The organism is Variovorax sp. GW458-11-26-14-LB1 (assembly GCF_059423965.1).
Window position 1 is genome coordinate 1 of sequence record NZ_JBWKYW010000019.1, and the last position, 56,215, is coordinate 56,215.

The 56,215-nt window shown below is 68.2% G+C and carries 49 protein-coding genes (1 of these 49 cut by a window edge); 13 read left to right on the plus strand and 36 right to left on the minus strand.

Annotated features, from left to right (window positions below; translation table 11 throughout):
- Positions 1-1,255, plus strand: a 1,255-nt coding sequence (gene lysA, locus AC07YS_RS14650; RefSeq protein WP_495275719.1) for a diaminopimelate decarboxylase, incomplete at its 5' end; no start/stop codon positions are given.
- A 7-nt stretch (positions 1,256-1,262) separates the two neighbouring features.
- Here lysA and msrQ read toward each other — a convergent pair.
- The 5 genes from msrQ to AC07YS_RS14675 form a co-directional block, all read right to left on the minus strand.
- The gene (msrQ, locus tag AC07YS_RS14655; RefSeq protein WP_495269290.1) at positions 1,263-1,916 is read right to left on the minus strand and encodes a protein-methionine-sulfoxide reductase heme-binding subunit MsrQ; all 654 of its coding nucleotides are present in this window, start codon (positions 1,914-1,916) and stop codon (positions 1,263-1,265) included.
- Positions 1,917-1,947: 31 nt separating this feature from the next.
- Complete coding sequence (gene msrP / locus AC07YS_RS14660) at positions 1,948-2,961, minus strand: protein-methionine-sulfoxide reductase catalytic subunit MsrP (protein WP_062471788.1); 1,014 nt, start codon at positions 2,959-2,961, stop codon at positions 1,948-1,950.
- Positions 2,962-3,077: 116 nt separating this feature from the next.
- On the minus strand, positions 3,078-4,397 hold the full coding sequence (gene ccsB, locus AC07YS_RS14665; RefSeq protein WP_095743751.1) for a c-type cytochrome biogenesis protein CcsB: 1,320 nt from the start codon (positions 4,395-4,397) through the stop codon (positions 3,078-3,080).
- Entirely contained in the window at positions 4,394-6,574 is a 2,181-nt protein-coding gene (locus tag AC07YS_RS14670; protein WP_495269287.1) for a cytochrome c biogenesis protein ResB, read from the minus strand. The genes ccsB and AC07YS_RS14670 overlap by 4 nt, the downstream gene beginning before the upstream one ends.
- A 121-nt stretch (positions 6,575-6,695) precedes the next feature.
- The gene (locus AC07YS_RS14675; protein WP_095743749.1) at positions 6,696-7,367 is read right to left on the minus strand and encodes a c-type cytochrome; all 672 of its coding nucleotides are present in this window, start codon (positions 7,365-7,367) and stop codon (positions 6,696-6,698) included.
- 71 nt (positions 7,368-7,438) lie between these two features.
- Here AC07YS_RS14675 and yihA point away from each other — a divergent pair, with 71 nt between their 5' ends.
- Positions 7,439-8,176 carry a ribosome biogenesis GTP-binding protein YihA/YsxC gene (gene yihA, locus AC07YS_RS14680; protein WP_307584259.1) on the plus strand — a complete coding sequence of 246 codons (738 nt, stop codon included), beginning with the start codon at positions 7,439-7,441 and terminating at the stop codon, positions 8,174-8,176.
- A 90-nt stretch (positions 8,177-8,266) separates the two neighbouring features.
- On the plus strand, positions 8,267-9,178 hold the full coding sequence (locus tag AC07YS_RS14685) for an alpha/beta fold hydrolase (RefSeq protein ID WP_495269286.1): 912 nt from the start codon (positions 8,267-8,269) through the stop codon (positions 9,176-9,178).
- A gap of 95 nt (positions 9,179-9,273) precedes the next feature.
- On the opposite strand, the gene AC07YS_RS14690 is transcribed toward AC07YS_RS14685, so the two are convergent.
- Positions 9,274-10,158 carry an LpxL/LpxP family acyltransferase gene (locus AC07YS_RS14690; protein ID WP_369644650.1) on the minus strand — a complete coding sequence of 295 codons (885 nt, stop codon included), beginning with the start codon at positions 10,156-10,158 and terminating at the stop codon, positions 9,274-9,276.
- Complete coding sequence (locus AC07YS_RS14695; protein ID WP_095948316.1) at positions 10,155-11,054, minus strand: lysophospholipid acyltransferase family protein; 900 nt, start codon at positions 11,052-11,054, stop codon at positions 10,155-10,157. Before AC07YS_RS14695 ends, AC07YS_RS14690 begins: the two co-directional genes overlap by 4 nt.
- A 232-nt stretch (positions 11,055-11,286) precedes the next feature.
- Here AC07YS_RS14695 and metK point away from each other — a divergent pair, with 232 nt between their 5' ends.
- Complete coding sequence (gene metK, locus AC07YS_RS14700) at positions 11,287-12,471, plus strand: methionine adenosyltransferase (RefSeq protein WP_062471813.1); 1,185 nt, start codon at positions 11,287-11,289, stop codon at positions 12,469-12,471.
- A 74-nt stretch (positions 12,472-12,545) separates the two neighbouring features.
- Here metK and AC07YS_RS14705 read toward each other — a convergent pair whose 3' ends face one another.
- The 4 genes from AC07YS_RS14705 to AC07YS_RS14720 are packed head-to-tail and all read right to left on the minus strand — an operon-like array spanning position 12,546 to position 18,233.
- Complete coding sequence (locus AC07YS_RS14705) at positions 12,546-14,672, minus strand: TonB-dependent receptor domain-containing protein (protein ID WP_495269285.1); 2,127 nt, start codon at positions 14,670-14,672, stop codon at positions 12,546-12,548.
- A gap of 37 nt (positions 14,673-14,709) precedes the next feature.
- Entirely contained in the window at positions 14,710-14,922 is a 213-nt protein-coding gene (locus AC07YS_RS14710; protein ID WP_070059960.1) for a hypothetical protein, read from the minus strand.
- Positions 14,919-16,106 carry a PepSY-associated TM helix domain-containing protein gene (locus AC07YS_RS14715; protein ID WP_492728418.1) on the minus strand — a complete coding sequence of 396 codons (1,188 nt, stop codon included), beginning with the start codon at positions 16,104-16,106 and terminating at the stop codon, positions 14,919-14,921. Before AC07YS_RS14715 ends, AC07YS_RS14710 begins: the two co-directional genes overlap by 4 nt.
- Before the next feature lie 30 nt (positions 16,107-16,136).
- A complete protein-coding gene (locus tag AC07YS_RS14720; RefSeq protein ID WP_495269284.1) occupies positions 16,137-18,233 on the minus strand; it encodes a TonB-dependent siderophore receptor in 2,097 nt (698 codons plus the stop codon).
- A gap of 174 nt (positions 18,234-18,407) precedes the next feature.
- Between AC07YS_RS14720 and AC07YS_RS14725 the strand changes: the two genes are divergently transcribed.
- Both AC07YS_RS14725 and AC07YS_RS14730 read left to right on the plus strand, forming a co-directional pair.
- Positions 18,408-20,000, plus strand: a complete 1,593-nt coding sequence (locus AC07YS_RS14725) for a phospholipase D family protein (protein WP_095948312.1) — start codon at positions 18,408-18,410, stop codon at positions 19,998-20,000.
- A gap of 271 nt (positions 20,001-20,271) precedes the next feature.
- Entirely contained in the window at positions 20,272-22,440 is a 2,169-nt protein-coding gene (locus AC07YS_RS14730) for a TonB-dependent receptor (RefSeq protein WP_495269283.1), read from the plus strand.
- 7 nt (positions 22,441-22,447) lie between these two features.
- Here AC07YS_RS14730 and AC07YS_RS14735 read toward each other — a convergent pair whose 3' ends face one another.
- From AC07YS_RS14735 to AC07YS_RS14755, 5 genes are read right to left on the minus strand one after another with little or no spacing between them, the layout of a single operon-like run.
- Entirely contained in the window at positions 22,448-23,137 is a 690-nt protein-coding gene (locus AC07YS_RS14735) for an amino acid ABC transporter permease (protein ID WP_495269282.1), read from the minus strand.
- Positions 23,137-23,874, minus strand: a complete 738-nt coding sequence (locus AC07YS_RS14740; protein ID WP_062471835.1) for an amino acid ABC transporter permease — start codon at positions 23,872-23,874, stop codon at positions 23,137-23,139. Before AC07YS_RS14740 ends, AC07YS_RS14735 begins: the two co-directional genes overlap by 1 nt.
- Before the next feature lie 55 nt (positions 23,875-23,929).
- Positions 23,930-24,856 carry a transporter substrate-binding domain-containing protein gene (locus tag AC07YS_RS14745; protein ID WP_495269281.1) on the minus strand — a complete coding sequence of 309 codons (927 nt, stop codon included), beginning with the start codon at positions 24,854-24,856 and terminating at the stop codon, positions 23,930-23,932.
- 22 nt (positions 24,857-24,878) lie between these two features.
- Entirely contained in the window at positions 24,879-26,051 is a 1,173-nt protein-coding gene (locus AC07YS_RS14750; protein WP_495269280.1) for a trans-sulfuration enzyme family protein, read from the minus strand.
- Between the two features lie 8 nt (positions 26,052-26,059).
- On the minus strand, positions 26,060-26,512 hold the full coding sequence (locus AC07YS_RS14755; RefSeq protein WP_369631352.1) for a hypothetical protein: 453 nt from the start codon (positions 26,510-26,512) through the stop codon (positions 26,060-26,062).
- Between the two features lie 97 nt (positions 26,513-26,609).
- Between AC07YS_RS14755 and AC07YS_RS14760 the strand changes: the two genes are divergently transcribed.
- Positions 26,610-27,545 carry a LysR substrate-binding domain-containing protein gene (locus AC07YS_RS14760; protein WP_095743737.1) on the plus strand — a complete coding sequence of 312 codons (936 nt, stop codon included), beginning with the start codon at positions 26,610-26,612 and terminating at the stop codon, positions 27,543-27,545.
- Here the strand turns inward: AC07YS_RS14760 and AC07YS_RS14765 are convergent.
- Positions 27,526-29,748, minus strand: coding sequence for a copper-transporting P-type ATPase (locus AC07YS_RS14765; RefSeq protein WP_495269279.1), 2,223 nt, complete (start codon positions 29,746-29,748; stop codon positions 27,526-27,528). The two genes, AC07YS_RS14760 and AC07YS_RS14765, sit on opposite strands and share 20 nt — an antisense overlap.
- 155 nt (positions 29,749-29,903) lie before the next feature.
- Positions 29,904-30,395 carry a cupredoxin domain-containing protein gene (locus AC07YS_RS14770; protein ID WP_095743735.1) on the minus strand — a complete coding sequence of 164 codons (492 nt, stop codon included), beginning with the start codon at positions 30,393-30,395 and terminating at the stop codon, positions 29,904-29,906.
- A 377-nt stretch (positions 30,396-30,772) separates the two neighbouring features.
- On the opposite strand from AC07YS_RS14770, the gene AC07YS_RS14775 reads away from it, so the two are divergent.
- Together AC07YS_RS14775 and groL are read left to right on the plus strand one after the other, a co-directional pair.
- On the plus strand, positions 30,773-31,063 hold the full coding sequence (locus AC07YS_RS14775) for a co-chaperone GroES (RefSeq protein WP_056572926.1): 291 nt from the start codon (positions 30,773-30,775) through the stop codon (positions 31,061-31,063).
- A gap of 56 nt (positions 31,064-31,119) precedes the next feature.
- The gene (groL, locus tag AC07YS_RS14780; protein ID WP_042579049.1) at positions 31,120-32,775 is read left to right on the plus strand and encodes a chaperonin GroEL; all 1,656 of its coding nucleotides are present in this window, start codon (positions 31,120-31,122) and stop codon (positions 32,773-32,775) included.
- A 72-nt stretch (positions 32,776-32,847) separates the two neighbouring features.
- Here the strand turns inward: groL and xylB are convergent, their stop codons facing one another.
- From xylB to AC07YS_RS14835, 11 genes are all read right to left on the minus strand, one after another.
- Positions 32,848-34,314 carry a xylulokinase gene (xylB, locus tag AC07YS_RS14785; RefSeq protein ID WP_495269278.1) on the minus strand — a complete coding sequence of 489 codons (1,467 nt, stop codon included), beginning with the start codon at positions 34,312-34,314 and terminating at the stop codon, positions 32,848-32,850.
- A 52-nt stretch (positions 34,315-34,366) separates the two neighbouring features.
- On the minus strand, positions 34,367-35,308 hold the full coding sequence (locus tag AC07YS_RS14790; RefSeq protein WP_070059980.1) for an AraC family transcriptional regulator: 942 nt from the start codon (positions 35,306-35,308) through the stop codon (positions 34,367-34,369).
- A gap of 15 nt (positions 35,309-35,323) precedes the next feature.
- Positions 35,324-36,292 carry a carbohydrate kinase family protein gene (locus AC07YS_RS14795; RefSeq protein WP_492732106.1) on the minus strand — a complete coding sequence of 323 codons (969 nt, stop codon included), beginning with the start codon at positions 36,290-36,292 and terminating at the stop codon, positions 35,324-35,326.
- Between the two features lie 23 nt (positions 36,293-36,315).
- Positions 36,316-36,987: a transaldolase family protein gene (locus AC07YS_RS14800; RefSeq protein ID WP_495269277.1), complete on the minus strand. Its 672-nt coding sequence runs from the start codon at positions 36,985-36,987 to the stop codon at positions 36,316-36,318.
- Between the two features lie 26 nt (positions 36,988-37,013).
- Complete coding sequence (locus AC07YS_RS14805) at positions 37,014-37,802, minus strand: L-iditol 2-dehydrogenase (RefSeq protein WP_095743731.1); 789 nt, start codon at positions 37,800-37,802, stop codon at positions 37,014-37,016.
- Entirely contained in the window at positions 37,799-39,178 is a 1,380-nt protein-coding gene (dalD, locus tag AC07YS_RS14810; protein ID WP_495269289.1) for a D-arabinitol 4-dehydrogenase, read from the minus strand. The genes AC07YS_RS14805 and dalD overlap by 4 nt, the downstream gene beginning before the upstream one ends.
- 90 nt (positions 39,179-39,268) lie before the next feature.
- Entirely contained in the window at positions 39,269-40,306 is a 1,038-nt protein-coding gene (locus AC07YS_RS14815; RefSeq protein ID WP_495269276.1) for an ABC transporter ATP-binding protein, read from the minus strand.
- A gap of 17 nt (positions 40,307-40,323) precedes the next feature.
- Complete coding sequence (locus tag AC07YS_RS14820; RefSeq protein WP_013539656.1) at positions 40,324-41,148, minus strand: carbohydrate ABC transporter permease; 825 nt, start codon at positions 41,146-41,148, stop codon at positions 40,324-40,326.
- Positions 41,149-41,161: 13 nt separating this feature from the next.
- Complete coding sequence (locus AC07YS_RS14825; RefSeq protein ID WP_070059984.1) at positions 41,162-42,019, minus strand: carbohydrate ABC transporter permease; 858 nt, start codon at positions 42,017-42,019, stop codon at positions 41,162-41,164.
- A gap of 58 nt (positions 42,020-42,077) precedes the next feature.
- Complete coding sequence (locus AC07YS_RS14830; RefSeq protein ID WP_495269275.1) at positions 42,078-43,388, minus strand: ABC transporter substrate-binding protein; 1,311 nt, start codon at positions 43,386-43,388, stop codon at positions 42,078-42,080.
- Positions 43,389-43,571: 183 nt separating this feature from the next.
- On the minus strand, positions 43,572-44,507 hold the full coding sequence (locus AC07YS_RS14835) for a LysR family transcriptional regulator (protein ID WP_447741320.1): 936 nt from the start codon (positions 44,505-44,507) through the stop codon (positions 43,572-43,574).
- Positions 44,508-44,600: 93 nt separating this feature from the next.
- Between AC07YS_RS14835 and AC07YS_RS14840 the strand changes: the two genes are divergently transcribed.
- The gene (locus tag AC07YS_RS14840; protein WP_495269274.1) at positions 44,601-45,581 is read left to right on the plus strand and encodes a Bug family tripartite tricarboxylate transporter substrate binding protein; all 981 of its coding nucleotides are present in this window, start codon (positions 44,601-44,603) and stop codon (positions 45,579-45,581) included.
- Positions 45,582-45,623: 42 nt separating this feature from the next.
- Entirely contained in the window at positions 45,624-46,688 is a 1,065-nt protein-coding gene (locus tag AC07YS_RS14845; protein WP_495269273.1) for a 4-hydroxythreonine-4-phosphate dehydrogenase PdxA, read from the plus strand.
- Between the two features lie 58 nt (positions 46,689-46,746).
- Here AC07YS_RS14845 and AC07YS_RS14850 read toward each other — a convergent pair whose 3' ends face one another.
- The 3 genes from AC07YS_RS14850 to tal form a co-directional block, all read right to left on the minus strand.
- Positions 46,747-47,079: a DUF805 domain-containing protein gene (locus AC07YS_RS14850; RefSeq protein ID WP_354345485.1), complete on the minus strand. Its 333-nt coding sequence runs from the start codon at positions 47,077-47,079 to the stop codon at positions 46,747-46,749.
- A gap of 173 nt (positions 47,080-47,252) precedes the next feature.
- Positions 47,253-48,806, minus strand: coding sequence for a glucose-6-phosphate isomerase (gene pgi / locus AC07YS_RS14855; protein WP_495269272.1), 1,554 nt, complete (start codon positions 48,804-48,806; stop codon positions 47,253-47,255).
- A 2-nt stretch (positions 48,807-48,808) separates the two neighbouring features.
- Positions 48,809-49,765 (minus strand): transaldolase, encoded by a 957-nt coding sequence (gene tal / locus AC07YS_RS14860; RefSeq protein WP_495269271.1) that lies wholly within the window; start codon positions 49,763-49,765, stop codon positions 48,809-48,811.
- A gap of 242 nt (positions 49,766-50,007) precedes the next feature.
- Here tal and AC07YS_RS14865 point away from each other — a divergent pair, with 242 nt between their 5' ends.
- Positions 50,008-50,679 (plus strand): lipocalin family protein, encoded by a 672-nt coding sequence (locus AC07YS_RS14865; RefSeq protein WP_447741314.1) that lies wholly within the window; start codon positions 50,008-50,010, stop codon positions 50,677-50,679.
- Here AC07YS_RS14865 and AC07YS_RS14870 read toward each other — a convergent pair.
- From AC07YS_RS14870 to AC07YS_RS14885, 4 genes are read right to left on the minus strand one after another with little or no spacing between them, the layout of a single operon-like run.
- Positions 50,625-51,287, minus strand: a complete 663-nt coding sequence (locus AC07YS_RS14870; RefSeq protein ID WP_070059991.1) for an HAD family hydrolase — start codon at positions 51,285-51,287, stop codon at positions 50,625-50,627. The genes AC07YS_RS14865 and AC07YS_RS14870 overlap by 55 nt on opposite strands.
- Positions 51,288-51,299: 12 nt before the next feature.
- Positions 51,300-52,340: an ABC transporter ATP-binding protein gene (locus AC07YS_RS14875; RefSeq protein WP_062472653.1), complete on the minus strand. Its 1,041-nt coding sequence runs from the start codon at positions 52,338-52,340 to the stop codon at positions 51,300-51,302.
- Positions 52,337-54,610, minus strand: coding sequence for an ABC transporter permease (locus AC07YS_RS14880; protein ID WP_495269963.1), 2,274 nt, complete (start codon positions 54,608-54,610; stop codon positions 52,337-52,339). Before AC07YS_RS14880 ends, AC07YS_RS14875 begins: the two co-directional genes overlap by 4 nt.
- A complete protein-coding gene (locus AC07YS_RS14885) occupies positions 54,611-55,621 on the minus strand; it encodes an ABC transporter substrate-binding protein (RefSeq protein ID WP_062472650.1) in 1,011 nt (336 codons plus the stop codon).
- A 143-nt stretch (positions 55,622-55,764) separates the two neighbouring features.
- On the opposite strand from AC07YS_RS14885, the gene zwf reads away from it, so the two are divergent.
- Positions 55,765-56,215, plus strand: partial view of a glucose-6-phosphate dehydrogenase gene (gene zwf, locus AC07YS_RS14890; RefSeq protein ID WP_492742372.1) — the 5' end (the start) only. The gene runs 1,022 nt beyond the window's last position; 451 of the gene's 1,473 nt are visible here — the first part of the coding sequence; its start codon is at positions 55,765-55,767; its stop codon lies off the right edge, out of view.

The window sequence follows — 56,215 nt, forward strand, 5'->3', positions numbered from 1 at the left end:
CGGCCACCCCCACATCGCCCACCGCGACGGCGCGCTGCACGTCGAGGGCGTCGCGCTCGACGCGCTGGCGCGCACGCACGGCACGCCGCTGTTCGTCTATTCGAAGCAGTGGATGCTCGATGCCCTGGCCGCCTACCAGCGCGGCTTCGAGGGCCGCGACGCGCTCATCTGCTACGCGATGAAGGCCAATTCCTCGCTCGGCGTGCTGCGCGTGTTCGCCGAAGCCGGCTGCGGTTTCGACATCGTCTCGGGCGGCGAGCTGTCGCGCGTGCTGGCGGTGGGCACCGATCCGAAGAAGATCATCTTCTCGGGCGTCGGCAAGACGCGCGCCGAGATGCGCCAGGCCCTGGCGGCCGGCATCGCCTGCTTCAACGTCGAGAGCGAAGCCGAACTCGACGTGCTCAACGAAGTGGCGCTGGCCGAGAAGGTGCGCGCACCGATCAGCATCCGCATCAATCCGAACGTCGACCCGAAGACGCACCCCTACATTTCCACCGGCCTGAAGGGCAACAAGTTCGGCATCGCCCACGACCGCGCGGTGCAGGCCTACCAGCACGCCGCCCGGCTGCCGGGCCTCGAGGTGGTCGGCATCGACTGCCACATCGGCTCGCAGATCACCGAAGCCTCGCCCTACCTGGACGCCTGCGACCGCGTGCTCGACCTGGTGGAAGCCATCGAGGCGGCCGGCGTGCCGATCCACCACCTGGACTTCGGCGGCGGCCTGGGCATCGACTACAACGGCGAAGTGCCGCCCAAGGCCGATGCGCTGTGGCAGCAGCTGCTCGCCAAGCTCGACGCGCGCGGCTTCGGCCAGCGCAAGCTGGTGATCGAACCCGGCCGCTCACTGGTCGGCAATGCCGGCGTGTGCGTGACCGAGGTGCTCTACACCAAGCCCGGCGAGGACAAGAATTTCTGCATCGTCGATGCGGCCATGAACGACCTGCCGCGCCCCGCGATGTACCAGGCCTTCCAGAAGATCGTGCCGCTGCGCGAGCGCACCGGCGACGCCCCGACCTACGACGTGGTGGGCCCGGTCTGCGAAAGCGGCGACTGGATCGGCCGCGATCGCGCACTCAACGTGGTGGCCGGCGACCTGCTGGCCGTGCTGTCGGCGGGCGCGTACTGCATGAGCATGGCGAGCAACTACAACACGCGCGGCCGTGCCGCCGAGGTGCTGGTGAGCGGCGCCAGCGCCAAGCTGATCCGCCGCCGCGAGACGATGGAAGACCAGCTGCGCGCCGAGATCGACGGCTGATCCGGTCTCAGCCGGTGCGCAGCGGCTTCTCGCTGCCGCGCACGGCCACGGTGGGCCTGGCCTGGCGCTTGCGCGCGAAATTCCAGACGCGCCACGCCAGCAGCACCCCGATGATCGCGGCGTAGACGAACACTTCGGCGAAGTTGTTCTTGCCCGCGCGCATCCAGAAGAAGTGCAGCAGCCCGAGCCCCGCGATCCCGTAGACCAGCTTGTGCAGCAGCTGCCAGCGCTTGGCGCCCATCGCCTTGATCGCGCGGTTGAACGACGTGGCCGCCAGCGGCGTCAGCAGCACGAAGGCCGAGAAGCCCACCAGGATGAACGGCCGCTTGGCGATGTCCTTGGCGATCTCGCCCCACTCGAAGCCCATGTCGAACCAGCTGTAGCACAGCAGGTGCAGCACCACGTAGAAGTACGCGAACAGGCCCAGCATGCGACGCAGCCGCGCCAGCGCATTGAGCTTGGCGATCACGCGCAGCGGCGTCACCGCCAGCACGATGCAGATGAAGCGCAGGGTCCAGTCGCCCGTCGCGCGGATCAGGAACTCGGCGGGGTTCGCGCCCAACCCGTCGGTGAAGGCGCCGAAGGCCAGCCGCGCGAATGGCAGCAGGCACAGCAGGAAGACGACCGGCTTGGTCGCCGGGTGCATGAGCAGCTTGTTCAGCATGGCGCAACGACCGGGCGGGCGCGCCCGCTCAGTAGTTCTTCTTCAGGTCCATGCCGGCGTAGAGCTGGCCGACCTGCGCCTCGTAGCCGTTGAACATCTCGGTCTTGCGCCGCTTCGCGAACAGGCCGCCGCCGTCGCCGATGCGGCGCTCGGTCGCCTGGCTCCAGCGCGGGTGGTCGACGTTCGGGTTCACGTTCGAATAGAAGCCGTACTCCTGCGCCGCCGCCTTGTTCCAGGCCGTGCTCGGCTCCTTCTCGACGAAGCGGATCTTGACGATCGACTTGGCCGACTTGAAGCCGTACTTCCATGGCACCACGAGCCGCACCGGCGCGCCGTTCTGGTTGGGCAGCACCTCGCCGTACATGCCGAAGGCCAGCAGCGTGAGCGGGTGCATCGCCTCGTCCATGCGCAGGCCCTCGGTGTAGGGCCAGTCGAGCACGCGCGAGCCGACGAAGGGCATGGTCTTCGGGTCGGCCAGCGTCACGAACTCGACGAACTTGGCATTGCCCTGCGGCTCGACCTTCTTGATGAGCTCGGCCAGCGAGTAGCCGACCCACGGGATCACCATCGACCAGCCCTCGACGCAGCGCAGGCGGTAGATGCGCTCTTCCTGCGCGCTGAGCTTGAGCAGGTCCTCGATGCCGTACTTGCCCGGCTTCTTGACTAGGCCTTCGACCTCCACGGTCCACGGCCGCGTCTTGAGCGTGCCGGCGTTCTTCACCGGATCACCCTTGTCGACGCCGAACTCGTAGTAGTTGTTGTAGCTGCTCGCGTCCTTGTAGTCGGTGAGCTTTTCCATCGTCTGCGCGCCCGGCACGGCCGATTTGGCGCCCGGCAGCAGGGCCAGCTTGTGCGGGCCGGTCGCCTGGGCGAAGGCCTCGCGCCCGGCAAAGGTGGCGAGCGCCGCACCCGCGGCACCGCCGGCCATCAGCTTGAGCAGGTCGCGCCGGCCTTCGTAGGCGGCGCGCGGCGTGATCTCGCTCGACAGCGGATGGTTGAAACCGTGGGTGTCGCGACGGTGCGAACGGGAAGGGAACGACATGGCAGGCCTTTCGCGTGAATCGTTGTGCTCAGGGTAGTTCGTGACATGCCCCGGTTTGGTTACGCGCCATGGCGGCGCGTGGTTTCAATTCTTCGCAAAAGGCGCCAAGCCTGCGCTTACAGCGTGCCGTAGCTGTGCAGCCCGCTCAGGAACATGTTCACGCCGAGGAAGGCGAAGGTGGTCACGGCCAGGCCGGCCAGCGCCCACCAGGCCGCCACGGTGCCGCGCAGGCCCTTCACGAGGCGCATGTGCAGCCAGGCCGCGTAGTTGAGCCAGACGATCAGCGCCCAGGTTTCCTTCGGGTCCCAGCTCCAGTAGCCGCCCCAGGCGTCGGCCGCCCACAGGGCGCCGAGCACGGTCGCGATGGTGAAGAAGGCGAAGCCGACGGTGATCGACTTGTACATGACGTCGTCGAGCACCTCGTTGGCCGGCAGGCGCGCCGCGATGCGCTTGCGCCCCAGCAGGATGCCCGCGGCGATCAGCGCCGAGATGCCCGCGTAGATCACCCAGTAGCTGCCGCCGGCTTCCTGCACGCGCTGGCGGAAGGCCACTGGCACGAAGCACAGCGCCACGCCCAGCAGCCAGATCGGCGTGAGCTTGTACCAGCGGGTCTCGCTCGCCTGCTCCTTGATGAGGTAGGCGAAGGCCACCATGGCCGCGAGCGCGAAGGTGCCGTAGCCGATGAAGTTGGCGGGCACGTGCAGCTTCATCCACCAGCTCTGCAGCGCAGGCACCAGCGGCTGGATCTCGTGCGCCTCGCGCACGATCGTGTACCAGAGCAGGAAGCCCACCGCCGCGCTGACCACCAGCATCACGAAGGCGCCCAGTGCGCGCGTGTTGTAGCGCTCTTCGAAGTACAGGTAGAACGCCGCCGTCAGCCAGCAGAACAGCACGAACACTTCGTACAGATTGCTCACCGGGATGTGGCCGATGTCCGGGCCGAGCTGGTGGCTTTCGTACCAGCGCACCATGGTGCCGATCAGCGCCATGGTCACGGCCGCCCAGGCCAGGCGGGAGCCGATCAGGTCGAAGGTGTCGGCCTGCTGCTTGCCGGCGGCAAAACCGATCCAGTAGAACAGCGTGCTCATGAAGAACAGCACGCTCATCCAGAGGATGGCCGACTGGCTCGACAGGAAGTACTTGAGCCAGAACACCGAATCGGCGCGCGCCAGGTCGCCCTGGTAGGAGCTGATGGCCAGCAGCGAGGCCGCGGCCACCACCAGGGTCAGCACCCGCAGCGGGCGCCAGAACCAGCAGATGCCGATAACCGAAATCAGCGCGGCCACCAGGATCGGCTTTTCGTAGCTGTCCATCGAGCCGGCGTGGCGCATGAAGGCGAACGCGCCGCCGGCCAGCACCAGCGCCGCGAACACCCAGTCGAACAGGTTGCGGCGGGAGAGCCAGCTTTCGTGGAGCGTGAGGGTCGTGGTGTTCATGGTGACGCCGGTTCTTCTTTCTTCAGGGCGAGCAACCTGTGCTTCAGGTGCTCGAATTCGCGATCGCTGTCCAGGGTCTTGCGGTTGACCGAGAACGCCATCGTGGCGACCGTTTCGCGGCCGTCGTTGTCTCCAGAGGCGCCGCCGCCGGGTGTCAGCCACACCCACAGGCGGCGCTCGCGCACGTACAGCATGGCAAAAATACCGACGATCAGCAACAGACACCCCAGATAGACGATGTTCTTGCCAGGGGCGCGCGCCACCTGGAACACGCTGGCCTGCACCTGGGTGAAGTCGGTCATCATCATCGCGACCGGCGCCGGGTAGAAGTGCGCGTCGCTCAGCGCCAGCACGGCCTGCGTCAGGTAGCCCTGCGATTTCTCGTCGTTCGGCAGCGCGGCCAGGCCGGCGCCTTCGCGGCTCAGGTTGAGCACTTCGAACAGCACGTCGTTGAGGATGCGCACCAGCACCGTGCCGGCGCGTTCGCGCTCGGCCTCGGGCACGTTGGCTTCCATGAATTCGGCAATCGCCTGCCAGCCGCCCTGCGATGCGGCGTCGGCCTTGGCGCGCTCGGCGCCCGAGAACAGCGCCAGCGCACGGGCGGCCGACACGCGCAGCTGCTCGGCCATTTCGGGGCGCTTCGGGTCGGTCGCCTTGGCGATGTAGCGCTGGATGGCGCGCTCGCGCGTGGCGGGGTCGCCCAGCGCGGTGCGCATGCGCACGAAGCCGTCCATCGAACCCTGCTCGTCGGCCGGCACGCGCAGGTAGCGGAACGGCTCCTCGGGCTTCTCGCGCATGCCCAGCAGGAACACCGGCTGGCCGTCGCCGGCGTCGACCGGCACCATGTAGTTCTGGTATTCCCGTGCCTGGCCGGCCGCGTCACGCAGCTTGTAGCCGATGCTGGGGCCGATGTTGCGCAGCACCTTGGGCTTGTTGGTCTTGTTGGCGGCGCCCAGGCGCGACTCGATGCCGTGGCGCAGGTCGACCTTGCGCACGTCGGCGCCGCTGCCCATGGCGCCGCCGTCGGCGAAGTTCTCGACGTTGATCACGCGCAGCGCGGCGTACTCGAGCGTGAGCTTGTCCTTGCCGTTGGTGATCTCGGTGCTCGGGCCGCCGATGATGCCCTCGACCTCGAAGGGCTTGGCCGCGGCCGCCATCGGCACCGCCTTGAGCTTCACCGTGGAGCCGCCGTCGTCGAAGCTCGACTGGTAGATCTCCACGCCCTTGTAGCTGGCCGGGTGGTTCACCTCGATGCGCGCCGGCACCTGCTCGCCGCTCTCGCGGTCGTGCAGCACCACCTCGCTGGCGAACAGCTTGGGCATGCCGGTCGAGTAGTAGTCGACGATGAACTTCTTCAGCTCGATGGTGAACGGCAGCTCCTGCAGCAGCACGCCGTCGGCCTGGTTCAGGATGGCCACGTTGCCCCGCCCGCCCTCGGGCACGAGGATGTTGCCGCGGAAGGTCGGGTTGGCGGTCGACAGGCGGTGCTCGGGCGCCACGTCGGCAATCATGCCGCCGCCCGTGAACACGCTCTTGCCGTTGAACCAGGTCTGGGCGCGCACCACCAGGTCGCCGTCGAGCAGGCCGCCGATGCACACCAGCACGATGGCGCTGTGCGCCGCGATGTAGCCCAGCTTGTGCGCGCCGCCGGCGCGCGCAGCCACCATCCAGCCCGCCGCGGCCTTGCCGTCGGCGCTGGCGTTGCGCTGCTGCAGCTTGACCTTCCAGCCGCCGCTCACGAGCAGCTGGCCGATGCGGTTGGCCGCCATGTCGGGCGTTTCCGCCAGGCGGTTTTCGGCGCGCTGGCCGAAGGCCTTGAGGCTCTGCGCGCGGATGTCTTCCTGGAAGGTGCGCAGGTCGATCAGGATGCGCGGCGTGTTGCGCGCGACGCACAGCGACGTGCTGATCACCAGGAACAGCAGGATCAGCAGGAACCACCAGGCGCTGTAAACCGAGTCGAGCCGCGCCGTGCGGAACAGCTCGGCCCAGAAGGGCCCGAACTGGTTGATGTAGTTGTTGATCGGCTCATGCTGCTTGAGCACGGTGCCGATGATCGAGGCGATGCAGATGACCGTCAGCAGCGCGATCGCGAAGCGCATCGACGACAGCAGTTCCACCGCGGCGCGAAGCAGCTGCGGGCCGCGATGCACGCGAAGGCCATGGGTGGAAACGGTCATCGGGAGGGAACCAGGAAAGAGGAAAAAAACAAAAGGGCGGGCCATCCTCCTGGATCGGCCCGCCCTTTGTTTGGGATTTTTATCGGCGGTTAGTTCACGCTGGACAGCGCGACGGCGGAAATCAGCGCAGGCCGGCGATGTAGTCGGCCACGGCCTTGATTTCGCGGTCGTTGAGCTTGGCGGCCACGCCGTTCATGGGCGAGCTGTTCAGGCGGACGTTGTCGCGGAAGGCCACGAGCTGGGCCACGGTGTAGTCGGCGTGCTGGCCGCCCAGGCGCGGGTACTGGGCTGGAAGGCCAGCGCCGTTCGGGCTGTGGCAGCCGGCGCAAGCGGGAATCTGGCGATCGCCGATGCCGCCGCGGTAGATCTTCTCGCCGAGGGCGACCGTGTCCTTCTCCTTCGAGAAGCCCGGCTTGATCTTCTTGGAGCCGACGAACCAGGCGATGTTGCGCATGTCTTCTTCGGACAGCGCCGAGGCCAGCGGCTTCATGATGGCGCTCTTGCGCTTGCCGGACTTGAAGTCCTGCAGCTGCTTGAGGATGTATTCGGGGTGTTGTTGCGCCAGCTTGGGGTTGGCTGCGATGGCCGAGTTGCCGTCCGCGTTGTGGCACGAAGCACAGCTTTGGCTGTTGGCCGGCGTCGCGTTGAACAGCGTGTCGCCCTTGGCGGGATCGGGCTTGGCCGGCTTGGCGGCTGCCGCTGCGGGGGCAGCGGCATGCTCATCGGCTGCAAAACTCGCGCTGGCTGCGACGCCCATGAGGGCTGCAAGCAGAATATTGGCAAACAACTTCATATCGGGGGCTTCGAATTTATGGCGCAAAACCCCGCGATTCTACAATGGCGCCCCGTTCCGAAAGCCCATTGATGACCTCCCCGCGCGCCAAGTCCGCCGCTTATCCTCCCCGCGCGGCCCCTGCCGTGGACCCGCAGGTCGCTGAACGCGAGCGCGTGGCCCTGGGTTGGCTGCACACCGCCCACTTCCTGACCAGCGCTCCGCAGCTGGAGCACCTGCCCCCGGTCGACCTGCCCGAGATCGCTTTTGTCGGCCGATCCAACGCCGGCAAATCGACCGCCATCAACACCCTGACGCAGCAGACGCGCCTGGCCTTCGCCTCGAAGACGCCGGGCCGCACGCAGCACATCAACCTGTTCGGCATCGGCAAGCAGAAGGTCGACGACGCCGTGCTGGCCGACCTGCCCGGCTACGGCTACGCGGCCGTGCCGAAGGAAGCCAAGCTGCGCTGGCAGCGCGTGATGGGCAACTACCTCATGACGCGCGAAAGTCTGCGCGGGGTTGTCCTGATGTGCGATCCGCGCCACGGCATGACCGAGCTCGACGAGATCCTGCTCGACGTGATCCGTCCGCGCGTCGAGCAAGGCCTCAAATTCCTCGTGCTGCTGACCAAGTCCGACAAGCTCACGCGCACCGAAGCCGCCAAGGTGCTGTCGATTACGCGACTGAACGCCGGCGGCGGCGAGGTCAAACTGTTCTCGGCCCTGAAGAAGCAAGGGGTCGGCGAAGCGGCCGAGCTGCTGTGGCGCTGGGTGCATCCCGACGACGCCGCGCCAGCGCCCGCGCCGCCACCGGCCGACGACGCCTGATGCGCTAGAGGAACCGGCTGCATCGAGCGTCCCGTCTGTGAAGTTCACTATCAAAACAATAGCGACAGTCAACCCAAGGAGACACGAAGCATGATCGAGACCTTCCAACGCAGCCTGCCCAACGGCACCACCCTGAGCTGCCGCGCCGCCGGCAAGCCGGGCCAGCCGCTGATGGTGTTCCTGCACGGCTTTCCCGAAGCCGCGTTCATCTGGGACGAACTGCTCGCCTACTTCTCGGACCCGGCCCACGGCGGCTACCGCTGCGTGGCGCCGAACCTGCGCGGCTTCGAGAAGTCCAGCGCGCCCACGGAAGTGGCCGACTACAAGGCCCACCTGCTGATCCAGGACATCCAGCAGCTCGTGGCCACCGAGAGCGCCGACGGCACCATGGCCGCACTGGTGGCCCACGACTGGGGCGGCGCCTTCGCCTGGGGCTACGCCAACGCCTTCCCGCAGCAGGTCGGCAAGCTGGTCATCATCAATTCGCCGCACCCGGGCACGTTCACGCGCGAGCTGCGCAACAACCCGGCGCAGCAGCAGGCCAGCGCCTACATGCACTTCCTGGCGCGCCCCGACGCCGAAGCCCTGCTCGCGGCCGACGACTTCAAGCGCATGTGGCCCTTCTTCCTGCTGATGAAGGCCGGCCCGGACGGCTTCGGCTGGCTCACCGAAGAGGTGAAACAGCAGTACCGCGAGGTCTGGAGCGCGGGCCTCACGGGCGCCTGCAACCTGTACCGCGTGACGCCGATGAAGCCGCCACTGCCGGGCCAGTCGATCGACAGCATTCCGGTGCTGCCGCGCGAACGCCTCACGGTGACCATGCCGACCTTCGTGTTCTGGGCACTCGACGACGCCGCGCTGCTGCCGGGCCTGCTCGAAGGGCTGGAAGAGTACGTGCCGAAGCTCGAGGTCAAGAAGGTGCCCAACGCCACCCACTGGATCGTGCACGAGCAGCCGCAGCTGGTCGCGCGCGAGATCGAAGGCTTCCTGGCACGCAATTGAGGCGGCCGCCGCCGGGCCGCCCCAAGGCGGGCCGCGCCTCCCCCTCGGGGGGTGGAGTTACACGCAGCGAAGCGAAGTGAAAAGCCGGGGGGCTTTCAATAGATCGGAGGCTCGCCCTCGGGGCGGGTCTTGAACCGGCGGTGCACCCAGTAGTACTGGGACGGCATCGTGTCGATGTAGCCCTGCAGGCGCTCGTTCATGAGCGCCGTGTCGGCCTCGACGTCGTCGGTCGGGAAGTTCTGCCACGCCGACAGCACCTGGATCTCGTAACCACCGGGCGTGAGCTTCGCCACCACCGGCACCACCTTGGCCTTGCCCAGCCGCGCGAAGCGCGAGAGCGACGGCACGGTGGCCGCCTGCACGCCGTAGAAGGGCACGAAGATCGTCTGGTCGCGCCCGAAATCCATGTCGGGCAGCAGGTACAGCAGGCCGCCCTTGCGCAGCCCCGCGAGGATGGGCTTGATGCCGTCCACCCGGTTGAGCGCCGCCACGTCGCCGAAGCGCGTGCGGCCTTCGCGGATCCAGGCGTCGACCATCGGGTCGCGCTGGGTCGTGTAGATCGTGGCCGACGGGCGCGCCGTGTGCATGGTGAGCGCGGTGGCCGCGGCATCGAGCCCGTAGAAGTGCGGCGCGAACAGGATCATCGGCGCCTCGCCCTCGGCGATCTCGCGGATTTCCGGCGCCGCGCCCACGATCGTGAGCCGGCTCTTCACCACCTTTTCGGGCGCATGCCACAGCCAGCTGCGGTCCAGCCACGACTGCGCGACGAAGACGAAGGTCTCGCGCGCGATGGCGCGGCGCTCGGCCTCCGATTTCCCGGGGAAGCACAGGGCCAGGTTTCGGTCGACCACGCGCCGCCGCGGCACGGCGATGGTGTGCAGCAGGCGGCCGAGGACCCTGCTGAAACCGCGCACGAGCGGCAGGGGCAGCGGGGCCAGCACCCGCATGAAGCCGATACCGAGTCGGGAACTGAGACTCATGGCGCGGCCCCTCCCGCGGCGTTGGCCACCACGGCGGGTTCGCCGCGCGGCTCCTTGTAGCGCGCGTAGTCCCACACGTACTGGCCGGGCAGGCTGTGGATCAGGCGGCCGATGCCGTCGTTCATGGCGGCGGCGGCGTCCTCGATGGAGGCCTCGGGGTCGGTGAGCGCGGTGCCGACGATCGGCTCGAAGCGGATCACGTAGCCCGCGCCGCGCGGCAGGCGCTCGCACACGCTGAGGAAGCAGGCGGCGCCGGTCTGTTGGGCCAAACGGGGAAGCAGGGTCATGGTGTAGGCGGGGCGGCCGAGGAAAGGCGCCCACACGCCCTGCCCCAGCGGCGGCACCTGGTCGGGCAGGATGCCGGTGTAGCCGCCGCTGCGCAGCGTGCGGATCAGGCCGCGCACGCCGGTGTTGTTGGTCGGCAGGGTCTGCAGGCCGGGCCGGTCGCGCGAACCCGCGGCGATCAGGTCGGCCATCCATTTCTTGCGCGCCGGACGGAACAGCGCGGTGATCGGCCCGAAGTCCGCGAGAAAGCGCTCGCCGATGGCCTGGCCGCACATCTCCCAGCTGCCCAGGTGCGGTGCCACGAGGATCACGCCCTTCTTGGCGCGCATCGCGGCCTCGAAGGCCTCGACGCCTTCCCAGCGCACCACGCGCGTCAGCACGCTCTCGCCCTGCGGGCGCAGCCACAGCCAGGGCAGCTCGGACGCCATGTGGCCGGCGGCGGCGATGGCGGGACGGTACTGCGCGGGCGAGAAGCCGGCGCTCTCGGCGTTGGCCTTGAAGCGGCGGCGGTAGTCCGGCGCGCACCACCAGACCAGCCATCCCAGCAAGGCGCCGAGCCGATGCATCAGCGGCATCGGCACGCGGGCAAGCAGGCGGAACAGGGTGATCATTGAACGGGGAGGGGGAGAGAGTCAGGGAGGGTCAAAAGGCGGACGCGCGCGCATGGTATTGCGCGGCTCGAATAGAATGCAAATTGTCGCCGAGTTACGGAACAACTTGCAGGGCGACACCCACAAGCGCGAATGCGATTGTGTCCCGTCGATTCATCGACATCTGCTAAAGCGTTCGCCAGGGCTCCGCAGAGTTGGCAACGCGCCAATTGAACTTCAAGGAGTGACCACAGTGGCGAACGACTTTCTCTTTACCTCCGAATCGGTCTCCGAGGGCCATCCCGACAAGGTCGCGGACCAGATCTCGGACGCGATCCTCGACGCGATCTTCGAACAAGACCCCCGCAGCCGCGTCGCCGCCGAAACGCTGACCAACACCGGCCTCGTGGTGCTTGCCGGCGAGATCACGACCAACGCGCACGTCGACTACATCCAGGTCGCGCGCGACACCATCAAGCGCATCGGCTACGACAACACCGAGTACGGCATCGACTACAAGGGTTGCGCGGTGATGGTCTGCTACGACAAGCAGTCCAACGACATCGCCCAGGGCGTGGACCACGCCTCCGACGACCACCTGAACACCGGCGCCGGCGACCAGGGTCTGATGTTCGGCTACGCTTGCGACGAGACGCCCGAGCTGATGCCCGCGCCGATCTACTACGCCCACCGCCTCGTGGAGCGCCAGGCCCAGCTGCGCAAGGACGGCCGCCTGCCCTTCCTGCGTCCCGACGCCAAGAGCCAGGTCACGATGCGCTACGTGGACGGCAAGCCCCACAGCATCGACACCGTGGTGCTCTCCACGCAGCACAGCCCCGACCAGAGCGAAACGCCGACCAAGATGAAGGCCTCGTTCAACGAAGCCATCATCGAAGAGATCATCAAGCCCGTGCTGCCCAAGGAATGGCTGCAGAACACGCGCTACCTGATCAACCCGACCGGCCGCTTCGTCATCGGCGGCCCGCAGGGCGACTGCGGCCTCACCGGCCGCAAGATCATCGTCGACACCTACGGCGGCGCCTGCCCGCACGGCGGCGGCGCGTTCTCCGGCAAGGACCCGTCCAAGGTCGACCGCTCGGCCGCCTACGCCGCGCGCTACGTGGCCAAGAACATCGTGGCCGCCGGCCTGGCGCGCCAGTGCCAGATCCAGGTGGCGTACGCCATCGGCGTGGCCCAGCCGATGAACATCACGGTCTACACCGAAGGCACCGGCGTGATCCCCGACGAGAAGATCGCCGAACTCGTGCGCGAACACTTCGACCTGCGTCCGAAGGGCATCATCCAGATGCTCGACCTGCTGCGCCCGATCTACCAGAAGACCGCCGCCTACGGCCACTTCGGCCGCGAAGAGCCCGAGTTCACCTGGGAAGCCACGACGCAAGCGGCCGCACTGCGCGCCGCAGCCGGCCTCAAGTAAGCACTGCGAATACCGGGTCTCAAGGCCCGCCGTCCCCTCGGGGCGGCGGGCCTTTTCATTTCATGGCGCGTTCTTCAGAAGCGGTACGCGCCGCTCAGGCCCACCGTCCAGTTGCGACCGGGCGCGGGCTCGTAGAAGCGCGCATTGCCTTCGTTGACGATGACCGAGCCCATGTAGCGCCGGTCGAACAGGTTGTCGACGCGCGCGAAGGCGTTGAAGTCCCAGCGCTCCCACTTCTTCAGGTAGCCGGCGTACAGCGCCGCCACGGCGTAGCCGTGCGCGCTCGCGGTGTTCATGTCGTTGGCCTGGATGCGGCTCAGTGCGCGCATCTCGACACCGGCGCGCCAGCCCTCGGGCGGCACCCAGCCGAGCGAAGCGAACAGCGATTGGCGCGCGATGCCCGGGATGCGGTTGCCCGCGTTCGCGGCATTGCCGCCCGCGCAGGGCGACGGCGAGCAGAACGCATCGCGGTAGGTCGCGTCCAGCCACGTGTAGGCGACCTGCGTGCGCCAGTGGTCGGCCGTCTCGTGCTGCCAGCCCAGCTCGAAGCCGTTGCGCCGCGTGCGCCCGGCGTTCTGGAAGGTGGCGCGGCCGCCGCTGTTGGTGGCGGTGACGATCTCGTCGCGCGTGCGGGTGTGGAACAGCGCCGCCGTCAGCAGCCCGCCGGCCAGCCTCGCCTTCGCGCCCACCTCGAGGCTGTCGTTCACCGAAGGCCGCAGCCCGAAGTTGAGCCCGCTGGCGCCGCCCGGGCGGTACGACAGCTCGTTGAGCGTCGGCGTCTCGAAGCCCCGGCCCACCGAGCCGTACACCGCGAGATCGGGCGTGGCCTGGTAGCGCAGCGAGGCCACGGGCAAGGTCTTGCTGTAGCTCGCGCTGCCGCTGTCGTTGCGGTTGGCACCACCGATGTAGAGGTCGTGCGAGTCGAAGTGCACGCGGCTGCGGCGCACGCCGGCCTCGAGCGTCCAGCGCTCGGAAAAACGCCAGGCCGCCTGCGCATACGGATCGAGGTTCCAGACCTCGTTGCGCTCGTTGCGGCGCAGGCGCCCCTGCACGCCCAGCAGGGGCGCGGCCACCGGGCCCAGGTAGTTCTCGTAGCCACGGCGGCGCTCGCGCAGGCTGTCGTAGCCCAGGCCCGCCACGAGATCGAAGGGCCGGTCGGCCAGCTGCAGTGCGGCGGTCCAGCGCAGGTCGACGCCGCCGTACTGGCGCGTGAGGTCGATCACGCCGCCCGCATGCAGCGGGCTCTGCTGCGCCGACGGCGGGATCGACTGGAACTGCACGGTCTTGCGCTCGCCGCCATAGACCATGAACTGCAGCGCCTGCTCTGTGTTGATACGCCGCTCGTAGCGCAGGCCGACCTGCGTCTGCTCGACCGTCTTGCGCGTGTCGTACTGCAGCGCCAGCGGTGCCTTGCGCGGTGCCTGCGCGACCTGTTCGGCCGTCAGGCCCAGCGGGTCCTGCGCCTCGATGCGCACGCTGTTGAACACCAGCGTGAGCTTGTCGCCGTTGTCGAGCGCGACGCCCAGCTTGCCGTTCGCGATGTTGCGCCGCGCGGCGCTCTGCTCGCGCCAGCCGTCGGTGCGAAAGTGGCTCGCGCCGAGCAGGTAGTCGACCGCGCCCTGCGAGCCGCTGAGCTGCAGCGACTGGCGCCAGCTGCCGAAGCTGCCGCCCGCCAGCGCATACGACAGGCGCGGTGCGCCCTCCCCCGAGGCCGTGAACGCCTGCACCACGCCGCCCGACGAATTGCCGTACAGCGCCGAGAACGGCCCGCGCAGCACTTCGACGCGGTCGACCGAGCCGATGTCGATGTTCGAGGTCTGCCCCTGGCCGTCGGGCAAGGTGGCCGGAATGCCGTCGACGTACAGGCGCACGCCGCGCACGCCGAAGGTCGAGCGCGCGCCGAAGCCGCGCACCGACAGCTGCAGGTCCTGCGCGTAGTTCATGCGGTTCTGCACCTGAAGGCCGGGCACGGCGCCCAGGCTCTCGGACAGGTTGACCTGCATCCGGCTGTCGCGCATCTCGTCGCCATCGACGCGGTCGACCGAGCCGGGCACGAGAAACGGAGACAGCGTGCCGCGCGGCGTCGAAACGGTGACATCGCGCAGCGTGCCAGCCGGCGACGTTGCAGGCTGCTGGCCGTGCACGGCCAGCGGAGCGCCCAGGATCAGCAGGCGAAGCGGGTAGGAGAGTGCGGCATTCATCGGCACCGATTCTGCGTCGGTGCCCTGCCCCTTTCGCCTAGCGCGAACCCGTGCGCGGCGAGCGGCGCCAGCCGTACCAGGCGCACACGAGCACCGGAATGCCCAGGCCCACCCAGGCCACCATGTCGCCGAGGCCGCCGTCGCTGAACAGCGCGGTGATCAGGCCGACGGTGGTCATCACGCCCAGCGCGATCGGCCAGCCCCACATGCGCCAGAAGGACTGGTGCGGTGCCTTGTGGTGCGTCGTCATGCCTGCACCTTCATGGCCGGTGCCGGGTCGGGCTGCGGGCCCGATACCGTGGCGGGCGCCGCAGTCGTCGTGGTCGTCCGTGCCGGCACGGTGTTGCCGCGCTTGAGCCACAGGTACAGCCCGCTGCCCAGCACGATGATGGTCGCAATGTCCAGCAGCGCCCACAGGATCTGCATCGGCATGCCGCCGTAGTCGCCGAAGTGCAGCGGCTGCGACACCAGCAGGCCCGTGAGGTACCACGGCATCTTCGGCGCCGCCGTCACCTCCGCTGTCTTGGCATCGACCAGCACCGGCTGCAGCAGCTTCGAGGTGAAGGGCTCGTTGCCGCGCAGGAAGAAGGTCGTGTGGTGCGGGCTCGAGAACGAGGTGCCCGGGAAGGCGATGAACGACAGCTTCATGCCCGGCGCCTTCTGCATCGCACCTTCCATCGAGCGCTGCAGCGAGCCGCGCTCGGCCACCGGCACCACCGGCTCGTTCTTGTAGGGCGCGAGCAGCGTGCTCAGCTGGTCGTACTGCCAGTACTTGATGATCAGGTCGGCCCAGGTGTTGATCATGCCGGTCGAACCCACCACGAACAGCCACACCAGCGTGACGATGCCCAGCAGGTTGTGCAGGTCGAGCCACTTCAGGCGCGGGCGCTTCTCGCGCCGGACGGTCCCGAAGTCGAGCTTGCGCATGAACGGCGAATACAGCACCACGCCCGAGACGATGGCCACCAGCAGCAGCAGCCCCATGAAGCCCAGGAACAGCTTGCCCGGCAGCCCGGCGAACAGGTCGACGTGCAGCTTGAACATGATGTACATGAAGCCCTGGCTGAACTCCGGCTGCGCCAGAACGACGCCGGTGCGCGCATCGACCGCCACCGATTTGAAGTCTTCGGTGGGTTCGGGCGTGGGCGTGAGCGTGACGAACCACAGGCCGTCGTCGTCCTCGGGCTGCGAGACGAACTGCACCACGCGGTCGGGGTGCTTGGCGCGGCCGATCTCGACCACCTTGTCCAGGCTGATGCGCGGCGTGTTCGCCGGCATCTTCGGCGCCTCGACCTCGGTGCCCAGCAGGTGGCCGATCTCGTGGTGGAAGATCAGCGGCAGGCCGGTGATGCACAGCAGCAGCATGAACACCGTGCACACGAGGCTGCTCCACTTGTGCACCCAGGCCCAGGTCTTGATCTTTCGGCTGTCCATGTCGTCGTGCGTCGTTGGGTGGTGAAAAGGCTAGAAGCGGTAGGTGGCGCTCGCCACGATGTTGCGTCGCGCACCGTACCAGCAGTCACCGCGCGACAGGCAGGTGCTGAAGTACACCTTGTCCGTCACGTTGTTGATGTTGAGCGCATAGCGCCACTGGGCCGTATCGTAAGCAAACACCAGGTCGGCCAGCGCCACGCCCGGGATGCGCGGGCCGGTGCCGAACTGGGTGTCGCGGAACGAGCTCATCACGCGCACGCCGGCGCCGGCCGAGAAGCCGCTCATGCCGGCCACCGAGAACCTGTACTTGGCCCAGAAGCTGGCCTGGTGCTTGGGCAGGCCTTCGATCTGCGCGTCGGCGTCGGTGTAGTTGTAGTGGGCGATCAGGTCGAGGTTGGTGCCCACCGAGCCCTTGGCTTCGAGCTCCACGCCCTTGGTCTTGGTGAGGCCGCGCTGCGAGAACACCTTCGGCTGCTCTTCGACGATCTGGTTCTTCTCGCGCAGGTCGTACACCGCGGCGCTGAAGGCCATGGCGCGGTTCTTCGGCTCGTACTTCAGGCCCACTTCCCACTGCTCGCCGCGCAGCGGCGAGAAGATGCGGCCTTCGCGCGGCGACTGCGGCGTGAACGACTCGCTGTAGCTCAGGTACGGCGACCAGCCCGAGGGATGGGCGTACATCACGCCCAGTCGCTTGGTGGTGGCGCTGCTCTTTTGCTCGTCGCTGCCGGCGGCGCTGGACACGGCGCGGTCGTGGCGCAGGCCGGCCACGAAGATCCAGTTGTCGAGCTTGATCTGGTCCTGCAGGTACAGGCCGGTCTGGCGCTGGCGGGTGCGCGGACGCGCCACGCGCTCGGGTTCGTCCACGTGGCCGTACACCGGCGCATAGAGGTCGATGGTGTCGACGGTGGTGCCGCCCCAGACGTTCTCGCGCTGGCGCGCGAAGTCCGCGCCCACGAGCAGCGTGTGCTGGAGCGCGCCGGTCTGGAAGTGGCCCTCGACGTGGTTGTCCAGGGTCTGCGTGCGGTTGCGCGTCAGCTGGCTGTCGAAGTAGCGCGGGAACACGCGCTTGAAGATCGGGTCGGTCGACCAGCTGTCGAAGCCGCTGAACGCACCGCCGTAGTGGTAGCGGTTGTCGTTTTCGTTCTTCGCATAGCGGAAGTTCTGGCGCACGGTCCAGCTGTCGTTGAACTTGTGCTCGAACTGCCAGCCGAAGGTCTGGCGCTCGCTGTTGTAGTAGTCGCCGGCCTCGCCGATGAAGCGGCTGGCCGGCACGCGGCCGTTCGGGTTCGGCAGCAAGGTGCCTTCCCACGGCAGGAACTGCGAGCTGCTGCCGCTCTTGTCTTTTTGCCACAGGCCCTGCAGCGTCAGCGAGGTCGCTGCGTTGGGGCGCCAGGTGAGCGAGGGCGCGATCACGCTGCGGTCGTCGGGCACGTTGTCCACCTGCGAGTCGGACTTGCGCTGCAGCGCGATCAGCCGGTACGACAGCGAGCCGTCGGCGTTCAGCGGACCGGTGAGGTCGGCCTGCACCTGCTTGCGGCCGAAGCTGCCGAACTGCACGCCCACCTCGCGCTGGGCCTCCTGCAGCGGCCGCTTGCTGACCATGTTGACCACGCCCGCCGCGGTGCCCGCGCCGAACAGCATGCCCGAGGGGCCGCGCAGCACTTCGAGGCGCTCCAGCGTGTAGGGCTCGGTGCGCGTGGTGCTGGTGTAGTAGCCGTAGGCCTGGCGCAGGCCATCGAGGTAGATGTCGGGATAGGCGCCGCGCACGCGGATCGAGTCGGTGCGCGAATCGACACCGTAGGCGTCGGAGCGCACGCCCGCCGCGTAGTTCAGGGCGTCCTGCAGGTTGTTGGCACCCTGGTCGACCATCTGGTCGCGCGTGATCACGGTGACGGACTGCGGCGTTTCCGACAGCGGCGTGTCGGTCTTGGTGGCGGTGACGGCGTTCTTCGCGCGGTAGCCGATCACGGGCGAGGTGGCGGTCTCGGCTTCGGCATTTGCATCGACGCGCACTTCAGGCAGCGAGCCCGTGCCGCCCGTTTGCGCCAGAACGTGCTGCTGCGTGTAGATCGCCAGGCAGCCCGCCAGCACCGAAGCGGCCCTGCGCCGCGCCCTCATTCTTGCCATGTTTTTATTGCTCATTGAACACTATTGATAACAATTCGCATTCTATTGTCAAGAAAGTCGCGGTCCACGGGTTTTCCAGCACACGGGGGCGAAGCGTTGCAAAACCGCCGCGGTCGCCGTCGCGAGCCGGGCTACGATGCCGCCCGCACGCCCTTGCGTGCGCTGACAGGCCCCATGCTCAAGCTCCTCGCCTCGTTGTTTCCTGCGCTGCGCGGCCCGGCGCTGGTGCTGGTCGTGCTGGTGCTCACCGGCTGCGCCGGCCTGCCGCCGCGCCTGCCCGATGGGCCGCCCTCGATCGCCATTCCCGCCTCGGCCGCCACCCCGCTCGGCCACGCTGCCGCCAGCCTCGATTCGCCGCCCGACGGCCTGTCGAGCATGCGGCCGCTGATCGAGGCCTCGTTCGCGCTCGATGCGCGGCTGGAACTCATCCGCCGCGCGCGGGCCTCGCTCGACGTGCAGACCTACCAGCTCGGCAACGACAAGACCGGCCGCCTGCTGCTGCGCGAACTGCGCGACGCCGCCCGGCGCGGGGTGCGCGTGCGGCTGCTGCTCGACGACTTCTACACCGCCGGCATGGACCGCCTGCTGCTCGGGCTGGCCGCCGAGCCGAACGCGCAGGTGCGGCTGTTCAACCCCTTCGTGAACGCGCGCGATCACTCGTCGCTGCGCTGGCTGGAGTTCTTCGGCGATTTCCGGCGGCTCAACCACCGCATGCACAACAAGCTGTTCATCGCCGACGGCGCCATGGCCATCGCCGGCGGGCGCAACCTCGCGGACGAGTACTTCCTGCGCAGCGAGAGCGCCAACTTCATCGACTTCGAGCTGCTGCTGGCCGGCCCGGTGGTGCCGCAGTCGGCCGGGATCTTCGACACCTACTGGAACAGCGACGTGGTCTACCCGCTGCAGCGCATGGCCGGCACGACGCTCACGCCCGACGAGCTCAAGGCCGCCTTCGACGCCGCGACCTCGCCCGCCTTCGCGCCGCTGCCCGATCCGCTGGCCGCCACCGACCTGCTGGGCGACCTGCCGCTGGGCGCGCAGCTGGACAACATCGGCGAGACGCGCTGGATCCGCGCCGAGGCCGCCGCCACCGCCGACAGCCCGAACAAGGCCCTGGGCACGATGGCGCGCCCGCAGGAGTCGCTGGCACAGCGCTTCCACGAGATGCTGGGCGCCGCGAAGTCGAACGTGGTGGTGATCTCGCCCTACTTCATTCCCGGCGACGAGGGCATGGAGCGCATCCGCATGGGCCGCGACCACGGCCTGAGCATCACGGTGGTCACCAACTCGCTGGCCGACAGCGACGAGCCGCTGGTGAACATCAACTACAACCGCTACCGCGTCGACATGCTCAAGCTGGGCGTGAACCTGTACGAGGTGAGCACGCAGCAGCTCAAGCGCAGCGGCCAGTTCCGCAGCCTGCTCAAGAAGGCGCGCGGACGCCTGCACGCCAAGCTGGCGCTGGTCGACCGCCAGTGGGTGCTGCTGGGCTCGATGAACCTCGACCCGCGCTCGGCCCTGCTGAACACCGAGTTCGGCGTGCGCGTGCGCAGCTTCGAGCTCACGCAGGCGCTGCTCTTCGCCTACCAGCTGGACGACATGGAAGGCGTGTACCGCGTCGTGCTCAAGCCCGACGGCCAGAACGTGCAATGGATCGGCACCGGCGACGTGCACAACGAGGTGCTCGACAGCGAGCCCGACTCCAGCATGCTCACGCGCCTGCAGCTGCTGTTGTTCTCGTGGTTCGTGCCGACCGACCAGCTGTGAGCCGCGAGCGGGCGGCCCCGCGTCGCATCCTCGCCACAAATGCAAACGCCTCGCATTTAGCTCTTTAGAATTCAGCCCGCCGCGTCCAGCGGCCGTCATGGCGTCCCGCCACGGAGCGTCTTCCGTCCGCGCTGCGCCATTGCCTCACCCAGACATTTCCAGTTCAAGGCAGGGCACGACAACGCCCTTCGTCTCTCGCGACGAAGGGCGTTGTCGCGTACGGCTGCGCCTGCGCGGCGCCGCCCTCCAAGAACAAGCACAACCGGACAACATGAAGCCCTCCTCCCGCACCGCCACCCCCTCGCGCCCGCTGTGGCCCCTTTCGCTGCTGGCCGGCGCCGCCCTCGCGTCGCTGTCGGGCGTCGCGCTGGCACAGACTGCCGCCACGACGCTGAAGGAAGTCACCGTCAGCGCCGAGGACGACAAGGGCTACGCCCCCGCCGCCGCCAGCACCGCCACCAAGGGCAGCGCGCCGCTGCGCGACGTGCCGCAGGCCGTCAACGTGCTGCCCGAACAGCTGTTGCGCGACCAGGGCGCCGTGTCGATGCAGGACGCCCTGCGCAACGTGCCGGGCGTGAGCTTCAACCATGGCGACGGCCAGCGCGACCAGGTCGTGATCCGCGGCTTCAGCGGCATCTCCGACTGGTTCGTGGACGGCGTGCGCGACGACGCGCTGTACTTCCGCGACCTGTCGGACACCGAGCGCATCGAGGTGCTCAAGGGCCCGGCCGCCGTGCTCTACGGCCGCGGCTCCTCGGGCGGCCTGATCAACCGCGTGACCAAGAAGCCCGTGTTCGAGCGCCGCTTCGGCGAGGTCTCGCTGGGTCTGGGCAGCCACCACTACACGCGCAGCACGATCGACCTGAACACGCCCATCGGCGAGAACATGGCCTTCCGCCTGAACGTGGCGGGCGAGCAGTCGGACAGCTACCGCGACCAGCAGTTCACCGACCGCCACAACATCGCGCCCTCACTGGCGATCAAGTTCAGCCCGCAGACCGACCTGCTGCTGCAGTACACCAACCTGCGCGACCAGCGCCTCACCGACTTCGGCATTCCGGCGCTCAACGGCCGCCCGGTCGACGTGCCCATCGGCGCCTACTACGGCTCGGCGCACGGCAAGCGCGACGACACCGTGACCAGCAAGGTGCAGACCTTCACCGCCACGCTGAACCACCGCTTCAGCGACGCGCTGAGCCTGCGCAACACCACGCGCTATTCGAGCTACCACCTGGACCGCAACAACACGCTGCCCAGCGGCACCACCGACCCGGTGCGCCTGACGGTGGGCCGCACGCGCGGCATCGTCGACCGCGACGAGAGCGGCTGGTTCAACCAGACCGACCTGACCTGGCGCAACGACCTGGGCGGTTTCAAGCAGGAATGGCTGGTCGGCGCCGAGTTCGGCGTGCAGCGCAAGCGCCTGTTCAGCGTGTCTTCCGCTACAGGAGCGCAGCGCGTGAACCTGTTCAGCCCGGTGGCGGACCCGCTGCCGATCCCGCTGGCCACCTACCTCGCCGACGGCGCGATCCCGAGCAACAGCGAGTTCAAGACCGCGGCCGTGTACGTCCAGGACCAGATCACGCTGGCGCCGCACTGGAAGGCGCTGATCGGCGGGCGCTACGACGTGTTCAAGCAGGACACCAGTTTCGAGCGCAAGCTCGCGCCGCTGGAACGCACCGACCGCAAGTTCAGCCCGCGCGCCGGCGTGGTGTGGCAGCCCGACACGGTGCAGTCGTACTACGTGTCGTACAGCCGCTCGTTCCAGCCCTCGGGCGAGAACTTCGCGCTGTCCACCGGCAACATCGACAACGCGCCCGAGATCACCGTCAACAAGGAAATCGGCGCCAAGTTCGACCTGCTCGACGGCGGCCTGAACCTCACGACCGCGCTGTTCAACCTGGAGCGCTCGGGCATCAAGAACACCGACCCGAACAACCCGCGCCGCCAGATCAACGTCGGCACGCAGCGCACCAACGGCCTGGAGCTCGCGCTCAACGGCCGCCTGCCGGGCCGCTGGGACGTGAGCGCGGGCTATGCCTACCTCGACGCGAAGATGACCAAGTCGCTCGCCACCGTCAGTTCGCTGCAGCTGCCCGTGGGCGCCGCGATCCCGGTGCAGGGCAAGACCGCCGCGCTCACGCCGCGCCACTCGGCCTTCGTGTGGGCCATGAAGGACCTCGGCCACGGCTTCAGCGCCGGCGGCGGCCTGAACTACGTCAGCGCGCGTTATGCCTCGCTGAGCAACCTCGTCACGCTGCCCTCGTACCTGACCGCCGACCTCGCGGCCAACTACAAGACCGAGCGCTACGAGATCGCGCTGAACCTGAAGAACATCGCGAACCGCAAGTACTACGTGTCGGCCCACGGCAGCGTGGACAACCTGATCCTGCCGGGACCGGGGCGCGAGGTGCAGCTGACCTTGCGCGCCAAGTTCTGAGAAAGCCTCAGGTCGCCGCCGCCGTGCGGCGCCGCTGCAGCCATGTGACCCACCAGGCGCCCGCCGTGCACAGCACCAGGTAGACGACGGCGACCAGGATGTAGACCTCGACCACGCGCCCGTCGCGTTGTCCCACCTTGCTGGCGGCGCCGAGAAAGTCGTTCAGGCTGATCACGTAGACCAGCGAGGTGTCCTTGAGCAGCGCGATGGTCTGGTTGATGAGCGAGGGCGTCATGTTGCGAAACGCCTGCGGCAGGATCACGTGCCGCAGGGCCTGCCCCGGCGACATCCCCAGCGACTGCGCCGCCTGCATCTGGCCGGCGCGCACGCTGCCGATGCCGGCGCGGATGATCTCGCAGTAGTACGCGGACTCCGCGAGCACGAAGGCCACGAGCGCGGCGTAGATCGGCCCGACGCCGAGGTTCGGGTCGCCGGTCACGGCGCGCAGCACCACCGGCATCAGGAAGTAGATCCACAGGATCGTGAGGATCAGCGGGATCGAGCGGAACAGGTTCACGTACCCCGCCACGAGCGCCGCCACCGGCCGCGGCGCGAAGCTCCGCGTGATCGCCAGCAAGGTTCCCAGGCCGATGCCCGCGGCCATGGAGGCCGCCACCAGCAGGGCGGTCATCTGCAGGCCCTGCAGCAGGTAGGGCCAGGCGCGCTGCAGGGCGACCCAATCGAAGTCGTAGCCCATCACGCAGCGCCCAGCAGCCCGGGCACGCGCACCCGATGTTCGATGCGGCGCATCAGCACGATCACGCCGTAGGTGATCGCCATGTAGATGAGCGTCGCCACGATGAAGGCCTCGAAGGGATGGGCGCTGAACTCGCTGAGCTGGCGCGTCTGCCCGGTGAGCTCCATGAGTCCGATCGTCAGCGCGACGGCCGAGTTCTTGAACACGTTCAGGAAGTCCGAGGTCAGCGGCGGGATGACGATGCGCAGGGCCTGCGGCAGGATCACGTAGCGGTAGGCCGCCACGGTTCCCAGGCCCATCGCCATGGCCGCCTGCTTCTGGCTGCGCGGCACCGACTCGATGCCCGCACGCACCTGCTCGGCCGCCTTCGCTGCCGTGTAGAGCGTGAGGCCCACCAGCACGGTGAGGAACTGGTTCGCGGTCGGGTTCATCTGCTTGATCGCATGGCCCCAGGCGGTCGGCAACAGCTCGGGCACCACGAAGTACCAGAGAAACAGCTGCACCAGCAGCGGCGTGTTGCGAAAGCAGTGGATGTACACCGCCGACAGCGTGCGCGCCGTCCGGTGGGGCAGCGTGCGGGCCACGCCGGCGATCAGGCCCAGGCCCAATGCCAGCGTCCAGGCCAGCAGCGACAGCGCGACCGTCCACAGCAACCCGCGCACGAGCATCAGGCCGTACAGGCCCTCCCCCGTGACCGAGGGTTTGAAGAAGATCAACCAATCCCAGGTGTAGTGCATCGCGAAAGGTGCCGGCAGGCGGTTCGGTTCGTGAAGGGGTGGCCGCGCCCGTGCCTTACAGCGGCTGGTCGCTCGGATGGCGCACGAGTTCCTGCATGTCGGGCGACATCGGGAAGTTGACCGTCACGCTGCCCTTCACCGCGATGGGCTTGAGGAAGTACTTCTCGTACAACGCGGTGAACTCGCCCGATCGCATCATCCCGGTGATCACGCCGTCCACGAGTTTCTTGAACGCCGCATCGCCCTTGCGCAGCATGCAGCCATAGGCTTCCTTCTGCTGCGGCACGCCGACCACCTCCCAGTCCGCCGGGTTCCTGGCGCGGGCGATGTTGCTGAAGAGAATGATGTCGTCCTGCGTCGCCGCCACCGCGCGCCCCGTCTCCACGGTCAGGAAGTTCTCGTTGATGTCCTTGGCCAGGATGATCTGGATGCCCCACTTGTTCTTCTCGTTGAGCTGCCGCAGCATGCGCTCCGCCGTGGTGCCCGCGCTGACCACGACGTTCTTGCCCACGAGGTCGGCCCAGTGCTTGATGCCGGAGTTCTTGCGCACCAGCAGGCGGGCGCCCACGACGAAGAAGGTCGTCGAGAACGACACCTGGTTCTGCCGCTCGGCGTTGTTGGTGGTCGAGCTGCACTCCAGGTCGACGGTCTGGTTGGCCACCAGCGGAATGCGCGTCTGCGGCGTGACTTCCAGGGTCTTGACCTCCAGCCGGGCGAGCTGCAGGTCCTTCTTCACCTGGGCGACCACGCGCTGCGAAATTTCCCAGGCGAAGCCGGCCTGCTTGTTGTGGTCGTCCAGGTAGTTGAACGGGATCGAGGCGCCGCGCGTGGCCACGGTGATCGCCCCGGTGTCCTTGATCTTCTTGAGCGTGCCGTCCAGCGGCGATGCGGTCTGCGCGGCAACGCTTGCGCACAGCGCGAGGCCGGCCATGGCGAGGAAGGAACGGGTCAACGCGGCGTGAAGGGTCGGCTTGAGGGTCATCGCAGGCTCCAGGTGTCGGGGATCAGAGGTCGAAACGCGTGGCGCAGGCGTCCAGCGCGCCCAGCAGCTCGTCGTGCAGGGCCTGGGGGTCGTCCAGGCCGATCGACAGACGGATGACCGGCCCTTCGACGTCGCAGAAATTGCGCCTGGCGAGTTCTTCCGCCGGATAGAAGGCCGCGATGCTGCGCACGCCGCCCCAGCTGGCGCCGATGGCAAAGCGCTTCAGGCCTGCGAACAGCGCCCGGTAGGCGTCGTAGGGGCAGTCCACGAGCTGCAGCGACATCACGCAGCCGGGCTGCGCGAAATCGCGCGCCCACAGTGCATGGTCCGGCGCGTCGGGCAGCGCCGGAAAGAGCATGCGGCGCACGAGGCGGTGCGCGGCGAGTTGCCCAGCAATCAGGCGCGCGCTGGCGGCCTGGCGCTCCATGCGCACCTGCATCGTGTCCAGGCCCCGGGCCACCAGGAAGCAGTCCTCCGGGCTCACGGCCAACCCCATCAGCGACTGCAGGCCGCGCAAGGACCGGTACAGGCCTTCGTCCTGGGTGGTGACGCTGCCCATCAGCACGTCGGAATGGCCGCCCATGTACTTGGTGCATGCGTGAATGCACAGGTCGACGCCGTGCGCCAGCGCGGCAAAGCCCAGCGGGCTGGCCCAGGTGTTGTCGATGGCGGTCAGCACGCCACGGGCGCGCGCCACGGCGGTGATCGCCGGCACGTCCTCCACCTCCATCGTCACCGTGCCGGGCGACTCCAGCCAGATGAGCCGCGTGTTCGGGCGCACGAGGCGTTCGATGCCCGCGCCGATGCGCGGCGCATAGAACTCGACCTCGATGCCCAGTGCCTGCAGCCGTTCGACGGCAAAGGACTTGGCCAGGCCGTAGGCGGCATCGGTCATCAAGAGGTGGTCGCCCTTCTGGAGCAGCGCGAGCAGCACGCCGCAGATGGCCGCCTGTCCGGAAGGAAAGACGATGCCGTGCGCGGCGCCGTCCAGCTCGGCGATGCGCGCCTCGAGGGCGCGCTGCGTCGGCGTGCCCGTCGTGCCGTAGCTGAAGCCGTCCGGCAGGCGGGTGCGGCGATGCACGAAATCGTCGAGCGAATCGAAGACGACCGTGGAGGCGCGCCACACCGGCGGCGCGAGGCTGGCGAAGGCGGCGTCCCCAGGGGACGTGCCGGGATGGGAAATGGATGGGTTCACGATGAAAGTCAGTTCGCGGGGGCCGACTCGATGAGCTGCAGCGCATGCTTCATCTGCTCGACGGCCATGGTTTCGAGATCGGTGTAGACCTTCATCTCCACGCCCAGGCGGGTGAAGGTTTCGCGGGCGGTGGCGATCCGGGCCGGGTCCTGCGTCTTCGGGTTGGCCAGCGCCGCCTCGAGGCGCTTGTACTCGCTGGTGAGCAAGGCCGGCTGCTCGCCGAGGGCACGCAGGCCGGCGTTGGTCATCGAACGGATGCGCAGCAGCATCTTCACGTCCGACTGCTCCATCTCGCCCTGCGCCCGCTCCAGCGCCAGCTTGGCGGCCACCGCCTGCGGGCTGTCGGGCTTGCGGGTGGCCGCGAGCGTCTGGAACCTGGCGACGTCGCTGGAAAAGTCGTGCGCCCATGCGGGCATCGCACACGCCAGGACCGTCACTGCAAGCGCTGTTCGAAGGTTCATCTCGCGTCTTTCGGGAAGTGGCTGAAGACACCAACTCTAGGACGCTGGAGATAATCCGGATCGCGCCCGAAGTTCTTTCTCCATAAGCGGTTGTTATATGTTGCTCCGAGAGATCGAGGTGTTCCGTTCCGTGATGTCCGTGGGCTCCGCGAGCAAGGCGGCGGCGTTGCTGGGCGTGACGCAGCCGGCCATCAGCCAGTCGCTGCGCAGGCTGGAGGAAGCCGCGGGCTTTCCCCTGTTCCGCCGGCTGCGCGGCCGCCTGCACCCCACGCCCGAAGCACAGGCATTGCTGGTCGAGGTCGAGCGCGTCTTCGTGGGCTTGAGCAGCATCGAGCACCGCATGCGCAGCCTCAAGCGCTTCGGCGTCAACACGCTGCGCATGGCGGTGTATCCGGCCTTCGGCCTGAGCTTCGTGCCGCGGGTGCTGTCGCGGCTGGTGGCCGAGCGCGGCGACGCCGACGCCCGCCCGCAGATTTCGCTGCAGGTGCTCAGTTCGCGGGAGGTGCACGAGGCCGTGCTGGGGCGCCAGGTCGACTTCGGGCTGATGGCCGACGAGATGCCGACGACCGGTCTGGAGCACTCCGAATTCGCGCGCTTTCCGGGCGTGGTGGTGATGCATGCCAAGCACCGGCTGGCCCGCGCCAGGACCATCCAGCCGCATCAACTCGCCGAAGAGCCCTTCCTCGCGCTCAACCCGGAAGATGCGTCCCGGCGCCGCCTGGAGCGGGCCCTGGCGGACTGCAACGTCGCGTTGAGCGTGCTGGTCGAGACCCCTTACGCGGCCAGCGTGTGCGAGATGGCCCTGAGCGGCATGGGCATCGGCGTCGTCAATCCGGTCACCGCGCTGGAGTACGCGCAACGCGGCCTGGCCGTGCGCCCGCTGTCGCTGGAGGTGTCCTTCGCTGGCATGCTGGTGCTGCCGCCGGGACAGCCGCTGTCCGGCCTGGCGGTGCGCGTGCTCCAGCTCATGCGCATCCAGCTGGCCGAAGACCAGAAGGCCCTGGCGGGCCTTCTCAAGCCTCGCGCCAGGTAGCGCCGCGCAGGCGCAAGGCATTGGTGATCACCGACGCCGAGCTCAGGCTCATCGCCAGCGCCGCGATCATCGGCGACAGCAGCCAGCCCGTGAACGGGAACAGCACGCCCGCGGCCAGCGGCACGCCCAGCGCGTTGTAGAGGAAGGCGAAGCCCAGGTTCTGCTTCATGCTGGCGATGGTCTGCTCGGAGATCACGCGCGCCTGCGCGATGCCGCGCAGGTCGCCCTTGACCAGCGTCACCTGGGCGCTGTTCATCGCGACATCGGTGCCGGTGCCCATCGCCACGCCGACGTCGGCCTTGGCGAGCGCGGGCGCGTCGTTGATGCCGTCGCCGGCCATCGCGACGATGCGGCCCTCGCGCTGCAGCCTGTCGACCAGCGCGAGCTTGTCGGCGGGCTTGACTTCGCCGTGCACCTCGTCGATGCCCAGCTTCGCGGCGACGGCGCGGGCGGTGGTCAGCCCGTCGCCCGTGGCCATGATGACGCGCAGGCCCGAAGCCTTGAGCGCGGCCAGCGCCTCCAGCGTGGTGGGCTTGATCGGGTCCGACACCGCGAGCAGGCCGGCCGCCTGGCCGTCCACCGCCAGGAACATGACGCTCGCGCCCTCGGCCCGCAGGGCCTCGGCCTGCGGCTTGAGCGCGTCGACCCGCACGCGCAGCTGTTCCATGAGCGCCGTGTTGCCCAGCGCCAGCTTCCGGCCGGCCACGGCGCCGCTCACGCCGATGCCGCTGCTCGATTCGAAACCCTCGGGCGTGTCCAGCGCCAGCTGGCGCTCGCGCGCCGCCCGCACGATGGCGTCGGCCAACGGGTGCTCGCTGCCCTGGTCCAGGCTGGCCGCAAGGCGCAGCACCTCGTCCGCGGTGAAGCCCGGTGCAGGCACCGCGCGCTCGAACTGCGGCCGGCCTTCCGTCAGGGTGCCGGTCTTGTCGACGATGAGCGCATCGACCTTGCGGAAGTTCTCGATCGCCGCGGCATCGCGGAACAGCACGCCCTGCGTGGCCGCCTTGCCCGTGGCCACCATGATCGACATCGGCGTCGCGAGGCCGAGCGCACAGGGGCAGGCAATGATGAGCACCGCCACGGCATTGATGAGGCCGTAGACCCAGCTGGGCTGCGGCCCGAAGAACCCCCAGGCGAAGAAGGTCAGCACCGCGATGGCGATCACCGTCATCACGAAGTAGCCGGCGACCTGGTCTGCCATCCGCTGCATCGGCGCGCGCGAGCGCTGGGCTTGCGCGACCATCTGCACGATGCTTGCGAGCACGGTCTGCGAGCCGACCTTTTCCGACTGCATGACCAGCGCGCCGTTGGTGTTCAGCGTCGCACCGATGAGCTTGTCGCCCACGCGCTTGGTCACGGGCAGCGGTTCGCCGGTGAGCATCGACTCGTCGACCGCGCTGCCGCCTTCGATCACCACGCCGTCCACCGGCACCTTCTCTCCGGGGCGCACGCGCAGCTTGTCGCCGACATGCACATGGCCGATGGGCACGTCTTCCTCGGTGCCGTCGGCGCCGATCCGGCGCGCCGTCTTGGGCGCGAGCCCCAGCAGCGACTTGATGGCCGCGGAGGTCTGCGAGCGCGCCTTGAGCTCGAGGATCTGGCCCAGCAGGGTGAGCGAAATGATCACCGCCGCCGCTTCGAAGTAGACCGACACGCGCCCCATCGACACGAACGACGCGGGGAACACGCCGGGCGTCACCGTGGCCACGACGCTGTAGACAAAGGCGGCGGCCGTGCCCAGGCCGATCAGGGTCCACATGTTCGGGCTGCGGTTCGCCACCGACTGCACCGCGCGCACAAAGAACGGCCACCCGGCCCACAGCACGATCGGCACGCTGAGCACGAGCTCGATCCAGCTTTGCGTGCCCATCTCGAACCACTGCAGGCGGTGGCCGGCCATGGCGAGCACGGTGACGACAACGCTGAGCGGCAGCGTCCAGAAGAAGCGCCGCTTGAAGTCTTTCAGCTCGGGATCTTCGCCCTCGTCGAGGGTCGGCATCTCGGGCTCCAGCGTCATGCCGCACTTGGGGCAGTTTCCCGGGTGGTCCTGCCGGATCTCCGGGTGCATGGGGCAGGTGTAGACCGTGCCTTGCGCGGCGGGCTGCGCGGGGTCCGCGGGCGCATGCCCGTGCGATGCGTGGTGATCGTGGTGGCCGTGATGACCGTGGTGGTGTCCTGCGTGCCTGGTGGACGTGTCGTTCATTCGCGTTCTCCGACAGGAAAGGGGGAAGCCCTTGAGGGGGAAGCGATCAGTGTCCAGGTTGACACGATGTGAAGGTCAAGCCCTGTCGCGCGATACCCTTGAAGAAAAAGCGCCGGCATGGCGACCGGCGCGTGAAAGACGCGTGCGCAGGACGCTCACTTGCCGGCCTTGCCCACCAGCACCGCGCCCTTCATTCCGGCGTCGTAGTGGCCCGGCTGCAGGCAGCCGAAGTCGACCTTGCCGGCCTGGGTGAACTGCCAGACGATCTCGCCGGTCTTGCCCGCGGCCAGCGTGACCATGTTCGGATCGGCGTGCTCCATCTCGGGGTTCTTCTTCATGGCCTCGTAGTGCGCCAGCAGCGCTTTCTCGGTCCCGAGCACGAGCTCGTGCTTCAGGACGCCGGAGTTCTTGACGACGAAGCGCACCGTCTCGCCCTGCTTGACCTTGATGTCCGCCGGCGTGAAGCGCATCGAGTCCGTCATGTCGACCTGGACCGTGCGCGTCACCTTGGCGGCCACGCCAGGCTTGCCGACGGCGGCCTCGGCATCGTGGCCGTGGCCACCGGCATGGGTGCCCGAGGCAAAGGCGCCGGCAGCGGCCAGTGCGGCTCCTGCGGCGAAAACGGTGTTGCGGAAGGTGTGTGTCATGGTGTCCTTGGAGGTTGCCGGGATGCCGCGACTCTAGGAAGCCAAGCCCGTCCACCACCGATCACCCGGATTACAAAAAGGCAATCTGCGCGTTCTACCTCTGTGCGTCGTCGACATGGGAATCTCCTTATTTTGCCCGGACAAAATATCCCAAGACGTCCCGCCCGGTGGCACCCGACCACCCGGTGTTTCCCCTGAAAAGCCCGGCGGTGCCAAACGGCGGCAAGGGCGCCGCCCTTGAAAGGTCATCGAATGCCCTTATGATTAGCACTCGCTGCTGACGAGTGCTAACAGCCCTCCCATCCAGTCGACAGGTCGCCGGTTTCTCCGGCGCCCGACCACAAACAAACCCGTTTCTTACCCTTCCAGGAGATGCAATGAAACTTCGTCCTTTGGCCGATCGCGTGATCGTCAAGCGTGTTGACAGCGAAACCAAGACCGCCTCCGGCATCGTCATCCCCGACGCAGCCGCCGAAAAGCCCGATCAGGGTGAAGTCCTGGCCGTGGGCCCGGGCAAGCGCAACGACAAGGGCGAACTGGCCGCACTGACCGTCAAGGTCGGCGACCGCGTCCTGTTCGGCAAGTACAGCGGCCAGACCGTCAAGGTCGATGGCGACGAACTGCTCGTGATGAAGGAAGACGACCTGTTCGCAGTCGTCGAGAAGTAATTCTTCTCCTCCCTTTCGATCCCATCCCAATTCAATCCATTCGGAGTTAATTCATCATGGCAGCAAAAGACGTAGTCTTCGGCGGCGAAGCCCGCGCACGCATGGTCGAGGGTGTCAACATCCTGGCCAACGCAGTCAAAGTGACCCTGGGCCCCAAGGGCCGCAACGTGGTGCTCGAGCGTTCGTTCGGCGCCCCCACCGTGACCAAGGACGGTGTGTCCGTGGCCAAGGAAATCGAACTCAAGGACAAGCTGCAGAACATGGGCGCCCAGCTCGTGAAGGAAGTGGCCTCCAAGACCAGCGACAACGCTGGTGACGGCACCACGACCGCCACGGTCCTGGCCCAAGCCATCGTTCGCGAAGGTTTCAAGCTGGTGGCTGCCGGCATGAACCCGATGGACCTGAAGCGCGGCATCGACAAGGCTGTCACGGCCCTGGTCGCCGAGCTGAAGAAGGCTTCCAAGCCCACCACCACCTCCAAGGAAATCGCGCAAGTCGGCTCCATCTCGGCCAACAGCGACGAAACCATCGGCAAGCTCATCGCTGACGCGATGGACAAGGTCGGCAAGGAAGGCGTGATCACCGTGGAAGACGGCAAGTCGCTGGACAGCGAACTCGACGTCGTCGAAGGCATGCAGTTCGACCGCGGCTACCTGTCGCCCTACTTCATCAACAACCCCGAGAAGCAATCGGCGCTGCTCGACAACCCCTTCGTGCTGCTGTTCGACAAGAAGATCAGCAACATCCGTGACCTGCTGCCGGTGCTGGAGCAAGTCGCCAAGGCTGGCCGTCCGCTGCTGATCATTGCCGAAGAAGTCGAAGGCGAAGCCCTGGCTACCTTGGTCGTGAACACGATCCGCGGCATCCTGAAGGTCGTGGCTGTGAAGGCTCCTGGCTTCGGCGACCGCCGCAAGGCCATGCTGGAAGACATCGCCATCCTGACGGGTGGCAAGGTCATCGCTGAAGAAGTGGGCCTGACGCTCGAAAAGGTGACGCTGGCCGACCTGGGTCAAGCCAAGCGCATCGAAGTGGGCAAGGAAAACACGATCATCATCGACGGCGCTGGCGCTGCTGGTGACATCGAAGCCCGCGTGAAGCAAGTCCGCGTCCAGATCGAAGAAGCGACCAGCGACTACGACCGTGAAAAGCTGCAAGAGCGCGTGGCCAAGCTGGCCGGCGGCGTGGCAGTGATCAAGGTTGGCGCTGCCACCGAAGTCGAAATGAAGGAAAAGAAGGCTCGCGTCGAAGACGCCCTGCACGCCACCCGCGCTGCAGTGGAAGAAGGCGTTGTGGCTGGCGGCGGCGTGGCACTGCTGCGTGCCAAGCAAGCCGTGGGCGAGTCGGTCAAGGGCGACAACGCTGATCAAGAAGCCGGCATCAAGCTGGTGCTGAAGGCCATCGAAGCGCCCCTGCGCGAAATCGTGAACAACGCCGGCGGCGAAGCCTCGGTGGTGGTGAACGCTGTGCTGGCCGGCAAGGGCAACTACGGCTTCAACGCTGCGAACGACACGTACGGCGACATGCTCGAGCTGGGCATCCTGGACCCGACGAAGGTCACCCGCACCGCACTGCAGAACGCCGCTTCGGTGTCCTCGCTGCTGCTGACGACCGAAGCCATGGTTGCTGACGCACCCAAGGACGAGTCCGGCGCCGGCGGCGGTGGCATGCCCGACATGGGCGGAATGGGCGGCATGGGCGGCATGGGCATGTAATTGCCCGGCTGAGCTCTGCTCACCAACGAAAAAAGGGCCGCGAAAGCGGCCCTTTTTCTTTGTGCGGAAGGTTCAGCGGAACTGGTCGCGCAGCGCCATGTAGAGCTCCTGGAACCGCGCGTGCCGCGTCTTGTGTGCGCCAGCGCCTTCGGATGAAGGCGTCAGCGTCTGCTTCACCGGCGGCAGCGTGCACACCTCGGCGACCTCGCCCCCATCGGTCAGCCATGCCAGGCGCGCCGCACCGAGCGCACCGCCCGTCTCGCTGCCCGCATACAGCGTCAGCGGCACCTGGAAGATGTCGGCCAGCAACTGCCCCCACCAGACACTGCGCGCACCGCCCCCCACCAGCGCGACTTCGCGCAGCGGCATGTCGGCCGGCAGGCGCAGCGTGTCGAAGCCATCGCGCAGGCCAAAGCTCACGCCCTCGACCACGGCGTAGGCAATCTCCGCGGGGCCGTGCGCATGCGTCAGGCCGAACAGCACCCCTTGCGCATTCGGGTTGTTGTGCGGCGAGCGTTCGCCCGACAGGTACGGCAGGAACAGCGGGCAACGCCCCCGGTCCGCCAGCGCGACCGAGGCCGCGGCTTCGAGCAACGCCGCCTCGTCCGCGAACTTGAAGGTCTTCGCCGCCCAGCTCACCGCACTGGCGGCCGAGAGCATCACCGACATCTGGTGCCAGCGCCTGGGCAGCGCGTGGCAGAAGGCGTGCATCGCCTGCGCGGGGTTCGGCAGGAAGCGGTCGGTCGAGACGAACACCACGCCCGAGGTGCCGAGCGAGACGAAGCCCTGCCCCGGCTCCACGAGCCCCATGCCGACCGCGCTGGCGGCGTTGTCGCCCGCGCCGCCGGCGATCTTCACGCCCTCGCGCAGCCCCCAGCGCGCCGCCAGTTCCGGCTTGAGCAGCGCCGAGACTTCACTGCCTTCCACGAGCCGCGGCATGTGATCGCGCGTGAGCCCCGTGGCGGCGAGCAGTTCGTCGGACCAGTCGCGCGCGCCCACGTCGAGCCAGAGCGTGCCGGCCGCGTCGGACATCTCGCTGACCGCCTCGCCGCTGAGCATGAAGCGCAGCCAGTCCTTGGGTAGCAGCACGCGCGCCACGCGGACGAAGACCTCGGGCTCGTGCTCGCGCACCCACAGCAGCTTGGGCGCGGTGAAGCCGGGCATCGCGAGGTTGCCGGCGATCTCGCTCAGGCGCGGCACGGCGCGCGTGAGCGCCTCGCACTGCGCACCGCTGCGGCCGTCGTTCCAGAGGATGGCCGGGCGCAGCACCTCGCCTTCCGCGTCGAGCAGCGTGGCGCCGTGCATCTGGCCCGACAGGCCGATGGCGCGCACCTGCGCCAGCGCCTCGGCGTGCGTGGTGCGCAGCTCGGCCATGACCGCCTCGAGCGCCTGCCACCACTGGGCGGGCGCCTGCTCGGACCACAGCGGGTGCGGCCGGTCGACCGTGAGCGGCGCGCGTGCCACGCCGACGATGCGGTGATCGTCCGCGAGCAGCAATGCCTTGAGCTCGGACGTGCCGAGGTCGAGTCCCAGATACAAGATGGTCTCCCTGATGGCGCCTTCGGAGCGGGCGCGTTCGCCTTGAAAGAAGTCAGCCGAAGCGCGTGTCGGCCTGGCGCCTGAACTCGCTGGGCGTCATGCCCTTGATTTCGAGAAAGCGCCGGTTGAAGTTCGCCACGTTGTTGAAGCCCACCTGGTAGCAGATGTCGGTCACGTAGTGGTCGGTCTGCATCAGCAGGTGGCAGGCGCTGTTGATGCGCACGCGGTTCACGAAGTCGGTGAAGCTGTTGCCGGTCGAGCGGCGGAAGAAGCGGCTGAAGCGGCTCTCGCTCATGCCCAGCTCGGCGGCGACGTCCGACATCGAGATCGAGTCGGTCATGTTGTTGGTGATGCGGTTCACGATGTCGTTGATCTGGTCGACCTGCGCATCGCCGTCGCTGCCCTGCACGCCCTGCATCTGCACGCTCGACAGCAGTCGGTAGTCGGTGCACTGCGCCAGGTCGGCCATGAACTCGCAGAACAGGCCCAGGCGGCGCACGCCGCGCGCGGCCTTGATGGCGTCCCAGTGCGCCAGCGCCTGTTCCGACATGCCGAAGAACTCGATGCCGTGGCGCGCGCGGTCGAGCAGCGGCATCACGTCGCGCAGCTCGGGAATCTCGGCGGCCGCGCGCTCGATGGGCTCGTGGCGGAACTGGATCACGCGGTCGCGCCCGGCGGCGCCTTCCTCGGGCACATCGAGCGAGATCCAGTTGTGCGGCAGGCGCGGCCCGCACAGCACGAGATGCCCGGGCTGGAACGGCCCGATCCAGTCGCCGATGAAGGCCTTGCCCGAGGTCTCGGTGATCAGGTGCAGCTCGTAGTCTTCATGGAAGTGCCATCGCACCAGCGGGCTCGGAAAGCCGTGCGCGAGGCAGCGCACCAGGCCGGTTTCTTCCGGGGCCTCGTAGCCCAGCGACGGGGAGCGCGCGAAGTCGCGCTCCAGCTCGGGTTGGCGTTGACGAGGGATCGCGCGTTTGCGGGTGGTCGTGGTCATGGCGGCACGGATCGATCAGGGCCGGGAAGCGACGGCCTCGTTGTCTTCCTGCGAAAGCGCCGTGCGAACGGCTTCCAGCGTCGGTGGATCGGCGCCCTCGCGGGTGCAGTTCAGGGCCGCGGCGGTGGCGGCAAAGCGCATCACGGCGCGCCAGGCGTCGTCGCCAAGCTCGGCCAGTTGCGCGGGGTGCTCGACGCCGTGCGCCAGCAGCGCCACGGACAGCCCGGCGGTGAAGGTGTCGCCCGCGCCGATGGTGTCGACCACCTCGACGCGCGGCGCGGCCACGGTGAGCGGCGCGCTGCCGGTGCGCCACAGCGTGGCACCGGCACCGCCGCGCGTGACGACCACGGCGCGCGCGCCGGCCGTGAGGCATTCGGCCGCGAGCACATCCACGGGCCGCCCGGGGGCGAGCAGCGCGGCGTCTTCGTCGCTGAGCTTGACCAGGTCGGCCATGGCGAACCACTCGGTGACGCGGGCGCGGTAGGCGGCCATGTCCGGGATCAGGCTGGGCCGCACGTTGGGATCGAACACGATCACGCAGCGCCCCGTGTGGGCGGCCACGAGGTCGGCGATGCGCGACGACGCCGGCTCCTGCAGCAGCGAGATCGAGCCGAAGTGCAGGAAGCGGCATTCCGCGGGCAGCTGCGGCAGCGGCTCGGGCGCCCAGGTGGCGTCGGCGCTGCCGCGTGTGTAGAAGGCGTAGCGGTTGGTCTGCGGCGTGCGCTCGACAAAGGCCAGCGTCGACGGCGCGTCGCTGCGCAGGATGAGCCGGGTGTCGACGCCGTTGCGTTCGAGAAAGGCCATCAGCCGCTCGCCGAACAGGTCGGTCGACAGCTGCGTGAGAAAGCCGGTCGGCTGCCCGAGCCGCGCACAGGCCACGGCCGTGTTCAGCGGCGAGCCGCCTTCGTGGCCAAGGAACGCCAGGGTGCCACCTTCGCCGGCGGTGAAATCGATCAGGGCCTCGCCCGTGAGTGCAATGCGCATGGTGCTTGGATTTTCTTCTTCTGTCAGGGCAAGGCGCGGGCGTCGGCCAGGAAACCCGCTTCGGCAGCCAGGGTGGCGGGATGGTCGAGCAGCTCGGCAAAGAGGCGCGGCGGAATGGTGATGGCGCCCACGCCCAGCCCGAGCAGCGACAGGTAGGCCGCGCGCGAACGGATGCTCGCCACCAGCAGCCGCGTGCGGGACGAAGGCCGTTGCGCCACCAGCGACTGCATCTGCGCGATGAGCGCCAGCCCGTCGACGCCGGCGTCTTCGAGCCGGCCGAGGTACGGCGCCGCATAGGCCGCGCCCAGCTGCGCGGCGAAGTGCGCCTGCTCGGGCGCGTACACGGCGGTCCACGTCACAGGCACGCCCTGGGCGATGAGCCGCGCACCCGCGTCCAGGCCCTGGCGCGTGGCGGGAATCTTGATGACGAGCTGGCCGGGGTCGAACTGCGGCAGCAGGACGGCGGCGTCTTCCAGCATGCCGTCGACCTCGCTCGAATACACCTGGGCCTGCACCTGGCGCGCACCCAGGTCGATGCAACGTTTCAGCAGACCGGGCACATCGGAGCGCCCGACGCCGGCGCGTTGCAGCAGCGTCGGGTTGGTCGTCACGCCGTGCACCACCGGGTGCGGCAGGCAGGCCTGCAGCTCGGCCAGGTCGGCGCTGTCGAGGTACAGGTGGAAGTCGTCGTTCATGCAGAAATGCGGAAGGAAGGTAGGGTTCAGCTCATGACATTGCCACCGTCGACATTGAGGGTCTGCGCCGTGATGTAGCGCGCCTCGTCGCTGGCAAGAAACACCGCCGCCCCGGCAATGTCGCCCGGCACGCCCATGCGCCCGAGCGGCACCGCGAGGCCGACACGCCGCTTCTTCTCGCCCGGCGCCAGCCCCTCGGCCTTGGCGAACAGGCTGTCGACATGGTCCCACATCGGCGTGTCGACCACACCGGGGGCGATGCCGTTGACGCGGATGCCGTGCGGCGCCATGGCCAGCGCGGCGCTCTGCGTGTAGCTGATGACGGCCGCCTTGGTCGCGCAGTAGTGCGACACCAGCGCCTCGCCGCGGCGTCCGGCCTGCGAGGCCATGTTGATGACCGACGCGCCCGGCGTGCCGGCCTCGACCATGTGGCGCAGCACGGCCTGCATCACGAAGAACATGCCCTTCACGTTGACGGCGAAGAGTTTGTCGAACGAGGCCTCGTCGCTATCGAGCAGCGGCGCGAGGTCGAATACGGCGGCGTTGTTGAACAGCGTGTGGACGGGGCCGAAGGCGACCTGCGCCTCGGCCAGCATGTGCGCGATGGCCTGCGTGTCGGTCACGTCGGCCGCGATGTAGGCGAGCGTGTCGGGGTGGGCTTGCTGCAGCGCGCGCACGGCCTCGGGCGCGGCGGTCGCGCGGTCGATCACGCTGCAGCGCGCGCCCTCGGCGATGCAGGCCTCGGCCACGGCCAGGCCGATGCCGCCGCCCGCGCCGGTCAGCAGCACATGGCGGTCCTGCAGGCGGCCGCTCATGGCGCGGCCTTCTCTTCGGTGAAGCGCGCCACGCGCGCACCGGCACGGCGCACCGCATCGACCAGCCGCGCATCCCCTGCGAGGCTGCCCCACAGCCCGACATCGGCGCACAGCGCCGCCACCGGATCGACCGCGTCGCAGATGGCGTGCGCGGCGGCGTCGTCCATGCTCTGGTCCTGGTAGGCATAGGGCAGCGTGCCCCGGCGCCAGCGCTGCAGGAACGCGAGGAACAGCGCGGGCAGCATCGCCACGCTGTCGATGCCCTGCCCCGCCGCCAGCCGCTCGCGCACGGTCGGCGCGATGAAGCCCGGGATCTTCGAGAAGCCGTCGGCCGCCACGCGCTGGTTGGTGTCGCGGATCGCGGGGTTGCCGAAGCGGTCGAGCACCACGTCGCGGTAGGCCGCGAGGTCGATCGGGCTCGGGCTCAGGCACGGAATGACGTCGTCGGTCACGTAGTCGAAGGCCATGCGGCGGATGGCCGCGTCGTGCGTGCCTTCGTGGATGAAGCCCAGCCCCGCCAGCGTGCCGGCCCAGGCGATGCAGCTGTGCGTGGCGTTGAGGATGCGAATCTTGGCCTCTTCATACGGTTGCACCGATTCGACGAGTTCGACGCCCACGCGCCCCCAGTCGGGCCGGCCGGCGATGAAGTCGTCTTCGATCACCCACTGGATGAAGCTCTCGCCCGTGACCGCCGCGCCGTCGTCGCGGCCCGTGGCGGCGCGCACGCGCGCGCGCAGCTCGGGCGGCGGGCGCGGCGTGATGCGGTCGACCATCGCGTTCGGGCAGCGGGTGTTGGCATCAACCCAGGCCTGCAGCGGCGCGTCGCCGACGAGTGCGATGAACTCGAGCAGACCCGCGCGAAAGCGGTCACCGTTGTGGCGCAGGTTGTCGCAGTTCAGCAGCGTCACGGGGCCCGCCTGCGCGGCATGCCGTGCCCGCAGGATCGCGCAGACCGCGCCGTAGATCGTCTCGCCGGCCTCACCGCGCCGTGCGCGTTCGATGTCGGCCGCGAGGTCGGTGAACGACAGGTCGAGCTTGCCCTTGGTGTCGAGGTAGTAGCCGGCCTCGGTCACGGTGAAGGAGACGATGCGCGTGGACGGCGCGGCGCCGCGCGCGATCACCGGGGCCAGCGAGGGCTCGTACGGCAGCACCTCGCGGATGGCTTCGATCTGCTCGTAGCGGTACTCGCCGGCCGGCGACACCGTCTCGAGCGTGTAGCGCCCGCCCTGGGCTTGCAGCGCCGCGACGACCTCGGCCATGTCGGGCCGGATGTTGGCGCCCGACAGCGACCAGCGGGTGTCGCCCGCATCGATCAGCCGCTGCAGGTAGACGGCCTGGTGGGCGCGGTGGAACGAGCCGAGGCCGAGGTGAAGCACCGTGAATTCCGAGGGTGCCGGTGGGGTGGGCACGAGGCCCGCTGCTGCGAGGGTCACGGGGAAGGTCCGTTGAAAGTGAGGGTCGTCGGATCAGGCGGCGACAGCGCGGCCTTCGCGGCTGAACAGGTGCAGCACGGACGGGTCGAGCTCGACCGCCACGTCGTCGCCGGCCTGCAGCGGCGTGCGTTCGTTCTGGCGCGCGATGAGCGGCACGCCGCCCACGTCCACGTGGATCAGCGTGTCGGCGCCCAGCGCCTCGATGAGCTCGACGCGGCCCGGCACGCCGGCGGCCACGCCCTGCTTCGGATGCACGCGCAGGCCTTCGGGGCGCACGCCCAGGAAGCCGTCGCTGGGCAGGCGCCCACCGGTGGCGGCGGAAAAACTCGGGATGGCGCTCGCCGCCACCATGTTCATCGACGGCATGCCGATGAACTGTGCGACGAATTGGTTGGCGGGGCGGTCGTACAGCTCCAGCGGCGTGCCGACCTGTTCGATGAGCCCGTCTTTCAGCACCACCACGCGGTCGGCCAGCGTCATGGCCTCGACCTGGTCGTGCGTGACGTAGATGGTGGTGGCGCCGAGCGCGCGGTGCAGCTTGTGGATCTCGACGCGCGTGTTGCCGCGCAGAGCCGCATCGAGGTTCGACAGCGGCTCGTCGAAGAGGAACACCTTGGGCGCACGCACGATCGCGCGCCCGATGGCCACGCGCTGGCGCTGGCCGCCCGACAGATCCTTCGGCGTGCGGTCCAGGTACTGCGTGAGGTTCAGCGTCTTGGCCGCGTACTCGACCTTGGTCTTGATCTCGTCCTTGGCCACGCCCGCGAGCTTCAGCGCGAAGGACATGTTGTCGTACACGCTCATGTGCGGGTACAGCGCGTAGCTCTGGAACACCATCGCCAGGTCGCGCTTGCCCGAAGGCGTCCAGGTGATGTCCTTGCTGTCGAGCAGCAGGTTGCCGCTGGTGATGGGTTCGAGCCCCGCGATCAGGCGCAGCAACGTCGACTTGCCGCAGCCCGAAGGCCCGACGAAGACGATGAACTCGCCCTTCTGGATCTGCAGGTCGACGCCCTTGATGATGTGGACGTCGCCAAAGCTCTTCTTGATGTTCTTGAGTTCGAGGTAGGCCATGAGATGTCTCCCTTTCTTTACTTGACGGCGCCGAAGGTCAGGCCTTGCACCAGTTGCTTCTGGCTGAACCAGCCGAACACGACGATGGGCGCGATGGCCATCAGCGAGGCGGCCGACAACTTGGCCCAGAACAGACCCTCGGGGCTGGAGTACGAGGCGATGAGCGTGGCCAGCGTGCCGGCCTTGGCGGAGGTTAGGTTCAGGGCCCAGAAGGCCTCGTTCCAGCTCAGCACCAGGCACAGCAAGCCGGTCGATGCGAGCCCGCCGACCGACAGCGGCATCACGACATGGCGGAACTCGGTCCACAGGCTCGCGCCGTCCATGCGCGCGGCTTCGAGGATCTCGTTCGGAATGTCCTTGTAGGCGCTGTAGAGCATCCACACCATGATCGGCAGGTTCGACAGCGTGAACACGATGGTGAGCGCGGTGAGCGAGTCCAGCATGCCGGCGGTCTGCGCGAGCACGTAGATCGGCACCAGCGCACCGACGGCCGGCATCATCTTGGTGGAGAGCATCCACATGAGGATGTCGCGCGTCTTCTTCGTGCGAAAGAACGCCATCGAGTACGCGGCGGGTGCCGCGATCAGGAGGCCCAGGATCGTCGAGCCCAGGCTGGTGATCAGCGAGTTGCGCGCGTACAGCAGGTAGTCGCTGCGGCGCTGCACTTCGCCGAAGTTGTCGAGCGTGGGCTCGAAGATGAACAGCGGCGGCACGTGGATCGCCTGCAGCTCCGTCTTGAAGGCCGTGAGGAACAGCCAGCCGAGCGGGAAGAACAGAAGCAGTGCCACGGCCCACGCACCGACGGTGCGCAGCAGCTGGGGAAGGAAGTTGCTGGGTTGCATGGTCGTTCCTTCTTCAGTCGAGGTTCTTGCCGATGATGCGGATGAGGAACACGGCCACGATGTTGGCCAGCACCACCGCGAACAACGCACCGGCCGACGCCACGCCCACGTCGAAGTTCATGAGCGACTGCTTGAAGATCATGTAGGTCATGTTCGTGCTCTCGTTGCCCGGGCCGCCATTGGTGGTGATGGCGATCTCGGCGAACACGCTGAGCAGGAAGATCATCTCGATCATGATCACCACGGCCATCGGGCGGCCCAGGTGCGGAATGGTGAGATAGAAGAAGCGCTGGAACGAACTCGCGCCGTCCATGCGCGCCGCTTCCATCTGCTCGCGGTCGAGCGACTGCAGCGAGGTGATGAAGATCAGGCAGGCGAAGGGCAGCCACTGCCACGCCACCATGATGATCACGGAGAACAGCGGCACGTCGGTGAGCCAGTCGACCGGCTGCGCGCCGAAGAAGCGCCACACGTCGGCCAGGATGCCGTAGATGGGGTTCATCATCATGTGCTTCCACAGCAGCGCATTCACTGCGGGCATGACGAAGAAGGGCGAGATCAGCAGCACGCGCACGATGCCGCGGCCCGGGAAGGGCTCGTTCACCAGGAGCGCGAGCAGCACGCCGAACACCACCGTGATGACGATCACGCTGCCGATGAGCAGCAGCGTGTTCCACGTGGCCGGCCAGAAGTCGGGGTCGGTGACGAAGTAGTGAAAGTTCTCGATGCCCGCGAACGTGCGTTCGCCGGGCTGCATGAGGTTGTAGTTCACGAACGAGAAGTACAACGTCATCAGCAGCGGCACGATCATCCACAGGAAGAGCGTGAGCACGGCGGGCGCCATGAGGGCGCGGGGCAGGAGTCTTTTCATGGTCTGTTCCTCTCAGGCTGCGGCCCTCTCCCCGCGGGGAGAGGGGAAGAAGCGTGGCTTACTTGTAGTAGCCGGCCTTCTTCATTTCGCGTTCCGCAGCGAGCTGCGAAGTCTTCAGCGCCTGGTCGACAGTGACCTTGCCCGACAGTGCCGCGCTCATCTGCTGGCCCACCGCCACGCCGATGGCCTGGAACTCGGGAATGGCCGCGTACTGCACGCCGACGTACGGCGACTTGGGCAAGGTGCTGTCGCTGAGGTTGGCGCTGTCGATGGCCTTCTTCTCGGCGGCGGCGAAATTGGCGACCTTCTGGAACTCGGGGTTCGCGTAGGTCGACTTGCGCGTGCCGGTGGGCACCGTGCCCCAGCCGTGCTCCTTGGCCACGAGGTTGACGTACTCCTTGGAGGTCGCCCACTTCACGAAGGTCTGCGCGGCGGCGCCCTTGGTCGAGCTGGCGGGAATGGCCAGGTTCCAGGTCCACAGCCAGTTCGCGCCCTTGGGCGTCACGGCCACCGGGGCCTGCGCGAAGGCCACCTTGTCGGCCACCTTCGACTGCTTGGGGTCGCTGATGAACGAGGCCGCGATGGTCGCGTCGACCCACATGCCGCACTTGCCTTCGTTGAAGAGCGCCAGGTTCTCGTTGAAGCTGTTGGCCGAAGCGCCCGGCGGGCCGTAGGCCTTCATGAGGTCGACGTAGAAGCCGATCGCGTCCTTCCAGGGCTTGGTGTCGATCTGCGGCTTCCACTGCATGTCGAACCACTGGCCGCCGTTCGTGTTGACCAGCGTGGTCAGGAAGGCCATGTTGTCGCCCCAGCCCGGCTTGCCGCGCAGGCACATGCCGTACAGGCCGCCCTTGGGGTCATGGATCTTGCCGGCCAGCTCCTTCACCTGCGCCCAGGTGGGCTGCTCGGGCATCTTGAAGCCGACCTTGTCGGCCAGGTCCTTGCGGTACATGAGCATCGAGCTCTCGCCGTAGAAGGGCGCCGCGTAGAGCTTGCCTTCGTGCGACAGGCCGGCGCGAATGGCGGGCAGCAGGTCATCGGCGTCGTAGGCGGCATCGGTGGCGATGGGTTGCAGCCAACCCTTCTTCGACCAGATCGGCGCTTCGTACAGGCCGATGGTCATCACGTCGAACTGGCCGCCCTTGGTGGCGATGTCGGTGGTCACGCGCTGGCGCAGCGTGCCTTCCTCGAGCGTGACCCACTTGAGCTTGATGTCGGGGTTCGCCTTTTCGAAGAAGGGCGTGAGCTTCTGCATCTCGATCATGTGGCCGTTGTTGACGGTCGCGATCACGAGTTCGGTGGCGGCGTGGGACACAAGGCCCGTGCCGATGAGTGCGAGGGCGAGGCCCGCTTTCAGAAAGCGCTTCATGGTGTCTCCTTGGGTGAGCGACGCCTCGGTATCGTGGTCGCCGTGCCCGGATTCTGGAGAAACGCGCTTGCGATTTTGGTATTTCGAGCGGCCCAACCAGTACTCTCTTGCACCAGTTGGCTAGTGAAATCCCTAGTTAACGCAATTCAGGATGGAAAACTGTCCGACTGAAGTTCTCGCCCGTCACGCGTGCCCGCCCAGCAGCTGGCGTCGGAACTGCGCCGCCGCCGGTGACAGCGCGCGGTCCTCGCGGGTGATGAGGCAGATCGGCGGCACGCGCACCGGCAGCTCGACCGGCACGGTGCGCAGCACGCCCAGCCGACCGTAATGGTTGGCCTGCGAGGCCGGCATGACGGCGGCCATGTCGGAGTTCTCCAGCAGCGCCGTGATCGCGATGGGCGATGCCGTTTCGATGATGTCGAGCCGCGCCTGGATGCCCGCCTCGCGCATCGCCGCCTCGAAGCGCCCGCGCTGCGGCGAGCCCGGCGGCTGCAGCACCCACGACCAGGTCGCCATCTCGGCCAGCGTGACCGTGGCCGCGCGCTCGAACACCGGGTGCGCCGCGCGCACCACGACCACCTGCGACTCGCCCAGCAGCGGCACGCTCGCGTACTTGGCCTCGTCGTGGCCGTCGGTGAGGCGGCCCAGCACGAGGTCGACGTCGCCCTGCTCCAGCTGCGCCTGCATCAGGTCGCTGGTCTCGACCACCACCGACACGGCCACCTGCGGATGACGCAGGTGGTAGGCGACCAGCGCCGGTGCCAGCAGCTCGGGCACCGCGCCCGGCACGCTGCCCACGCGCAGCGCGCCGCTCAGGCCGGAACGCAGCGCGAGCATTTCCTCGCGCGCGGTGCCGAAGTCGCTGAGCACGCGGTGGGCGTAGCGGATCAGGATCTCGCCGTAGGGCGTGGGCGCCATGCCGCGCGCCAGGCGCTCGAAGAGCTGTTCGCCCAGCGACTCCTCCAGCTGCTGCAGCAGCTTGGTGGCGGCGGGCTGGCTGATGTTCATGGCCTCGGCCGCGCGGCCGAGGTGGCGGTGCGCATCGAGCCGGGCCAGCAGGAGCAGCTGGCGCGGCCTCACATGCAGCATCAGCGAAGCGTCGGTGAGGCCGGGTTTCATGCACAAAAGTATATGGAGCTTCGGCCTTTTTCGATTGGATCGCGCGACCGAAGCTCCGTAGGCTCGGGCCCACAACAAGCAGGAGACGACGCGATGACCCTCTTTCCCCTGGCCCGCGGTGCCGGCCTGGCGGCGCTCCTGGCGCTGGCCGCCTGCCTGAACGCGGGCGCGCAGCCGGCCTACCCCGACAAGCCGCTGCGCATCCTGGTCGGCGCCTCGCCGGGCGGCGGCACCGACATCCTCGCGCGCGTGCTGGCCGACAAGTTCGCGCCCGTGCTCAAGCAGCCCGTGACGGTGGAGAACCGCCCCGGCGCATCGAACACCATCGCCGGCGAACTCACGGCCCGCGCGCCGGCCGACGGCGCCACGCTGCTGCTCGCCACCAACACGGCACAGGCCGTGGCGCCGCACATCCTCAAGCTCAAGTACGACCCGCTGAAAGACCTGCAACCCATCGGCCTCGTGGCCGTGATGCCCAACGTGCTGGTGGTGTCGGCCAGCTCGCCCTACAAATCGGTGAAGGACCTGCTCACGGCCATGGCGGCCAGACCCGGCGGCTTCAAGTACGCGTCGTCGGGCATCGGCAGCACGCAGCACGTGGGCGGCGAAGCCTTCAACCTGGCCACGGGCATGACCTCGATCCACGTGCCCTACAAGGGCAGCTCGCAGGCGCACATCGACATCATCTCGGGCGAGGTCGAGATGATGTTCGACAGCACCTCGTCGGCCATGGGCCAGATCCGCGCCGGCAAGTTCCGCGCGCTGGCCGTGAGCGCACCGCAGCGCTCGCCCGAGCTGCCCGATGTGCCCACGCTGGCCGAGCAGGGCGTCAAGGGCGCCGACGTGTCGACCTGGTACGGCCTGTACGCGACGGCCGGCACGCCGCGTCCGGCGGTCGAACGGCTGAGCGCCGAACTCACGCGCACGATGGGCCTGGCGGACGTGCAGTCGCGCATCAAGGCCCTGGGCGGCGAGCCCGGCACGCTGACCGGCGAACCCTTCGCGGCGATGAACCGGCAGGAGTTCGACCACTACGGCCGGCTCGTGCGCGACGCGCGCATCAAGGCCGAGTGAAGCCGTCCCTTCTTTCTCTTTTCTCCACCTCCATTGCCGACCATGTCTACCCCATCGACAACCCCGCGCGTGACCTCCGCCAAACCCCGCATCGCCGTGCTGCTCGGCGACCCCAGCGGCGTCGGCCCCGAGATGGCCGTGAAGCTGCTCGCGCGCCAGCGCAACCTCGACGCCGCGCGCGTGCTGCTGATCGCCGACCCCGTCGTGCTGGCCGCAGGCGAGCGCGTGGCGGGCGCGAAGCTGGCCCCGCTGCAGGTGAACGCCCTCGACAGCCTGCGCTTCGAGGACGGCCGGCCGAGCCTCCTCGTGCGCGACTGGATGGCGGGCGAGGAGCCGGTGCTCGGCGAATCGAACGAGCGCTCGGGCCGGGCCTCGTTCGAAGCGCTGGAGCTGGCCACGCAGGCCGTGCGAAACGGCCAGGCCGACGCGATCCTCTTCGCGCCGCTCAACAAGCATTCGCTGCGCCTGGGCGGCCTCGTGCACGAGGACGAGCTGCGCTACATGCAGGAGCGCTTCGCCGTCACCGGCTTCGTCTGCGAGTTCAACCTCACCGGATCGCTGTGGACCTCGCGCGTGACCTCGCACATTCCGCTGAAGGACGTGGCCCGGCACATCACGGTGGAGGGCGTGAGCGACGCCGTGAAGATCATCGCGTCGGCACTGCGCCGCGCCGGCGTGACACACCCACGCATCGCCGTGACCGGCCTCAATCCGCACGCGGGCGACGGCGGCTCGATCGGCATGGAAGAGATCGAGATCATCGCGCCCGCCATCGAACAGCTGCGCGCCGAAGGCCACGACGCGCGCGGCCCGTTCTCGCCCGACACCGTGTTCATCGGCGCACGGCGCGGCGACGTGGACGCGGTGGTGTCGATGTACCACGACCAGGGCCAGATCGCGATGAAGCTCATGGGCTTCGAGCAGGGCGTGACCCTGCACGGCGGGCTGCCTGTGCCCGTGGCCACATCGGCCAGCGGCAGCGCCTTCGACATCGCCGGCCAGGGCGTGGCGCAGATCGAAGGGCTGCAGCAGGCTTTCGACCTGTGCGTGCGGATGGCAAGCGGTGCGCCTGCTGCACCTGCGTCCATCGAGGCGGCGGTGGCCTGAGCCACCTGGCGCCCCAAAGAAAAAGGGCCGCGTGTGCGGCCCTTCGAAGGAAAAAAGCTCAGGCGCTCGGCGGTTCGCCGTAGGCGTTGCTCTCCGGCTGCGTCGGCTGAACGAAGAAGTAGATCAGCACCAGATTGATCAGCGGGATGATCGACAGCAGCAAGAACCAGCCGCTCTTGCCGATGTCGTGCAGGCGGCGCACGCCCACCGCGAGGGCGGGCAGAAGCAGGGCCAGCGCTGCAATGAAGTACACGTACTCATGGATCAGGCCCGTCACGACGAGCACGCCGAACTGGGCCAGAAAAAACCACCAGAACTCGGAACGCGACGCACGACCCGTGAAATCGGTGTACTTGGCGATGCACGTCTTGACCGCTGTTTGAAAGTCCATTGACTCGCTCCTCTTGATGAATCCCAGGGAAATTTCCCCGAGGCCATCATATCGGCGCGCTGTGCAACGACAAACTCGGCCAAACCGGCCACCGCGCTGCAAACCAATGGCCTAAAGGCCTAGTGGATAGAGCCTTTGGCCAAGGCTTGCGAGGCTTGCAGTGACGTGCGCCGTCAGGTGCTCAGCCGCTGCAGCAGGCCGGCCGTGGAGGCATCGAGCCCCGAGACATCGCCCGAGGCCAGGCGCGGCTCGATGTCGCGCGCCAGCACCTTGCCGAGCTCCACGCCCCACTGGTCGAAGCTGTTGATGCCCCACAGCGCGCCGCTGGTGAACACACGGTGCTCGTACATCGCGAGGAAGGCGCCCAGTGCTTCGGGCGTGAGCTTCTCGAACACGAAGAAGGTGCTCGGCCGGTTGCCCGGGAAGTTCTTGTGGCCGCCTTCGTCGAGCTTGCCGACCATCAGCGCCTGTGCCTGCGCGAGCGCATTGGCCAGCAGCTTGGGGTGGTGGCCGTCAAGGTCGTGCGAGGCGTCGCGCACCGCCATGAATTCGAGCGGAATCACGTCGGTGCCCTGGTGCAGCATCTGGAAGTAGGCGTGCTGGCCGTTGGTGCCGGGCTCGCCCCAGAGCACGGGCGAGGTGCCGAAGGCCAGCGGCGCACCGCTCGCATCGACCTGCTTGCCGTTGCTCTCCATCTCGAGCTGCTGCAGATAGGCCGGCACGCGCTTCAGGGCGCTGTGGTACGGCGCGATGCTGCGGCTCGTGAAGCGGTGGAAGTTGCGGTACCAGACGTCGAGCAGGCCCAGGCGCACGGGCAGGTTCTGCTCGAGCGGCGCGGTGCGGAAGTGCTCGTCCATCGCATGCGCGCCCGCCAGCAGCCGGCGAAAGCCGTCGGCGCCGATGGCCAGCGCGATCGGCAGGCCGATGGCCGACCACAGCGAATAGCGGCCGCCCACCCAGTCCCAGAAGCCGAAGGTGGTGTCGATGCCGAACTGCTTCGCGGCCTCGACGTTGGTGGTGAGCGCAGCGAAATGGCCTGCGATGTCGGTGCCGCCCGACTGCTCGTACCAGCGCTTGGCCGAGAGCGCGTTCGTCATCGTCTCGGCCGTGGTGAAGGTCTTGGAGGCGACCAGGAACAGCGTGTGCTCGGGCGCCAGGCCCTTGAGCACGCCCGCCAGCTCGTGGCCGTCGACGTTCGAGACAAAGTGGAAGCGCTTGCCCGGCGCCACGAACTCCGCGAGCGCCAGCACGGCCATCTGCGGGCCGAGGTCGGAGCCGCCGATGCCGATGTTGACCACGTCGGTGATCGTGTGGTCGCTGCGCACCTTCTCGGCGTAGGCCAGCATGGCGTCGAGCGTGGCATGCACCTCGCGCAACTCGTGGGCCGTCTGGCGGCCGGTGGCCGCATCGGCCGGCGCGCGCAGCAGCGTGTGCAGCACGGCGCGGTCTTCGGTGTTGTTGATGTGCGCGCCCGCGAACATGGCGTCGCGGTGGGCTTCGAGGCCGCATTCGCGCGCCAGCGTGAACAGCAGCGCCTCGGTGCGCGCGTCGATCAGGTTCTTCGACAGGTCGGCGAAAACGTGCGGCGCCTCCTGGCTGAAGCGCGCGAAGCGCTCGGCGTCCTCCACGAAGGCATGGCGAAGGTCGAACTGGCGACCGGCCGTGTCGAAGCTGGACTGCAGTTGCGCCCAGGCCGGCGCGCGGTCACAGCGCAGGGTCATGGTCATGTTTACTTGCCGCTTTCCTGCATGAGCTTTTCGAGCTTCACGGCGTCGGCCGCGAAGGCGCGGATGCCTTCGGCAAGCTTCTCGGTGGCCATGGCGTCTTCGTTGAGCGCGAAGCGGAAGCCCGCCTCGTCGTAGCTCAGCTTCTCTGCGTTGCCGCTCGCGGCAGCCTTGGCGTCGAGCGCGTGCGTGAGCGGCTCGTTGCTCGCGGCCAGCTCGGCCAGCAGCTCGGGGCTGATGGTCAGCAGGTCGCAGCCAGCGAGCGCCTGGATCTGCCCCACGTTGCGGAAGCTCGCGCCCATGACCTCGGTCTTGATGCCCTGCTGCTTGTAGTAGTTGAAGATTTCGCGCACCGACTTCACGCCCGGGTCGTTGGCGCCCGCGCTGGCGGCTTCGTCCCACTTCGCACCGGCCGACTTCTTGTACCAGTCGTAGATGCGGCCCACGAAGGGCGAGATGAGCTGCACGCCGGCCGCGCCGCAGGCCACGGCCTGCGCGAACGAGAACAGCAGCGTGAGGTTGGTGCGGATGCCCTTCTGCTCGAGCAGGCGCGCGGCCTCGATGCCTTCCCAGGTGGAGGCGACCTTGATCAGCAGGCGCTTCTCGGTGTCGATGCCCTCGGCCTTGTACAGCGCCACGATGCGCTCGCCGCGGGCCACGGTGGCGGCGGTATCGAACGACAGGCGGGCGTCGACTTCGGTGGACACGCGGCCCGGGATGATGGAGAGGATTTCGGTGCCGAAGCGCACCAGCAGGCGGTCGATGACTTCGTCGAGCGGCTTGCCGGCATGGGCCTTCACGGTTTCATCGAGCAGCGGCCGGTACTCGGCCTTCTGCACGGCCTTGAGGATCAGCGACGGGTTGGTGGTCGCGTCCTGCGGCTTGGAAATGCTGAGCTGCTTGAAGTCGCCGGTGTCGGCAACCACGGTGGTCCACTGGCGGAGTGCATCGAGTTGGTTCATGAAATCAATTATCCGGGGAGGGGTGTGACAAGTCCTGCACGCAGTTGCGCGGCGGTCGATGTTTTCATGCGAACCGTAGCACGGGTTTTCGCGAAGCTCCATCGGCCTGCAGCGCGAAGGGTTGTCGGCCGCCCTGCCCTACAGGGGCTGTGGTCCCCGGCTGACGGCAGCCGGCCGCGGCCCGGGGCACCCTGAACGGGACGCGGCATCCACGCCGAGAACGACTTTCCCCAGGAGCCCTCATGACCCCTCGCCCCCCACGCCCCGCGACCGCCGCCGGTCGCGCCTTCGACGACCGCCGCACCAGCCACGCGATCGGCACCATGGCCACCGCCTTCGTCGTGGGCGGCGTGGCCACCTGGTACGCGCTGGGCGCCGCGCGCACGGCCCGTGCCCGGCCCGCCGGCCCGGCCGACGGCGCCCCGCTGATGCGCGCACCGCTGCAGGTGGTGGCGCCGGTCGACCTGCACCGCTACGCCGGCGTCTGGCACGAACAGGCGCGGCTGCCCAACCGCTTCCAGAAACAGTGCGCCGGCCCGGTGAGCGCCGAGTACACGCCGCAGCCCGACGGCACCGTGCAGGTGCGCAACCGCTGCGTGCGCGACGACGGCAACTTCGACGAGGCCATCGGCAGCGCGCGCGTGGTGCCCGTGGCCGGCCAACCCGGCGCGGGACGGCTGCAGGTGCGCTTCGCCCCCGCCTGGATGGGCTGGCTGCCGCTGGTGTGGGGCGACTACTGGATCTTGAAGCTCGACCGCGACTACCAAGTGGCGCTGGTCGGCACGCCCGACCGTGAGTACCTTTGGGTGCTGTCGCGCGCGCCGCGCCTGGAGGACGACGCGCTGCAGGCCGAGCTGGACTACGCCCGCAGCCTGGGGTTCGACACCGACAGGGTGGTGCTCACCGGCAGGTAGCGCTGCAGTTGCGCCGGCAGCTTGTCGGGCGCGGTGCAATGGATGGCGTGCCAGCCGAAGGCGCGGGCCATCTCGACGTTGGCGGCCGAGTCGTCGATGAACACCGTCTGCTCGGGGTCGAGGCCGTGGCGCATGGCCAGCAGCTCGTAGATCTCGCGCTCGGGCTTGAGGAACTTCACGTCGCCCGAGAACACGCCGCCGTCGAAACGCCGCATGAAGGCGTGCCGGCGCTCGAGGGCGCGGGCGAACGGCACGGGCATGTTCGACAGGTAGTACAGCCGCAGCGGCTCGCCGGCATCGCGCTGCACGAGCAGCTCCTCGAGCATCGCGACCGTGACGTCGATCGGCGCCAGCCGCTCCCCGAGCCCGTCGAGCATGGCGTGCAGCGACTCGGCGGGCAGCGCCAGCCGCGCCGACATGCGGGCGATGGCATCGTCCAGCGTGCGGGTGCCGCAGTCGAAGCCGGTCCAGTCGTCGTGATGGAAAAGGGCCCGGCCCAGGGCCGCGGCGGCGGCGTCAGTGGGGGCGTGAGAGGGGAGATGGGCCTGGACCAGCCGTGCCGGCTCCCAGGCGAACAGCACGGCGCCAAGATCGAAAACCACGTTCATGGCGCCATTGTTTCATGCGCCGGGCACCACGCTCACGCCATGGGTTCCGAGCGACAGGGTGGTCTGCGTGCCGGCTGCCAGCGGGCGCGACAGGTCGGTCGAGACCACGAAGACCGGCCCCAGCGGGGTGTCGAAGCCGTATTCGTAGAAGCTGCCCAGGTACGCCGACTTGCGCAGCGTGGCGGGCAGGCCGTCGAGCGCGCCGATGTCCCAAGCCTCGGGCCGCACCGCCACCTTCACCGTGCCGGGCGCCACCGCGTAGCGCGGCTGCAGCCGCAGCGGGCCGAGCGTGACGCTGCCGTCGGCCTGTGCCACGGCCGGGAACACCATCGCCTCGCCCATGAAGCCGGCGACGAACTCGCTCTCGGGGCGGCCGTACAGCTGCTCGGGCGTGCCGCGCTGGGCGATCACGCCGTGGTCCATCACGATGATCTGGTCGCTCACGGCCAGCGCCTCGCTCTGGTCGTGCGTCACGTAGGCCACGGTGAGCTTCAGGCGCTGCTGCAGCGAGCGGATCTCCTCGCGCATCTCGCGCCGCAGACGGGCGTCGAGGTTGGACAGCGGCTCGTCGAACAGCAGCACCGCCGGCTCGAGCACCAGCGCGCGCGCCAGGGCCACGCGCTGCTGCTGGCCGCCCGACAGCTCGCTGGGCAGGCGCTCGTCGAAGCCGACCAGGCCCACGCCCCTGAGCGCCTCGCGCGCGCGCACCGTGGCTTCGTCCTTCTTCACACCGCTCATGCGCAGGCCGTAGCCCACGTTCTCGATCACGTTCATGTGCGGGAACAGCGCGTAGCTCTGGAACATCATGCTCACGTTGCGCTCGCCCGGGCCGAGCGTGGTGACGTCGCGCCCGCCCATGAAGATCGAGCCCGAGGTCGGCGATTCGAGCCCCGCGATCATGCGCAGCGTGGTCGTCTTGCCGCAGCCCGAGGGGCCGAGGATGGTGGTGAGCGTGCCCACCGGCACCTCGAAGCTGATGCCCTTGACGGCCATCGGGCCGTTCTTGTCCGTGCCGTAGCGCTTGGTGACGTTGCGGAATTCGATACCGTTCATGCGGAGAGGCTTTCCATTTTGTGATGCCCTTGGTGATTGGGCGTGGCCCCGCGTCTTCCCAACTTGCGCTCTCCGACCACGAACTGCACCAGCGCAATGGCCAGCGACATCAGCACCATGAGCACCGTGCAGTAGGCGAGCGCGATGCCGTAGTCGCCATTGCCGACGCGGCCGATGATGTAGGTGGTGGCCAGTTCGTTCTCGGCCGTGACCAGGAAGATCACGGCGCTCACCGTCGTCATGGCGCGCACGAAGCTGTAGACCAGCGCCGCCACCAGCGCCGGCTTGAGCAGCGGAAGCACCACCTTGAACAGCGTCTGCGAGGTCGATGCGCGCAGCATCAGCGAGGCCTCGTCGAGTGAGCGGTCGAGTTGCTTGAAGGCCGCCGTGCCGGCCCGCACGCCCACCGGCAGATTGCGGAACATGAAGCACAGCACGATGATGAGCCCGGTGCCCGTGAGCTCGAACGGCGGCACGTTGAAGGCCAGGATGTAGCTCACGCCGAGCACCGTGCCCGGGATCGCAAAGGCCAGCAGCGCGCCGAACTCGAAGGCGCCCTGCCCCTTGAACTCGTTGCGCGCCAGCAGCCAGGCGATCAGCAGGCCCAGCGCCGCGGTGATCGGCGCCGAGATGCCGGCCAGTTTCAGCGTGGTGATCAGCGAGTTCCACGCCGTACCGGCCCACACCAGCCCGAACTGGCCCCACTCCAGCGCGAAGGCGCTCTTGAAGTGGTTGAGCGTGAAGCTGTAGTCGCGGCCCCAGGTCTGCACGAAGCCGCCCGCGAAGGCGAACAGGTAGACCACGGCGGTGAAGGCGATCCACGGCAGCGCGATGCACTGGATGGTGCGACGCACGCCGTCAGGCAGTGCCATCGCGATGCCGGCGTCGCCCTTGCCGCTCACCGTCGTGTAGTTCTGCTTGCCGAGCAGCCCGCGCTGCAGCGCGAACACGCCGAGCGCGAACAGCGTGAGCACCCAGGCCAGCGACGCGGCACGGCCCTGGTCGTACTGCGCGCCGACGATGGCAAAGAAGATGTCGGTCGACAGCACCGAGAACTGCCCGCCCACCACCACCGGGTTGCCGAAGTCGGCAATGCTCTCGATGAAGCCGACCAGGAAGGCGTTGGCCAGCCCGGGCTTGAGCAGCGGCAGCGTCACGGTGAAGAAGGCGCGGCGCCGGTCGGCGCGCAGCATCTGCGCAGCTTCTTCCAGGCTGGGCGCGATGCCCTGCACCACGCCGCGCATGATCATGAAGGCGATGGGCGTGAAGGCGAACAGCTGCGCCACCAGCACGCCCGGCATGCCGTAGAACCAGCGCGTGGGCTCGATGCCGAAGACGTTCTCCAGCACCTGGTTGACGATGCCCGCACGGCCGAACAGCAAGATGAGGCCCAGGCCGACGACGAACGGCGGCGTGATGATCGGCAGCAGCGCCAGCACCCGCAATGCGCCCTGCCCGCGCCGGTTGCCGCGCTCGGCCATCAGCGCCATCAGCGTGCCCAGGAAGGTGGTCCCGGCCGCGGTGAGCAGCGCCAGCACCAGCGTGTTCCACGCCACGCCGCAGCGCACCCCGCCCGCCAGGCAACCCAGGCCCCAGATGCGCTCGGTGAACACGCGCGCCGCAAAGGCCGCGATCGACCACTGCCCGTCTTCGTTGAAGAAAGCACCCGACAGCGCACGGCTCACCGGGTAGGCGATGAACAACGCCATCAGCACGCCGCAGCCGACCACCGAGGCAGAGACGAACAGGTCGCCCTTGAACAGGCCGAGCCGCGCCATGCCGAAGGCCGCCAGCAGCACGAGCGCCGTGAGCGCCACGAAGCCGCCCGCGCCGATGCCGAACTGGTTCACGGCCAGTTCGCCGAACTGGGTGTTGAGCGCCGCGACGCTCCAGCCGCGCGCGCCGATGGTGAAGCCCGCCACGGCCAGGCCGATGGCGCCGATCGCGCCGCCCGCCAGCAGCCAGCGCCCCTGCGCCTTGCCCGCCGGCAAGGCCGCGCCGACGGCGCACAACAACAACCCGGCCAGCCCGATGAAGAGCCAGCTGCGGCCCTGCGTGGCCGCCTGCATCAGGCCGTTGGCGCCTTCCGCCTGCCCGAAGACCTGCGGAACGGCTTCGTACCAGGTCGCATCCTGGATCGCATACCAGGGCAGCACGAGATAGGCCGCCAGGCCCAGCGCGACCCAGGCCCAGATCCATCGCCGCGCGCGCCGGGCGGCGGCCAGGGACGCCGGGTTGGCCGGCGCGCCTTCGTTGGAACGCGCCTGCACTTAGCGCGGCAGCGAGTTGACGTCTTTTTCCCAGCGCGCAATCAGGCGGCGACGCTCGGCGCTGGCGCCGTACTTGGCGTAGTCGTAGTTGATGAACTTGATCTTCTTGAAGTCAGGAATGCGCGGGTCGAGCTTGGCGCTCGCGTTGCTCGGCAGCTGGAACTGCTTGTTGGCGGCGCCCAGTTCCTGCGCGGCGGGCGTGAGCGCCCATTCGTAGAACTTCTTGGCCGCATCGAGGTTGCGCGCGCCCTTGATGACGCTCATGGAGCCGATCTCGGCGCCGGTGCCGTCGCTGGGCGTGATGGTTTCGACCGGGAAGCCCTGCATCTTCTCGCCCGGGCCGTCGTGCACGAAGCTGATGGAGATCGCGGTTTCGCCGCGCGCCACCGCCTTGATCGGGCCGGTGCCCGAGCGGGTGTACTGGCCGACGTTCTTGTGCAGCGCCTTGAGGTAGTCGAAGGCCTTGTCCTCGCCCATGAGCTGCACCAGCGTGGCGATCATGGTGTAGGCCGTGCCGCTGGAGGCCGGGTTGGCCACCTGGATGTCGCCCTTGTACTCGGGCTTGAGCAGGTCGGCCCAGGTCTTGGGCACGGGCAGCTTCTTCTTGGCGAGCAGCTCGGGGTTGTAGCCGAAGCCCAGCGGGCCCGAGTAGATGCCCACGGTCTTGTAGCCCGACTGCTTGGCCTGCTGCTGCGCCCAGGGATGCAGCTGCGTGAGCGTGGGCGACTTGTATTCGAGCGTGAGCCCCTGCTCGGCCGCCTGCAGGTGCGGGTCGCCCGTGCCGCCGAACCAGACGTCGGTCTTGGGGTTGTCCTTCTCGGCGATGAGCTGGGCCAGCGCCTCGCCCGAGCCCTTGAGCGCCATGTTGATGCGCACGCCCGTGGTGCGGGCGTAGACGGTGGAGATCACGTTGCACCACTCGGCCTGCACCGAGCAGATGACGTTGACGGTCTGCGCCGACGCGGCGGCCGACAGACCCAGCAGCGCGGCTGCCGTGAAAAGCTTCTTCATTGGTATTCCCCTGCCTCGGCAATAAAAAAAGGCCTCGCGGCCATGGGACAGCGTAGCTTTAGTACAGGTGTGCCGAATCGGTACAAGTACCATCGCGACTGGCACGTTGCCTGCTCGGCATTCAGACAAAGGAAAGTTTTCTCATGAGCTTCGATCTCGTTCTGTTCGGCGGTACTGGCGACCTTGCGTGGCGCAAGCTGATGCCCGCGCTGTTCCAGGCCTTCAGGCACGGCAGCCTGCCGCAGGACGGGCGCATCGTCGGCGTGGCGCGCGACGACCTGTCGGACGACCAGTACCGCGAGCTGATCCAGTCGCGCTTCAGCGCCGTCGAAGGCGCCAAGCGCCCCACCCCCGAGGAGTTCAAGAAGTTCGCGTCCATGCTGCACTACCTGCGCATGGACCTGTCCAAGCCCGCCGACTACGCCAGCCTGGCCGACCTGCTCAAGCAGCGCGACGCCAAGACGGTCGTGATGTACGTGGCCACGGCGCCCGCGCTCTTCACGCAGGTGGTCGAGCAGATCGCCGCCGCCGGGCTCAACGGCCCGCGCACCCGCGTCGTGCTCGAGAAGCCGCTGGGCCACGACCTGGCCTCCA

Excerpts from the sequence above, each read along its gene's own strand:
- tal (WP_495269271.1), bottom strand. The coding sequence starts at position 49,765 with ATGAACCAACTCGATGCACTCCGCCAGTGGACCACCGTGGTTGCCGAC.
- AC07YS_RS14835 (WP_447741320.1), bottom strand. The coding sequence starts at position 44,507 with ATGAAACCCGGCCTCACCGACGCTTCGCTGATGCTGCATGTGAGGCCG.
- AC07YS_RS14730 (WP_495269283.1), top strand. The coding sequence starts at position 20,272 with ATGAAGCCCTCCTCCCGCACCGCCACCCCCTCGCGCCCGCTGTGGCCC.
- AC07YS_RS14755 (WP_369631352.1), bottom strand. The coding sequence starts at position 26,512 with ATGAACCTTCGAACAGCGCTTGCAGTGACGGTCCTGGCGTGTGCGATG.
- AC07YS_RS14685 (WP_495269286.1), top strand. The coding sequence starts at position 8,267 with ATGATCGAGACCTTCCAACGCAGCCTGCCCAACGGCACCACCCTGAGC.
- AC07YS_RS14765 (WP_495269279.1), bottom strand. The coding sequence starts at position 29,748 with ATGAACGACACGTCCACCAGGCACGCAGGACACCACCACGGTCATCAC.
- AC07YS_RS14675 (WP_095743749.1), bottom strand. The coding sequence starts at position 7,367 with ATGAAGTTGTTTGCCAATATTCTGCTTGCAGCCCTCATGGGCGTCGCA.
- AC07YS_RS14825 (WP_070059984.1), bottom strand. The coding sequence starts at position 42,019 with ATGAAAAGACTCCTGCCCCGCGCCCTCATGGCGCCCGCCGTGCTCACG.
- AC07YS_RS14800 (WP_495269277.1), bottom strand. The coding sequence starts at position 36,987 with ATGAACGACGACTTCCACCTGTACCTCGACAGCGCCGACCTGGCCGAG.
- msrP (WP_062471788.1), bottom strand. The coding sequence starts at position 2,961 with ATGTCGTTCCCTTCCCGTTCGCACCGTCGCGACACCCACGGTTTCAAC.
- AC07YS_RS14725 (WP_095948312.1), top strand. The coding sequence starts at position 18,408 with ATGCTCAAGCTCCTCGCCTCGTTGTTTCCTGCGCTGCGCGGCCCGGCG.
- AC07YS_RS14695 (WP_095948316.1), bottom strand. The coding sequence starts at position 11,054 with ATGATCACCCTGTTCCGCCTGCTTGCCCGCGTGCCGATGCCGCTGATG.
- AC07YS_RS14840 (WP_495269274.1), top strand. The coding sequence starts at position 44,601 with ATGACCCTCTTTCCCCTGGCCCGCGGTGCCGGCCTGGCGGCGCTCCTG.
- AC07YS_RS14735 (WP_495269282.1), bottom strand. The coding sequence starts at position 23,137 with ATGGGCTACGACTTCGATTGGGTCGCCCTGCAGCGCGCCTGGCCCTAC.
- AC07YS_RS14830 (WP_495269275.1), bottom strand. The coding sequence starts at position 43,388 with ATGAAGCGCTTTCTGAAAGCGGGCCTCGCCCTCGCACTCATCGGCACG.
- AC07YS_RS14805 (WP_095743731.1), bottom strand. The coding sequence starts at position 37,802 with ATGAGCGGCCGCCTGCAGGACCGCCATGTGCTGCTGACCGGCGCGGGC.
- AC07YS_RS14760 (WP_095743737.1), top strand. The coding sequence starts at position 26,610 with ATGTTGCTCCGAGAGATCGAGGTGTTCCGTTCCGTGATGTCCGTGGGC.
- AC07YS_RS14875 (WP_062472653.1), bottom strand. The coding sequence starts at position 52,340 with ATGAACGGTATCGAATTCCGCAACGTCACCAAGCGCTACGGCACGGAC.
- AC07YS_RS14885 (WP_062472650.1), bottom strand. The coding sequence starts at position 55,621 with ATGAAGAAGCTTTTCACGGCAGCCGCGCTGCTGGGTCTGTCGGCCGCC.
- AC07YS_RS14845 (WP_495269273.1), top strand. The coding sequence starts at position 45,624 with ATGTCTACCCCATCGACAACCCCGCGCGTGACCTCCGCCAAACCCCGC.
- AC07YS_RS14670 (WP_495269287.1), bottom strand. The coding sequence starts at position 6,574 with ATGACCGTTTCCACCCATGGCCTTCGCGTGCATCGCGGCCCGCAGCTG.
- groL (WP_042579049.1), top strand. The coding sequence starts at position 31,120 with ATGGCAGCAAAAGACGTAGTCTTCGGCGGCGAAGCCCGCGCACGCATG.
- AC07YS_RS14705 (WP_495269285.1), bottom strand. The coding sequence starts at position 14,672 with ATGAATGCCGCACTCTCCTACCCGCTTCGCCTGCTGATCCTGGGCGCT.
- pgi (WP_495269272.1), bottom strand. The coding sequence starts at position 48,806 with ATGACCATGACCCTGCGCTGTGACCGCGCGCCGGCCTGGGCGCAACTG.
- AC07YS_RS14865 (WP_447741314.1), top strand. The coding sequence starts at position 50,008 with ATGACCCCTCGCCCCCCACGCCCCGCGACCGCCGCCGGTCGCGCCTTC.
- AC07YS_RS14870 (WP_070059991.1), bottom strand. The coding sequence starts at position 51,287 with ATGAACGTGGTTTTCGATCTTGGCGCCGTGCTGTTCGCCTGGGAGCCG.
- AC07YS_RS14790 (WP_070059980.1), bottom strand. The coding sequence starts at position 35,308 with ATGACCACGACCACCCGCAAACGCGCGATCCCTCGTCAACGCCAACCC.
- AC07YS_RS14775 (WP_056572926.1), top strand. The coding sequence starts at position 30,773 with ATGAAACTTCGTCCTTTGGCCGATCGCGTGATCGTCAAGCGTGTTGAC.
- AC07YS_RS14740 (WP_062471835.1), bottom strand. The coding sequence starts at position 23,874 with ATGCACTACACCTGGGATTGGTTGATCTTCTTCAAACCCTCGGTCACG.
- AC07YS_RS14720 (WP_495269284.1), bottom strand. The coding sequence starts at position 18,233 with ATGGCAAGAATGAGGGCGCGGCGCAGGGCCGCTTCGGTGCTGGCGGGC.
- AC07YS_RS14710 (WP_070059960.1), bottom strand. The coding sequence starts at position 14,922 with ATGACGACGCACCACAAGGCACCGCACCAGTCCTTCTGGCGCATGTGG.
- AC07YS_RS14770 (WP_095743735.1), bottom strand. The coding sequence starts at position 30,395 with ATGACACACACCTTCCGCAACACCGTTTTCGCCGCAGGAGCCGCACTG.
- AC07YS_RS14795 (WP_492732106.1), bottom strand. The coding sequence starts at position 36,292 with ATGCGCATTGCACTCACGGGCGAGGCCCTGATCGATTTCACCGCCGGC.
- AC07YS_RS14745 (WP_495269281.1), bottom strand. The coding sequence starts at position 24,856 with ATGACCCTCAAGCCGACCCTTCACGCCGCGTTGACCCGTTCCTTCCTC.
- yihA (WP_307584259.1), top strand. The coding sequence starts at position 7,439 with ATGACCTCCCCGCGCGCCAAGTCCGCCGCTTATCCTCCCCGCGCGGCC.
- ccsB (WP_095743751.1), bottom strand. The coding sequence starts at position 4,397 with ATGAACACCACGACCCTCACGCTCCACGAAAGCTGGCTCTCCCGCCGC.
- AC07YS_RS14850 (WP_354345485.1), bottom strand. The coding sequence starts at position 47,079 with ATGGACTTTCAAACAGCGGTCAAGACGTGCATCGCCAAGTACACCGAT.
- AC07YS_RS14715 (WP_492728418.1), bottom strand. The coding sequence starts at position 16,106 with ATGGACAGCCGAAAGATCAAGACCTGGGCCTGGGTGCACAAGTGGAGC.
- AC07YS_RS14820 (WP_013539656.1), bottom strand. The coding sequence starts at position 41,148 with ATGCAACCCAGCAACTTCCTTCCCCAGCTGCTGCGCACCGTCGGTGCG.
- AC07YS_RS14815 (WP_495269276.1), bottom strand. The coding sequence starts at position 40,306 with ATGGCCTACCTCGAACTCAAGAACATCAAGAAGAGCTTTGGCGACGTC.
- AC07YS_RS14690 (WP_369644650.1), bottom strand. The coding sequence starts at position 10,158 with ATGAGTCTCAGTTCCCGACTCGGTATCGGCTTCATGCGGGTGCTGGCC.